General features: G+C 70.8%; 53 protein-coding genes and 2 pseudogenes (1 of these 55 running past the window's edge). 35 read left to right on the top strand and 20 right to left on the bottom strand.

Going from position 1 to position 56279, the window contains the following annotated elements; all coding sequences use genetic code 11:
* Together ACZ56U_RS24745 and ACZ56U_RS24740 are read left to right on the top strand one after the other, a co-directional pair.
* Window positions 1-101, top strand: the final stretch of a protein-coding gene (locus tag ACZ56U_RS24745) for an ATP-binding cassette domain-containing protein (protein ID WP_469086181.1). 919 nt of this gene lie to the left of the window's left edge; 101 of the gene's 1020 nt are visible here — the last part of the coding sequence; its start codon lies off the left edge, out of view; its stop codon occupies window positions 99-101.
* The gene (locus tag ACZ56U_RS24740; protein WP_469086180.1) at window positions 98-943 is read left to right on the top strand and encodes an ABC transporter permease; all 846 of its coding nucleotides are present in this window, start codon (window positions 98-100) and stop codon (window positions 941-943) included. The genes ACZ56U_RS24745 and ACZ56U_RS24740 overlap by 4 nt, the downstream gene beginning before the upstream one ends.
* Before the next feature lie 155 nt (window positions 944-1098).
* Here ACZ56U_RS24740 and greA read toward each other — a convergent pair whose 3' ends face one another.
* Window positions 1099-1599, bottom strand: coding sequence for a transcription elongation factor GreA (gene greA, locus ACZ56U_RS24735; RefSeq protein ID WP_391234861.1), 501 nt, complete (start codon window positions 1597-1599; stop codon window positions 1099-1101).
* Window positions 1600-1789: 190 nt separating this feature from the next.
* Window positions 1790-2188: a DUF4307 domain-containing protein gene (locus tag ACZ56U_RS24730; protein WP_469086179.1), complete on the bottom strand. Its 399-nt coding sequence runs from the start codon at window positions 2186-2188 to the stop codon at window positions 1790-1792.
* A gap of 193 nt (window positions 2189-2381) precedes the next feature.
* On the opposite strand from ACZ56U_RS24730, the gene mca reads away from it, so the two are divergent.
* A complete protein-coding gene (gene mca / locus ACZ56U_RS24725) occupies window positions 2382-3242 on the top strand; it encodes a mycothiol conjugate amidase Mca (RefSeq protein ID WP_469086418.1) in 861 nt (286 codons plus the stop codon).
* Window positions 3235-3483, top strand: a complete 249-nt coding sequence (locus ACZ56U_RS24720) for a hypothetical protein (RefSeq protein WP_469086178.1) — start codon at window positions 3235-3237, stop codon at window positions 3481-3483. Before mca ends, ACZ56U_RS24720 begins: the two co-directional genes overlap by 8 nt.
* Before the next feature lie 122 nt (window positions 3484-3605).
* Here the strand turns inward: ACZ56U_RS24720 and ACZ56U_RS24715 are convergent, their stop codons facing one another.
* Complete coding sequence (locus ACZ56U_RS24715; RefSeq protein ID WP_469086177.1) at window positions 3606-6806, bottom strand: tetratricopeptide repeat protein; 3201 nt, start codon at window positions 6804-6806, stop codon at window positions 3606-3608.
* A 156-nt stretch (window positions 6807-6962) separates the two neighbouring features.
* On the opposite strand from ACZ56U_RS24715, the gene ACZ56U_RS24710 reads away from it, so the two are divergent.
* Together ACZ56U_RS24710 and ACZ56U_RS24705 are read left to right on the top strand one after the other, a co-directional pair.
* Window positions 6963-8249, top strand: a complete 1287-nt coding sequence (locus ACZ56U_RS24710) for a recombinase family protein (RefSeq protein WP_469086176.1) — start codon at window positions 6963-6965, stop codon at window positions 8247-8249.
* A 47-nt stretch (window positions 8250-8296) separates the two neighbouring features.
* Complete coding sequence (locus ACZ56U_RS24705) at window positions 8297-10327, top strand: thioredoxin domain-containing protein (protein ID WP_469086175.1); 2031 nt, start codon at window positions 8297-8299, stop codon at window positions 10325-10327.
* Window positions 10328-10378: 51 nt separating this feature from the next.
* On the opposite strand, the pseudogene ACZ56U_RS24700 reads toward ACZ56U_RS24705, so the two are convergent.
* The 4 genes and pseudogenes from ACZ56U_RS24700 to trhA form a co-directional block, all read right to left on the bottom strand.
* Window positions 10379-11108: pseudogene (locus ACZ56U_RS24700) on the bottom strand (Mut7-C RNAse domain-containing protein).
* Window positions 11109-11141: 33 nt separating this feature from the next.
* A complete protein-coding gene (locus tag ACZ56U_RS24695; RefSeq protein WP_469086174.1) occupies window positions 11142-11768 on the bottom strand; it encodes a TetR/AcrR family transcriptional regulator in 627 nt (208 codons plus the stop codon).
* Window positions 11769-11773: 5 nt separating this feature from the next.
* Window positions 11774-13318, bottom strand: a complete 1545-nt coding sequence (locus ACZ56U_RS24690; protein WP_469086173.1) for a DHA2 family efflux MFS transporter permease subunit — start codon at window positions 13316-13318, stop codon at window positions 11774-11776.
* A 156-nt stretch (window positions 13319-13474) separates the two neighbouring features.
* The gene (gene trhA, locus ACZ56U_RS24685; protein ID WP_469086172.1) at window positions 13475-14176 is read right to left on the bottom strand and encodes a PAQR family membrane homeostasis protein TrhA; all 702 of its coding nucleotides are present in this window, start codon (window positions 14174-14176) and stop codon (window positions 13475-13477) included.
* A 338-nt stretch (window positions 14177-14514) separates the two neighbouring features.
* On the opposite strand from trhA, the gene ACZ56U_RS24680 reads away from it, so the two are divergent.
* From ACZ56U_RS24680 to ACZ56U_RS24665, 4 genes are all read left to right on the top strand, one after another.
* Window positions 14515-16338 (top strand): phosphoenolpyruvate carboxykinase (GTP), encoded by a 1824-nt coding sequence (locus tag ACZ56U_RS24680; protein WP_469086171.1) that lies wholly within the window; start codon window positions 14515-14517, stop codon window positions 16336-16338.
* 281 nt (window positions 16339-16619) lie between these two features.
* Window positions 16620-17015, top strand: a complete 396-nt coding sequence (locus tag ACZ56U_RS24675) for a hypothetical protein (RefSeq protein WP_469086170.1) — start codon at window positions 16620-16622, stop codon at window positions 17013-17015.
* Between the two features lie 33 nt (window positions 17016-17048).
* Window positions 17049-17813 carry a PP2C family serine/threonine-protein phosphatase gene (locus ACZ56U_RS24670; protein WP_469086417.1) on the top strand — a complete coding sequence of 255 codons (765 nt, stop codon included), beginning with the start codon at window positions 17049-17051 and terminating at the stop codon, window positions 17811-17813.
* Entirely contained in the window at window positions 17810-18985 is a 1176-nt protein-coding gene (locus ACZ56U_RS24665; RefSeq protein WP_469086169.1) for a hypothetical protein, read from the top strand. Before ACZ56U_RS24670 ends, ACZ56U_RS24665 begins: the two co-directional genes overlap by 4 nt.
* Here ACZ56U_RS24665 and ACZ56U_RS24660 read toward each other — a convergent pair.
* The 6 genes from ACZ56U_RS24660 to ACZ56U_RS24635 all read right to left on the bottom strand — a co-directional run bounded on the left by ACZ56U_RS24660 (window position 18982) and on the right by ACZ56U_RS24635 (window position 25295).
* Window positions 18982-19575 (bottom strand): hypothetical protein, encoded by a 594-nt coding sequence (locus ACZ56U_RS24660; protein ID WP_469086168.1) that lies wholly within the window; start codon window positions 19573-19575, stop codon window positions 18982-18984. The two genes, ACZ56U_RS24665 and ACZ56U_RS24660, sit on opposite strands and share 4 nt — an antisense overlap.
* Window positions 19562-21097, bottom strand: coding sequence for a substrate-binding and vWA domain-containing protein (locus tag ACZ56U_RS24655; RefSeq protein WP_469086167.1), 1536 nt, complete (start codon window positions 21095-21097; stop codon window positions 19562-19564). Before ACZ56U_RS24655 ends, ACZ56U_RS24660 begins: the two co-directional genes overlap by 14 nt.
* On the bottom strand, window positions 21094-22254 hold the full coding sequence (locus ACZ56U_RS24650; RefSeq protein WP_469086166.1) for a toxic anion resistance protein: 1161 nt from the start codon (window positions 22252-22254) through the stop codon (window positions 21094-21096). The genes ACZ56U_RS24655 and ACZ56U_RS24650 overlap by 4 nt, the downstream gene beginning before the upstream one ends.
* Window positions 22251-23324: a hypothetical protein gene (locus ACZ56U_RS24645; protein WP_469086165.1), complete on the bottom strand. Its 1074-nt coding sequence runs from the start codon at window positions 23322-23324 to the stop codon at window positions 22251-22253. Before ACZ56U_RS24645 ends, ACZ56U_RS24650 begins: the two co-directional genes overlap by 4 nt.
* A 215-nt stretch (window positions 23325-23539) precedes the next feature.
* Window positions 23540-24007 (bottom strand): SCO4983 family protein, encoded by a 468-nt coding sequence (locus ACZ56U_RS24640; protein ID WP_469086164.1) that lies wholly within the window; start codon window positions 24005-24007, stop codon window positions 23540-23542.
* 76 nt (window positions 24008-24083) lie between these two features.
* Window positions 24084-25295, bottom strand: coding sequence for a pyridoxal phosphate-dependent aminotransferase (locus ACZ56U_RS24635; protein ID WP_469086163.1), 1212 nt, complete (start codon window positions 25293-25295; stop codon window positions 24084-24086).
* A gap of 126 nt (window positions 25296-25421) precedes the next feature.
* On the opposite strand from ACZ56U_RS24635, the gene ACZ56U_RS24630 reads away from it, so the two are divergent.
* A complete protein-coding gene (locus tag ACZ56U_RS24630; protein ID WP_469086162.1) occupies window positions 25422-26087 on the top strand; it encodes a hypothetical protein in 666 nt (221 codons plus the stop codon).
* A 178-nt stretch (window positions 26088-26265) separates the two neighbouring features.
* The gene (locus ACZ56U_RS24625) at window positions 26266-27198 is read left to right on the top strand and encodes a S1 family peptidase (RefSeq protein WP_469086161.1); all 933 of its coding nucleotides are present in this window, start codon (window positions 26266-26268) and stop codon (window positions 27196-27198) included.
* A gap of 30 nt (window positions 27199-27228) precedes the next feature.
* Here ACZ56U_RS24625 and ACZ56U_RS24620 read toward each other — a convergent pair whose 3' ends face one another.
* A complete protein-coding gene (locus ACZ56U_RS24620; RefSeq protein ID WP_469086160.1) occupies window positions 27229-28827 on the bottom strand; it encodes an N-acyl-D-amino-acid deacylase family protein in 1599 nt (532 codons plus the stop codon).
* 14 nt (window positions 28828-28841) lie between these two features.
* Complete coding sequence (locus tag ACZ56U_RS24615; RefSeq protein WP_469086159.1) at window positions 28842-30119, bottom strand: amino acid deaminase; 1278 nt, start codon at window positions 30117-30119, stop codon at window positions 28842-28844.
* Between the two features lie 185 nt (window positions 30120-30304).
* Between ACZ56U_RS24615 and ACZ56U_RS24610 the strand changes: the two genes are divergently transcribed.
* The 5 genes from ACZ56U_RS24610 to ACZ56U_RS24590 all read left to right on the top strand — a co-directional run bounded on the left by ACZ56U_RS24610 (window position 30305) and on the right by ACZ56U_RS24590 (window position 34710).
* Window positions 30305-31357 carry a sugar kinase gene (locus ACZ56U_RS24610; RefSeq protein ID WP_469086416.1) on the top strand — a complete coding sequence of 351 codons (1053 nt, stop codon included), beginning with the start codon at window positions 30305-30307 and terminating at the stop codon, window positions 31355-31357.
* A complete protein-coding gene (locus ACZ56U_RS24605; protein WP_469086158.1) occupies window positions 31354-32118 on the top strand; it encodes an IclR family transcriptional regulator in 765 nt (254 codons plus the stop codon). Before ACZ56U_RS24610 ends, ACZ56U_RS24605 begins: the two co-directional genes overlap by 4 nt.
* Window positions 32115-32525, top strand: a complete 411-nt coding sequence (locus ACZ56U_RS24600; RefSeq protein ID WP_469086157.1) for a RidA family protein — start codon at window positions 32115-32117, stop codon at window positions 32523-32525. The genes ACZ56U_RS24605 and ACZ56U_RS24600 overlap by 4 nt, the downstream gene beginning before the upstream one ends.
* Before the next feature lie 122 nt (window positions 32526-32647).
* Entirely contained in the window at window positions 32648-34126 is a 1479-nt protein-coding gene (locus ACZ56U_RS24595; RefSeq protein ID WP_469086156.1) for a GntP family permease, read from the top strand.
* A 62-nt stretch (window positions 34127-34188) separates the two neighbouring features.
* Entirely contained in the window at window positions 34189-34710 is a 522-nt protein-coding gene (locus tag ACZ56U_RS24590) for a hypothetical protein (RefSeq protein ID WP_469086155.1), read from the top strand.
* Window positions 34711-34773: 63 nt separating this feature from the next.
* Here ACZ56U_RS24590 and ACZ56U_RS24585 read toward each other — a convergent pair whose 3' ends face one another.
* On the bottom strand, window positions 34774-36120 hold the full coding sequence (locus tag ACZ56U_RS24585) for a M14 family metallopeptidase (RefSeq protein WP_469086154.1): 1347 nt from the start codon (window positions 36118-36120) through the stop codon (window positions 34774-34776).
* Between the two features lie 313 nt (window positions 36121-36433).
* Here ACZ56U_RS24585 and ACZ56U_RS24580 point away from each other — a divergent pair, with 313 nt between their 5' ends.
* Window positions 36434-37768, top strand: coding sequence for an Nramp family divalent metal transporter (locus tag ACZ56U_RS24580; RefSeq protein ID WP_469086153.1), 1335 nt, complete (start codon window positions 36434-36436; stop codon window positions 37766-37768).
* On the opposite strand, the gene ACZ56U_RS24575 is transcribed toward ACZ56U_RS24580, so the two are convergent.
* Window positions 37744-39012, bottom strand: coding sequence for a hypothetical protein (locus ACZ56U_RS24575; protein ID WP_469086152.1), 1269 nt, complete (start codon window positions 39010-39012; stop codon window positions 37744-37746). The two genes, ACZ56U_RS24580 and ACZ56U_RS24575, sit on opposite strands and share 25 nt — an antisense overlap.
* Before the next feature lie 60 nt (window positions 39013-39072).
* Complete coding sequence (locus ACZ56U_RS24570) at window positions 39073-39582, bottom strand: SigE family RNA polymerase sigma factor (RefSeq protein WP_469086151.1); 510 nt, start codon at window positions 39580-39582, stop codon at window positions 39073-39075.
* A 241-nt stretch (window positions 39583-39823) separates the two neighbouring features.
* Between ACZ56U_RS24570 and ACZ56U_RS24565 the strand changes: the two genes are divergently transcribed.
* Window positions 39824-40192: a hypothetical protein gene (locus ACZ56U_RS24565; RefSeq protein WP_469086150.1), complete on the top strand. Its 369-nt coding sequence runs from the start codon at window positions 39824-39826 to the stop codon at window positions 40190-40192.
* Between the two features lie 118 nt (window positions 40193-40310).
* On the opposite strand, the gene ACZ56U_RS24560 is transcribed toward ACZ56U_RS24565, so the two are convergent.
* A complete protein-coding gene (locus tag ACZ56U_RS24560) occupies window positions 40311-41999 on the bottom strand; it encodes a chitinase (RefSeq protein ID WP_469086149.1) in 1689 nt (562 codons plus the stop codon).
* Between the two features lie 279 nt (window positions 42000-42278).
* Here ACZ56U_RS24560 and ACZ56U_RS24555 point away from each other — a divergent pair, with 279 nt between their 5' ends.
* The 16 genes from ACZ56U_RS24555 to ACZ56U_RS24480 all read left to right on the top strand — a co-directional run bounded on the left by ACZ56U_RS24555 (window position 42279) and on the right by ACZ56U_RS24480 (window position 56094).
* A complete protein-coding gene (locus ACZ56U_RS24555; RefSeq protein WP_469086148.1) occupies window positions 42279-43130 on the top strand; it encodes a hypothetical protein in 852 nt (283 codons plus the stop codon).
* A gap of 40 nt (window positions 43131-43170) precedes the next feature.
* Window positions 43171-43878, top strand: coding sequence for a Flp pilus assembly protein CpaB (gene cpaB / locus ACZ56U_RS24550; RefSeq protein WP_469086147.1), 708 nt, complete (start codon window positions 43171-43173; stop codon window positions 43876-43878).
* Between the two features lie 7 nt (window positions 43879-43885).
* On the top strand, window positions 43886-45139 hold the full coding sequence (locus tag ACZ56U_RS24545) for an AAA family ATPase (RefSeq protein WP_469086146.1): 1254 nt from the start codon (window positions 43886-43888) through the stop codon (window positions 45137-45139).
* A gap of 44 nt (window positions 45140-45183) precedes the next feature.
* Window positions 45184-45507: a pilus assembly protein gene (locus ACZ56U_RS24540; protein ID WP_391234993.1), complete on the top strand. Its 324-nt coding sequence runs from the start codon at window positions 45184-45186 to the stop codon at window positions 45505-45507.
* 1 nt (window position 45508) lies between these two features.
* The gene (locus ACZ56U_RS24535; RefSeq protein WP_469086145.1) at window positions 45509-45886 is read left to right on the top strand and encodes a TadE/TadG family type IV pilus assembly protein; all 378 of its coding nucleotides are present in this window, start codon (window positions 45509-45511) and stop codon (window positions 45884-45886) included.
* Between the two features lie 13 nt (window positions 45887-45899).
* Window positions 45900-47237: a CpaF family protein gene (locus ACZ56U_RS24530; protein WP_469086144.1), complete on the top strand. Its 1338-nt coding sequence runs from the start codon at window positions 45900-45902 to the stop codon at window positions 47235-47237.
* Between the two features lie 44 nt (window positions 47238-47281).
* A complete protein-coding gene (locus ACZ56U_RS24525; RefSeq protein WP_469086415.1) occupies window positions 47282-48226 on the top strand; it encodes a type II secretion system F family protein in 945 nt (314 codons plus the stop codon).
* Between the two features lie 13 nt (window positions 48227-48239).
* A complete protein-coding gene (locus tag ACZ56U_RS24520) occupies window positions 48240-49127 on the top strand; it encodes a DUF5936 domain-containing protein (protein WP_469086143.1) in 888 nt (295 codons plus the stop codon).
* A 22-nt stretch (window positions 49128-49149) separates the two neighbouring features.
* The gene (locus tag ACZ56U_RS24515; protein WP_469086414.1) at window positions 49150-50505 is read left to right on the top strand and encodes a sensor histidine kinase; all 1356 of its coding nucleotides are present in this window, start codon (window positions 49150-49152) and stop codon (window positions 50503-50505) included.
* A 45-nt stretch (window positions 50506-50550) separates the two neighbouring features.
* The gene (locus ACZ56U_RS24510) at window positions 50551-51387 is read left to right on the top strand and encodes a response regulator (RefSeq protein ID WP_469086142.1); all 837 of its coding nucleotides are present in this window, start codon (window positions 50551-50553) and stop codon (window positions 51385-51387) included.
* Between the two features lie 105 nt (window positions 51388-51492).
* Window positions 51493-51687 carry a Flp family type IVb pilin gene (locus tag ACZ56U_RS24505; protein ID WP_469086141.1) on the top strand — a complete coding sequence of 65 codons (195 nt, stop codon included), beginning with the start codon at window positions 51493-51495 and terminating at the stop codon, window positions 51685-51687.
* Window positions 51687-52310 (top strand): pilus assembly protein TadG-related protein, encoded by a 624-nt coding sequence (locus tag ACZ56U_RS24500; protein ID WP_469086140.1) that lies wholly within the window; start codon window positions 51687-51689, stop codon window positions 52308-52310. Before ACZ56U_RS24505 ends, ACZ56U_RS24500 begins: the two co-directional genes overlap by 1 nt.
* Before the next feature lie 34 nt (window positions 52311-52344).
* On the top strand, window positions 52345-52929 hold the full coding sequence (locus ACZ56U_RS24495; protein WP_469086139.1) for a hypothetical protein: 585 nt from the start codon (window positions 52345-52347) through the stop codon (window positions 52927-52929).
* A gap of 8 nt (window positions 52930-52937) precedes the next feature.
* Window positions 52938-53585 carry an OmpA family protein gene (locus tag ACZ56U_RS24490; RefSeq protein WP_469086138.1) on the top strand — a complete coding sequence of 216 codons (648 nt, stop codon included), beginning with the start codon at window positions 52938-52940 and terminating at the stop codon, window positions 53583-53585.
* Between the two features lie 36 nt (window positions 53586-53621).
* The gene (locus ACZ56U_RS24485; RefSeq protein WP_469086137.1) at window positions 53622-55697 is read left to right on the top strand and encodes a CdiA C-terminal domain-containing protein; all 2076 of its coding nucleotides are present in this window, start codon (window positions 53622-53624) and stop codon (window positions 55695-55697) included.
* A gap of 22 nt (window positions 55698-55719) precedes the next feature.
* On the top strand, window positions 55720-56094 hold the full coding sequence (locus ACZ56U_RS24480; RefSeq protein ID WP_469086136.1) for a hypothetical protein: 375 nt from the start codon (window positions 55720-55722) through the stop codon (window positions 56092-56094).
* 97 nt (window positions 56095-56191) lie between these two features.
* Here ACZ56U_RS24480 and ACZ56U_RS24475 read toward each other — a convergent pair.
* Window positions 56192-56279 (bottom strand): annotated as a pseudogene (locus ACZ56U_RS24475) (carboxymuconolactone decarboxylase family protein); the annotation flags it as partial.

Raw genomic sequence — 56279 nt, 5'->3', positions numbered from 1 at the left:
TGACCGGCCACCACGCCGAGACCCAGGCGGAGGAGAACGGCGTGGACGGCGCCGCCAAGGACGCCAAGGACCGCCGCCAGAAGAAGGAGGCCGGCAAGTGAGTGCCGTCACCGACGCCGTACGGGTCACGCCCGCCGCGAACCCGGTCAGCCAGTCGATCCGGGACTCGCTGGTCGTCGCCAAGCGCAACCTGATCAGAATGTCCCGGATCCCCGAGATGGTCATTTTCGGGCTTATCCAGCCCATCATGTTCGTGGTGCTGTTCAGCTATGTGTTCGGCGGCTCCATGAACATCGGCGGCACCACGGAACCCTCGGTCTACCGCGAGTTCCTGATGGCCGGCATCTTCGCGCAGACCGTCACCTTCGCCACCGCGGGCGCGGGCGCCGGTATCGCCGACGACATGCACAAGGGGCTCATCGACCGCTTCCGCTCGCTGCCCATGGCGCGTGGCGCGGTGCTGACCGGCCGGACCCTCGCCGACCTGGTGCAGACGGCGCTCACGCTGTTCGTGCTGGCGATGGTGGCCCTGCTCGTCGGCTGGCGCACCCACACCACCATCGGTGAGGTGCTCGGCGCCTTCGGACTGCTGCTTCTGCTGGGGTACGCCTTCACCTGGGTCGGCGCCCTCATCGGGCTCTCCGTGCGGACACCGGAGGCGGCGACCTCGGGCGGACTGATCTGGCTCTTCCCGGTCACCTTCGTCTCGAACGCGTTCGTGGACTCCAGCCAGATGACGCCCTGGCTGCGCCACGTCGCCGACTGGAACCCCTTCAGTGCCACGGTCCAGGCCTGCCGGGTGCTCTTCGGCAACCCCGGGGTGTCGACCTCGGACGCCTGGCCCATGCAGCACCCGGTGTGGGCGTCACTGATCTGGTCGGTCCTGATCATCGTCGTCTTCAGAACGCTGGCGGTGCGCAAGTACCGCTCGGCGTCGACCTGAGAAGACGCGGCGCGGCATGACGAAACCCCCGGCGTCGGGAGTCGCCGGGGGTCTGTCGGGGCGATGCGGGGTGAGCCGGTCGACGGTCAGCCGATACCGGGCTCGACGGTCGGTCGCTGTCCGGCGCGCGGGTCAGTGGCTGCCGGGCGCGCGGGTCAGCCGCTGTACGGCTCGGCCTTGAGGATCGTCACGGAGGCCTTCTTGCCGTTCGGCAGCTCGTACTCCGCGTCCTCACCGACCTTGTGGCCGATCACGCCGGAGCCCAGCGGGGACTGCGGCGAGTAGGTCTCGATCTCGGTGCTGGCGTATTCGCGCGAGGCCAGCAGGAAGGTCATGGTGTCGTCCTCGTCGCCGTCGAAGGCGATCGTCACGACCATGCCGGGCGCCACCGTGCCGTCGGCGGACACCGGAGCCTCGCCGACCTTGGCCTTCTCCAGAAGCTGGGTCAGCTGGCGGATGCGGAGCTCCTGCTTGCCCTGCTCTTCCTTGGCCGCGTGGTACCCGCCGTTCTCGCGCAGGTCGCCCTCCTCGCGCGCGGCCGCGATCTTCGCGGTGACTTCCTCGCGCGCGGGACCAGACAGGTACGCCAGCTCTTCCTTGAGCTTGGTGTACGCCTCCTGCGTAAGCCAGGTGACGTCTTCGCTGGTCTGGGTCACAGGTGCTCCTCGTAGGTACTGGGAATACAAAGCATCGCCCTACCCAGAAGAATGTTCCTTCACGGAAGGGCGAAACCACGAGCCTAACAATTCAGCGGCCCAAGGGGGAGGACATAAGCCATCAGAATCACTCAACGCAGGTCGGCGAGTACGTAAAGCAGACTAGGCCGGTCGGGGGCGTCGGCCGCTCTCAGTCGGCGTGGCAGCCGAGCAGCTGCGCCGTCGTGCCCGGTGACGTCGTACGCAGCGTGACGACCTTGTCGATGCGGGTGGCGTCCCCGTCGAAGCGGAAGTCCGCCCGGCCGACCTCGGCACCGCTCTCCGCCTGGGAGCGCACCGTGCAGTAGCCGCTGGCGCCGGAGTCCTTGCGGACCTCCAGATGGACCTTCACGGCGTCCCGCTCCACGTCGAAGGAGATCACCTCGGCGCTGATCTTGTTCTGGCCGATGTAGTGATAGGCGAAATACCCGATCAAAGCCAGCAGCAGCGCACCCAGAACGGCACCGGCGATCTTGAGCTTGTGGTCGGCGCGCTCGTCCGAGGGGCGGCCGTAACGGCCCTCGGGCGGTCGCGTGCTCGCCGTACTCATGATCGTCCTCTCGGCAGGAACCCGGCCCCGGAATTATTCGCCCCCCGATTCGGTCACTATAGAAGCCCCCGCCCGTCACCCGACCACCACCCCTCTACGACGCTCCTGCGGAGCGACACCTTTGAATTGCCCCGGTTCACACCAGGGGCGCCGACTTACTGAGGATTGAGTCTTGACTGACCAGCTGCGACTGATGGCCGTGCACGCCCACCCCGACGACGAGTCGAGCAAGGGCGCGGCCACCATGGCGAAGTACGTGTCCGAGGGGGTGGACGTGCTGGTCGTGACCTGCACGGGCGGGGAGCGCGGCTCCATCCTCAACCCGAAGCTTCAGGGCGACGCGTACATCGAGGAGCACATCCACGAGGTACGCAAGAAGGAGATGGACGAGGCCCGCGAGATCCTCGGCGTCAAGCAGGAGTGGCTCGGCTTCGTCGACTCCGGCCTGCCCGAGGGCGACCCGCTGCCCCCGCTCCCGGAGGGCTGCTTCGCCCTGGAGGACGTCGACAAGGCGGCCGGTGAGCTGGTCAGGAAGATCCGTTCGTTCCGCCCGCAGGTGATCACCACGTACGACGAGAACGGCGGCTACCCGCACCCCGACCACATCATGACCCACAAGATCTCGATGGTGGCGTTCGAGGGCGCGGCGGACACCGAGAAGTACCCCGAGGGCGAGTTCGGCCCGGCGTACCAGCCGCAGAAGCTCTACTACAACCAGGGCTTCAACCGGCAGCGCACCGAGGCGCTGCACAACGCCATGCTGGACCGTGGCCTGGAGTCGCCGTACGAGGAGTGGCTCAAGCGCTGGAGCGAGATCGAGCGCACCGAGCGCACCCTGACCACGCACATCCCGTGCGCCGAGTTCTACGAGATCCGCGACAAGGCCCTGATCGCGCACGCCACGCAGATCGACCCCGACGGCGGCTGGTTCAAGGTCCCGATGGAGATCCAGAAGGAGGTCTGGCCGACGGAGGAGTACGAGCTCGCCAAGTCCCTCGTCGATACCTCCCTCCCCGAGGACGACCTCTTCGCGGGCATCCGGGACAATGCCTGACATGAGCGCAAGCGTGAGCCTGGCAATGACCCACTTCGCGACCTTCGCCAAGGAGGTCGACGAGGACAAGGTCACCCCCGGCGTCCTCGGCTTCATCGTCTTCGCGGCGATGGCCCTGGCCGTGTGGGCCCTGATGAAGTCGATGAGCAAGCACATGGGCAAGGTCGACTTCCCGGAGTCCCCGGACCCCAAGGCCGGGTCCGAGGAGTCCTCCGCCGGAACCGGGACCGGCCGCGGCTGACGCCCCCGGGCGCAGGAAGCGGCGGCCGGCTCCTCGCCCGGCGGCCGGCTCTTCGCCCCGGCGGCCAGTTCCTCGCCCGGCGGTCGGCTCTTCGCCCCGGCGGCCAGTTCCTCGCTCGGCGGTCAGCTCTTCGCCGGCACCGCCACCCCCATCACCTCCCGGGCGTGCCGGTTCGGCACCATGCCCAGCCGCCAGGCCTGCCAGCCCGCCTCCAGGTTCACGCCGCGTTCCAGGAGCAGCAGGAAGGCCTCGATGTAGTCGTCGAGCTTCTCGTCGCGCAACGGGTGGGCGTTGCGGGAGAGCTGGGACAGCTCCTCCTGGGCCACCGCCGTACCGATCTCCACACCACCCGGGGCGGCGTACGGCAACAGGGTGCAGCGCAGGAAACGCGCCCAGTCCTCACCGCGACGGTCCCCGTACGAGGTGAACAGGCCGATCGCCGCGTCGCACAGCGACAGGGCCTGGGGCGTACGCGCGTTGCCCGCGTCCACCACCGCCAGCTCCAGACAGGTCCAGGCCTCCCCGTGGGCGACGCCGATGCGCTGGAAGTCGGCACGGGCGTCCACCAGGAGCTGACGGGCGAAGCCGGAGTTGCGCAGCGAACCGGTCTGGGAGGCGCGCTGGTCCCGGGTGACCCGCGCCGAGTGATGACGGGCGCACGCCAGACCGTAGACATCGCGCATCCGCGAGAACATCGTGCGTGAGCGCTCCAGCTCGCGGACCGCCAGGTCGAGGTTGCCCGTCTCCTCCAGGGCCTGGCCCAGGTAGTACACCGTCCACGCCTCGCCGCGCGCGTCCTCGTTGTCGCGATGCCGGGAAGCCGCCTGACGCAGGCCATCCACCGCGGGGGAGGGGTCGCCGGCGACCAGGCGGGCGCGGGCCAGCTGGGTCATCGCCCAGGCCTCGCCGCGGGAGTCACGGGTACGGCCGTACAGGTCCAGGGCGGTGCGCAGCTCGGCCTCCGCGTGCGGGACGTCGCCCATGCGCAGCCCCAGCTGGCCGAGCTGGAAGTGGGCCCACGCCTCGCCGTGCACGGACTCGCCCGCGCGGTGCAGGACCAGGGACTGGGTGAGGAGATCCATGGCCTGCGCGAGGTGGGCCCGGTCGCGTTCCACCGCGGCCAGCGCGTGCATGGTCCAGGCGCGGTCCGTGGCCAGCTCGGGGGCCGCCTGGAGGTCCAGGGCCTCGTGGAGCTTGGCCGCCGCCTCGCTCAGGTTGCCCTGGTGGTGCAGCGTGATGCCGAGGGAGCACAGGGCGCGGGCGGCGCCGGCGTCGTGATGGGCCTCCATGTAGAGGTCGACCACCGACGTCAGGGTCGTACGCGCCTTGTCCAGCTCGCCCAGCTGGCGGGCCGCGATGCCGGTGCGCCACTGGACCGACCGCACCAGCAGCCCCTGGTCCACCGCCTGCGCCAGCTCGCTGATCTCGCCCAGGCGGTAGAGGTCGCCGCGCAGCAGGCAGTAGTCGCACAGGGCACCGAGGAGATTGAGCACCGCCGCCTGGTTCACGCCCTCCGCGTGGCGCAGCGTGGAGGTGATGAAGCTCGACTCGTCGTCCAGCCAGCGCAAGGCCTCGTCCAGGGAGGTGAAGCCGTGCGGGCTGAAGCGGTCCGAACGCGTCGACATGTTGCCGTCGACCAGGCGCAGCACCGAGTCCGCGAGCTCGCCGTAGTTCACGATGAGACGTTCCTGCGCCGCGGCGCGCTCCGCCGGTTCCTCCTCGTCCAGCAGACGGGCCTGGGCGAAGGCGCGCACCAGGTCGTGCAGGCGGTAGCGGTCCCCGCGGACATGGTCGAGCAGCCCCGCCCGGGACAGCGCGATCAGCTGCCGGGTCGCCTCCGCCTGATCGGTGGCGAGCAGCGCCGCGGCCGCCGCCGCGCCCAGGGACGCCCGCCCCGCGAGCGCGAGACGCCGCAGGAGACGGCGGGCGGTGTCCGACTGGTCGGTGTAGCGCAGCCACAGCACCCGTTCGACCGGCTCCACCGGGCCGTACGCACCCAGGTCCGAGGCCAGCGCACGCGGTGAGCGCGGACCGAGGGCGGAACCCGCGATCCGCAGCGCCAACGGCAGACCGCCGCACAACTCCCTGATCCGTTCGGTCGATTCGGCGTCGTAAGGACTCGCCGCGTCCTGCGCCGACGCGCCCAGCAGCTCCTCCGCGCCCGCCGCGTCCAGCGCCTCGACGGGCAGCTGATGCACCCAGGCCGGCAGATCGCCGGGCAGGTCCAGGGCGCTGCGGGCGGTGACCAGGACCAGGCTGTCGGAACGCTCCGGGATCAGGGTGCGGACCTGCTCCGGGTCGAAGGCGTCGTCCAGGACGATCGTCACCGGCAGTCCCGTCAGATGCTGGTGGTACAGCTCGCCCAGCCGCTTGACCTGCTGGTCCGGTGAGGAACGCTCACGGAACAGCAGCTGCTCGCGCGGCGCGCCCAGCCGGTTGAGCAGATGCAGCAGGGCGTCCCGGGTGGACAGGGGCGGCTCCTCGGGGCTGTCGGCGCGCAGGTCCACGACGCACGCGCCGCGGAAGTAGTCCTTCAGATCGTGGGCCGCGTGCAGCGCGAGGGCCGTGCGGCCGCTGCCGGAGGAGCCGTGCAGCACGACCACGGTGGGCCGGGTCGCGGTACTGGCCCGCGCCGCCTGCACCCACTGCCGGATCCGCCCCAGCTCCTGACGCCGGCCCGCGAACGCCGCCACCGGCTCGGGGAGTTGACCGAACGACTGCTGAAGCAGGTTCCGGCCGCGCGCCGCCGCGCTCTTGTCGGCGCCCTTCAGCCGCGGCCCCGTCTTCTTCGGCCCCGTCGAGGCGCTGCGCACCCGCTGCTGGTCCAGGAACGGGCGGATGCCGCGCACCTCCAGCGCGGTCAGCCACGCCAGCCGCAACTGCTCCGGACCGCCGGGCTGACTCGCCGCGCCCGCCTGGTGGTGCGCGGCCGGCAGATGCGCCCCGGCGACCTTCACCACGGTCGCCGCGGCACCCACCACGCCGACGGCCGCACCGGCACCGAACGCCGTGCCCGCGCCCGTGCCGAGCGCCAGGTCGGTGACGACGGCCGCGAGCGCGGCGATCCCGGCCACCATCAGCGGGGTCCCGCCGCCCTGCTTCGCGTACCGCTGCCCGAACGTGAGCTGCCCGGCGGCCACTTCGTCCAGGGCGCGCGTGTAGGCCTCGTACTCCTCCGCCGCGGTCTGCGCCATGGCGTCCAGCGCGCCCCGCCCCCGCGCCATCAGCACCGGGCCGTCGGTACGCCCGCCGGAGCGCCGCACCTCCTCCTCCACGGCCCGGGCCAACAGCCGCTCGGCGTCCACCCGATGGCTGTCCCGCATGTCCCGTCCCCCTCCGGTGACAACTCCTTTGCCTATGAGTGTCCTTCGCGAGGGGCCGGAGCGCGAGAGGGCAGCGATCAACGGATGCGGTGCGGTGACCATGAGATCACTCGATCGTTTCTATGACTGTCGGGCGAACTGTCGAATGGGGGAGTTGTGGGCCAAGACGGCGCGAACGAGCCGAACGGGTTGATTCCGGTGGCGTCCTATGCGCGTACGTCGGAAGACGTCCGGCAGAAGGACGGGCACGGCGTCCGTCATCAACTGCGCATCAATGAACGGACCGCACGCGAGCACGGTTGCCGAGTCGTGCAGGTATACACCGACAACAGCTGCAGTGCCTCCAGGCCGCGAGCGGCACGGCCCGGGTTCGATCGTCTCGTGGCGGACCTCACGACGGGTCGCAGTGCCGACGGTCAGGCGATCAGAGGAGTCGTGTGCGTCGCGGACGACCGGTTGTATCGCCGCGCGGAGGACCTGACGCGCTTCTTCGGCGCGCTGACCAGTCAGCCAGGTCGTATCTACGTTGATCCGCAAGGAAGACGTGACCCGTACTCGCAGGAAGGTCTCCTGGCGGCTGTGCGGTCACTGGAAGCGGCGCTCGCGGAGACGCAGGTCCGCAGTCGCAGACTCGTGAACTGGCACTGGGCCCGGGCTGTCGAAGGTGTGCCGCACAGCGGGCCCCGGCCCTTCGGGTGGCAGGAGGACAGGATCACGCTGCACCCCGCGGAGGCCCCCTTGGTCGAGAAAGCCATCTCTGACCGTGTGGGCGGGACACCGGTCGGTGCCATCGCGCTTGAGTGGTGCAACCTCGGAGTGACCGGGACGCGAGGCGGCCGACCCAACCCGCAGACCGTCACGCAGATCATGACGGCGCCCCGCGTATGCGGGTACCGCGCCAACAAGGGCGCACTGCTCCTGGTGCCGGAGACAGGGGAGCCCGTGCTCGGGCGGTGGGATCCCATCGTGACGCCGGACCAGTGGGCAGCGGTATGTGCGACGTTTTCCGCAGGCAACCTCTATATGCACCGAGGCAGCGGAGCCCCGAGGCTCACCGGGCAGCGCGCCGCCCCACGGCGTCTCGCCAGCGGAATCCTCCGCTGCGGAGCGACACGCCACGACGGCACGGCGTGCCACGGCGCGCTGTGCGCACAGAAGGGCAGGAGCAAAAGGAGTCCTTACGTCTACTCCTGTCGCGACTGCGGGCGGTGCAGCATCAGCGGGCCCCTGGCGGATGAGGCCCTCGAACGACTCCTGTTCTCTCAGGCCCCGAGGTCGAAGCAGCCGACCGACGTCGTGCGGGACCGCTGGTTCGCCGGCGAGTTGGATCTCGCCGAGAAGCGAAAGGTCGTCAGCGATGTGCTGGCGGGGTGTGTGGTCCGGCCTGGTGTGAAGGGGCTGCATGCCTGGGACCACTCCCGAGTGCAGCCCGTGTGGCGTTGAGGCCGCCCGTCCCCCGGTCCGGCGGCGCTCTCGGGCAGGATGGGGGTATGCCGAACCGACTGGCGCATGAGACGTCCCCGTATCTCCTTCAGCACGCCGACAACCCGGTCGACTGGTGGCCCTGGTCGGCGGAGGCCTTCGAGGAGGCACGGGAGCGAGGCGTGCCCGTACATCTGAGCGTCGGCTATTCCAGCTGCCACTGGTGCCACGTCCTGGCGCGCGAGAGTTTCCAGGACGAGGCGGTCGCCGCCTACATGAACGCCCACTTCGTCAACATCAAGGTCGACCGCGAGGAGCGCCCCGACGTCGACGCCGTCTACATGGAGGCCGTTCAGGCCGCCACCGGGCAGGGCGGCTGGCCCATGACCGTGTTCCTCACCGCGGAGGCCGAGCCGTTCTACTTCGGTACGTACTTCCCGCCCGAGCCGCGGCACGGCATGCCCTCGTTCCGGCAGGTGCTGGAGGGGGTGCGCAGCGCGTGGGCCGATCGGCGGGACGAGGTGGCCGAGGTGGCGGGGAAGATCGTGCGGGACCTCGCCGGGCGGGAGATCAGCTACGGCGACACGCAGGCGCCGGGGGAGGAGCAGCTCGCCGCCGCACTGCTCGGGCTCACCCGGGAGTACGACCAGCAGCGCGGCGGGTTCGGCGGGGCGCCCAAGTTCCCGCCGTCCATGGTCGTGGAGTTCCTGCTGCGGCATCACGCGCGGACCGGGTCCGAGGGCGCGTTGCAGATGGCGCGGGACACCTGTGAGCGGATGGCTCGCGGGGGGATCTACGACCAGCTCGGGGGCGGGTTCGCCCGGTACTCCGTCGACCGCGAGTGGGTCGTGCCGCACTTCGAGAAGATGCTCTACGACAACGCCCTGCTCTGCCGTGTCTACGCCCACCTCTGGCGCGCCACCGGCTCCGAACTCGCCCGTCGTGTCGCCCTGGAGACCGCCGACTTCATGGTGCGGGAGCTGCGCACCGCCGAGGGCGGGTTCGCCTCGGCGCTCGACGCCGACAGCGACGACGGCACGGGCAGGCATGTCGAGGGGGCGTACTACGTCTGGACGCCCGGGCAGTTGAGTGAGGTCCTCGGGGACGACGCCGAGCCGGCCGCCCACTACTTCGGTGTCACCGCGGAGGGGACGTTCGAGGAGGGGGCGTCCGTTCTGCAACTGCCGCAGCACGAGGGTGTGTTCGACGCCAACAAGATCGAGTCCGTCAAGAGCCGGTTGCTTCAGGCGCGGGCCCGGCGGGCCGCCCCCGGTCGGGACGACAAGGTCGTCGCCGCCTGGAACGGGCTCGCGATCGCCGCGCTCGCCGAGACCGGGGCGTACTTCGACCGGCCCGACCTCGTGGAGGCCGCGGCCGGGGCCGCCGATCTGCTGGTGCGGGTGCATCTCGACGAGCAGGCGCGGCTCTCCCGTACCAGCAAGGACGGGCATGTCGGCGCCAACCCCGGGGTGTTGGAGGACTACGCCGATGTCGCCGAGGGGTTCCTCGCGCTGGCCTCCGTCACCGGGGAGGGGGTCTGGCTGGAGTTCGCCGGGTTCCTGCTCGACCATGTCCTCGCACGGTTCGTGGACGCGGAGTCCGGCGCGCTGTTCGACACCGCCTCCGACGCCGAGCGGCTGATCCGGCGGCCCCAGGACCCGACCGACAACGCGGCCCCCTCGGGCTGGACCGCCGCCGCGGGTGCCCTGCTCGGTTACGCGGCCCAGACCGGGTCCGAGCCCCATCGCACCGCCGCCGAGCGGGCGTTGGGGGTCGTGAAGGCGCTCGGGCCGCGGGTGCCCCGGTTCATCGGCTGGGGGCTCGCCGTGGCCGAGGCGCTGCTCGACGGGCCCCGTGAGGTGGCGGTCGTCGGGCCCGCGCTCGACGACCCGGGCACCAGGGCCCTGCACCGTACGGCGCTCCTGGGCACCGCCCCGGGCGCCGTGGTGGCCGTCGGCGTCCAGGGGAGCGTGGAGTTTCCCCTGCTCGCCGACCGTCCGCTCATCGACGGTGCGCCGACCGCGTACGTCTGCCGCAACTTCACCTGCGACGTCCCGACCACCGACCCGGAGCGGCTGCGCACGACGCTGGGCGGCTGACGACGGGGCTCAGGCCGTGGCGTCCGGTGCCTCGGCACTGGTTCCGCGGCACTAGCCCTGCGAGAACTCCGCCATGGCGCGTTCCACGATGGCCTCCAGTTGTTCGTGGTGCGCGCCCTTCCAGTACGCGCGCCCGCAGTCCGCGCACTGGGCGAAGACGTCGTAGGAGCGGTGGGTGCCGCCCGCCAGCTGGTCCGCGACCTCCTCCTTGGTGGCCGTGTGGAGCAGGCCGGTTGCAGGCGGTGCAGCGGGTCCAGGGCCGTAGGTCGGGGCGGAAGCGGTCGAGGATGTCGCGGAGCTGCTCCTCGGGGCGGGTGCTGTAGACGTAGGCGCCGGCCCACAGTTCGCGGCGGCGCAGCAGTCCGCGGTCGCGGCTGAGGATGACCCGTCGCTCGGTGGCGGAGCGGGTGGCGAGGGCCGGGTCGCCGATGTCCGTCGACTCGTAGGCGGTGTCCACGCCGAGCAGGCGCATCCGGCGGGCGAGGGTGCCGAGGTGGACGTCGAGGAGGAAGCGGAGCGGTGCGCCGGGGACCTGCTGGGGGCGGTCGACCGGCCGCACCTGCACCCGGTCGCCGGCTGCGGGGACGTAGGAGGTGGGTACGGTGCGGTCGTTGACGACGAGCGTGCCGACCTCGGTCAGGGGGACGCCGAGGGATTCGACGACATGGCCGAGGGTCGAGACGCCGTCGGTGGTGAGCGCGGTGCTGCCGTGGCGGCGTTCGTGCGGGACGAACAGGGCCGGCCTGGGGGCGAATTCGACGTGGATCTCCGGTCCGTTCACCCGGTCAGGATGTCACGGTCGGGGGGCGTCGTCTCAGGTGTTCTTCGTGGGCAGGTCGTTGTCCAGGACGCGCAGGGTGCGGTCGAGGAGGTCGTGCAGGTCGTCCCGCATGCCGTTCTCCGCCCAGTACTGGTACATCTCGGTGAGGCCGCCGATGAGGGACATCGTGTAGACCCGTACCTCCAGGTCGTCCGCGTCCCGGCCGGCGCGTTCCGCGATGGCACCGGCGAGCAGCCGGCCGGTGACGGACATGCTCTCCGCCATGCGGGCGCGCACCGCCGGCACCCGGATCATCAGGTGGGCGCGCAGCCGGGTGATCTCGTGGTCGGTGTCGGAGACGTCGAGGGCGCGGTGCAGGATGTGCCGGACGGACTCCATCCAGGGTTCGTCGGCCGGGCGGGCGCGCAACTCCTCCAGCATGACGGGGTCGTACTCGTCCGTGAGGACGATGTCCTCCTTGGTCGGGAAGTAGCGGAAGACCGTGGACGGCGACACCTCGGCGCGTTCGGCGATCTGCTCGACGGTGGTGGCCTCGTAGCCCTGTGCCTCGATCAGCGCGTAGGTCGCGTCGCGGATCGCCGTCCGGGTCTTGATCTTCTTCCGTTCGCGAAGGCCCAGCTGGGGGCCGTCGTCGAGACGGAGGGGGCGTGCGGGTGTCATGCGGTTCATTGTCGGGCATCGGCGTGCTCGGCAGCCATGTCCGGGGTGTCCGCGCTGGTGTCGGCCTTCCCCGCTCCCGGCAGGAACGCGGCCGCCAGCAGCGCGGTGGCCAGGGCGGCGACGCCGCAGACCAGCATGACGACGCCCATGCCGTGCACGTAGGCGCTGTCGGCGGAGGCCAGCAGGTGGGCGGAGCCGGTCTTCTCGGCGACGAGGTGGGCGGCGACCACGGACTCGCCCGCGGTGTCGGCGGCCCGCGCGGGCAGTCCGGTGACGTCGAGCCGGTCCCGGAAGGTGCTGGAGAGCAGGCTGCCGAGCAGGGCGATGCCGATGGCGCCGCCGACCTGGCGCAGGGTCATCAGGAGCCCGGAGCCGCTGCCGGCGCGGTCGCGGGGCAGGGCGCCCAGGGCGTTGCCCATGGCCGGCATGAGGGAGAAGCCGAAGCCGAGTCCGGTGACGGTGAGCCACAGCGCGGTGAAGCCGTAGCCGGAGTCGACGGTGGTGCGGCTGCCGAGGAAGGCGGCGAAGGCGAGGACGACCAGGCCGGCGCTGACCGTGGCGCGGCCGCCGAAGCGGGCGGCGGCCTGTGGGGCGGTCCGGGAGGCGATGAGGATGCCGGCCATCATCGGCAGCAGCCGTACGCCGGTGCCGAGGGCGTCGTGGCCGAGGACCGCCTGGAGGTAGGGCGGCAGCACGAAGAGCAGGCCGGACAGGACGAACATCACCAGGGTCGCGGCGATCGTGTTGAAGAGGAAGCCGCGGTGGGTGAGCAGGGTCATGTCGAGCATGGGGCGCTCGGCCCGGCGTTCGCGCAGCACCAGGGCGGCCATGAGGGCGACGGACGCGGCGAGGGTGGTGAGGACCAGGGCGTCGCTCCAGCCGCGGGTGGGCGCCTCGATGATCGCGTAGACCAGGGCGCCGAGGCCGGTCGCGGTGAGCGCGGTGGCGAGGGCGTCGACCTTGGGGGAGGCGGGGTCGCGGGTCTCGGGGAGCAGGAAGACGCAGGCCAGGATGCCGATGGCGGCCATCGGCACGTTGACCAGGAAGACCGAGCCCCACCAGAAGTGGTTCAGCAGCCAGCCGCCGATGATCGGGCCGAGGGGCAGTCCGAGGGCGGAGGCGGCGGAGACGATGGCGGTGGCCTTGGGCTGCTCGTCGCGGGTGAACAGGGTGGGCAGCACGGAGAGCGCGAGCGGGGTGATCAGGGCGGCGCCGACGCCCATCCCGGCACGGGCGGCGATCACGGCGTTCACGTCCCCGGCGAGTGCGCCGACGAGTGAGCCGGCCAGGAAGACCACGAGCCCGGTGATCAGTATGCGGCGCCGTCCGAAGCGGTCGCCGAGGAGGCCCGCGGGGAGCATCAGCGCGGCGAAGACGACGACGTAGGCGTCCGCCATCCACTGTTGCTCGCCGGTGGTGGCGCCGAGTTCGGCGGCCATGGTGGGCAGCGCCACGTTGAGGATCGTCGTGTCGAAGCCGAGGGTCAGCATGCTCGCGACGAGGGCGCCGAGCGCCCACCAGCGGCGGGGGTCTGGAGTGACAATGTCCATGAAATGAGAGTAACTCTCAAAATGAGGATACTGTCAATCGGCATCGACTCGCGCGAGGTGTACGGCACAAGGGCGGTGGGGCTGGCATACGAAGAGGGGCCACGGCTCGAAAGCCGTGGCCCCTCGGTGGAGCGGGTGGGTTCTCTGCGTGGCTGGCTAGTACGCCACCAGCGAGATGCCGATGTAGTGGGCGATGAAGGCCGCCAGGGTGAGGGAGTGGAAGACCTCGTGGAAGCCGAACCAGCGCGGGGAGGGGTTCGGGCGCTGGAGTGCGTAGATCACGCCGCCGGCGCTGTAGAGCAGGCCGCCGACGACCACCAGGACGAGCACCGCGACGCCACCGCTGCGCATGAAGTCGGGCAGGAAGAAGACCGCCGCCCAGCCCATGGCGATGTAACAGGGGGTGTAGAGCCAGCGCGGGGCCCCGACCCAGAAGACCCGGAAGAGGATTCCGGCCAGTGCGGCGCTCCAGATGCCCCACAGCAGCCACTGCCCCTTCGAGTCGGGCAGCAGCAGCATGGTCAGCGGGGTGTAGGTGCCCGCGATGATCAGGAAGATGTTGGCGTGATCCAGTCGGCGCAGGACGCCGTCCATGCGGGGGCTCCAGTCGCCCCGGTGGTACAGGGCGCTGACGCCGAACAGCAGGCAGGCCGTCAGGGTGTAGATCCCGCAGGCGATACGGCCCCGGCTGGAGTCGGCGAGGGCGGTGAGCGCCAGACCTGCGATGAGTACGGCCGGGAACATGCCGAGATGCAGCCACCCGCGGAGCTTGGGCTTGACCGGATGCGGCAGGGAGAGCGCGACGGGACCGCGGCCTGCGGCCTGGTCCAGGGGCGCGTCAGAGGCGGACGCAGTCATATCCACATCGTACCTACGCAACCGTAGGTAGCGGATGAGGGCGGCTGGCAACAGGCCGGGAGTGGCCATCCTCTCACGGCAGTTGTGGTACCCCGGTCCGCGGTCAAGTACGCGTCAAGTGAACCCAAAGTGCACGGACCGCAACACTCCGACACGTGGCAATCCTCACTCCGCTCACCTGTGATGCCTTCTGGACAGATGGGCGCTCGAGACGGATCATCAGATGAGTGCGGTCGGCACCGGATGAGCGCCAGGGTCACCACCGAACGGCGCGACAGGCATCCGGGTCGCAGCCCCCACGGGGCCTCCAACAAAAAATCCCTCATTTAGGAGCAATCGTGGCGCGCGACATCGCGGCTCCCCCCGTCATCCCCACCAAGCACCAGGAACTGATCTCGTGGGTGAACGAGATCGCAGAGCTGACCCAGCCGGACAACGTGGTCTGGTGTGACGGATCCGAGGCCGAGTACGAGCGCCTGTGCGAGGAGCTCGTCGCGAAGGGCACCTTCAAGAAGCTCGACCCGATCAAGCGCCCGAACTCCTACTACGCGGCCTCCGACCCGACCGACGTCGCCCGCGTCGAGGACCGCACCTTCATCTGCTCCGAGCAGGAAGCGGACGCCGGCCCGACCAACCACTGGAAGGCCCCCGCCGAGATGCGGGAGATCTTCCAGGGCGACAAGGGCGTCTTCCGCGGCTCCATGAAGGGCCGGACGATGTACGTCGTCCCGTTCTGCATGGGCCCCCTCGGCTCGGACCTCGCCGCCATCGGCGTCGAGATCACCGACTCGGCGTACGTCGCCGTCTCCATGCGCACCATGACCCGCATGGGTCAGCCGGTCCTGGACGAGCTCGGCTCCGACGGCTTCTTCGTCAAGGCCGTGCACACCCTCGGCGCCCCCCTCGCGGAGGGCGAGGCGGACGTGCCGTGGCCCTGCAACTCCACCAAGTACATCTCGCACTTCCCCGAGAGCCGTGAGATCTGGTCCTACGGCTCCGGCTACGGCGGCAACGCCCTGCTCGGCAAGAAGTGCTACGCCCTGCGCATCGCCTCGGTGATGGCCCGCGACGAGGGCTGGCTCGCCGAGCACATGCTGATCCTCAAGCTCACCCCGCCGCAGGGCGAGTCCAAATACGTCGCCGCCGCCTTCCCGTCCGCGTGCGGCAAGACCAACCTCGCCATGCTGGAGCCCACGATCTCCGGCTGGACGGTCGAGACCATCGGCGACGACATCGCCTGGATGCGCTTCGGCGAGGACGGCCGCCTCTACGCGATCAACCCCGAGGCCGGCTTCTTCGGCGTCGCGCCCGGCACCGGTGAGCACACCAACGCCAACGCGATGAAGACGCTGTGGGGCAACTCGGTCTTCACCAACGTGGCGTTGACGGACGACAACGACATCTGGTGGGAGGGCATGACGGAGGAGACTCCCGCCCACCTCACCGACTGGAAGGGCCGCGACTGGACCCCGGAGTCGGACGAGCCCGCCGCCCACCCCAACGCCCGCTTCACCGTGCCCGCCTCGCAGTGCCCGATCATCGCGCCCGAGTGGGAGGACCCCAAGGGCGTGCCGATCTCCGCGATCCTCTTCGGCGGCCGGCGCGCCACCGCCGTACCGCTGGTGACGGAGTCCTTCGACTGGAACCACGGCGTCTTCCTCGGCGCCAACGTGGCCTCCGAGAAGACCGCCGCCGCCGAGGGCAAGGTCGGCGAGCTGCGCCGCGACCCCTTCGCCATGCTGCCGTTCTGCGGCTACAACATGGGCGACTACATGGGGCACTGGGTCGACGTGGCCAAGGACAAGGACCAGTCCAAGCTGCCGAAGATCTACTACGTCAACTGGTTCCGCAAGAACGACGAGGGCACGTTCGTCTGGCCCGGCTTCGGCGAGAACAGCCGCGTCCTGAAGTGGATCGTCGAGCGCCTGGAGGGCAAGGCCGAGGGCGTCGAGACCCCGATCGGCGTGCTGCCGACCAGGGAGGCGCTGGACACCGACGGCCTCGAACTGGCCGACTCCGACCTCGACTTCCTGCTCACGGTCGACAAGGAGGTCTGGCGCGAGGAGGCCGCCCTGGTCCCCGAGCACCTCAACACCTTCGGTGAGCACACCCCGAAGGAACTGTGGGACGAGTACCACGCGCTGGTGGAGCGCCTGGGCTAGCCCGCCCCCACAACTCCGCGGCCGGTTGGGGATGTGCCCTGACCAGCGATCGTCACGGCCGGCCGCGGTGTGATCCGACGAGGTTCCGTACAACGGCGTGCGGAGCCATAGGCCTGGCACCGCCTCCCGTCCGCCCCGACGGGAGGAGGTGCCAGGCCTTCGTCCTGTTCCGGGCCGTGACCGCGCCCTCGGGTGACCGAGCCCTCGGATGTCCGAGGACGCGGTCACCCGAGGGTGTTTTCCTGCATCACCCCTGTGCGGACCGGGATTTCGCGCTGTCGATGCACATCGTCGCCGCCCGCAAGGCCGAACTGCGCGCCTCCGGCCTCCAGTACTACCGCCCGCAGATCTGCCTGGTCACCGACGGCATCCCGACCGACGCCACCGGCCACCGCACCGACTCCTGGCACCGACTGGTCCCCGTCCTCGCCGAGGAGCAGCAGGCCCGCCGCTTCCGGCTGTACGCGATCGGCGTCGGCGGCATCACCGACACCGGCGAACAGGTGCTGCGGGCCTTCGCCCCGAAGTTCCACGCCAGCATCCAGGGCTTCCCGTTCCGCGAGCTGCTCCAGATGATGTCGGCCAGCGCGGGCGCCGAGCAGAAGGGCGCGGGCGACGAGGTGTTCGAGAAGATCTTCAGCCAGTTCAAGACCCAGCGTCCGGCCTGGGAGCGCTGACCGGTGGGCGGCAACGGCTGGCGGATCCACGGCATGAGCGTCGAGGGCTACCGGCACCGCCGGGACGGCCTGCCCTGCCAGGACGCCTGCGCCCACACCGAGTCGGGGCCGGTCGCCGTGCTCGCCGTCGCGGACGGCGCCGGCAGCCGGCCGCGCTCCGACGAGGGCTCCCGGCTCGCCGTGGAACTGGCCGCCGAGCACTTCGTACGACGGGCCGCCGCGGCCGCCGACAGTCCGCCCGGCGACGCCGTGCACGACCTGCTCGCGGACGCCTTCCACGACGTCACCAAGGTGTTCCTGGACACCACCGGCACGGCCGCCGCCGACTTCGCGACCACCCTCACCGTGGTCGTCCTGGCCCCGGGCTGGCTCGGCCATCTCACCGTCGGCGACGGGTTCGTCGTGCTGCGCGCCGGCGTCGAGGACGGCGAACCGCAGTTCCATCTGCTGCCGCAGGCCGCCGACGCCAGCGAGTACAGCAACGAGACCGTCTTCCTCACCTCGCCCGACGCGGCCCGCTGGGTGCGCACCGACTGTGTCCGCGACCCGGGCATCGACGGCGTCCTGCTCTCCACCGACGGCCTCGCCCAGGCCGCGCTGTCCCGCACCGGCGGCGGCGCCCCGACCCCCAACCCCTCCTTCGCCGACGCCGTCTTCCGCTCCCTCGACGGCCCCGGGCCGGTCTCCGACGCCGCCCACGACAACCTCGCCGCCCTGCTCAGGTCGGACCGGCTGACCGCGCTCAACGCCGACGACAAGACCCTGCTGCGGGCCGTGCGCCGGGCGGCACGGTCATGAGCGGCCGTGTCGTCCACCTGGACGGGAAGCCGGTGGTGCTCGCCGAACAGCCCCTGAAGGGCGGCGGACAGGCGGCCGTCTTCCCCGTCGACGGCGACCACGGCACCGTCGTCAAGCTCTACCGCGACCCGCCCGGCCCCGACCAGGAGCGCCGACTGGCCCGGATGCTCACCATGTCCCCGCTCGCCGCCCGCCCCACCGACCGCTCCCAGCCGCCCGAGCTGGCCTGGCCCACCGCGATGGCCCGCAGCCCCGAGGGCGCGTTCCTCGGCTACGCCATGCACCGGTTCGGCGAGCCCGAACACGTCCAGCTGGTCGGCCTGTTCACCCGCGCCCAGCGCCTCAGGCTCTTCCCCGAGGCGGACTGGCGGTTCCTGCTCGGCGTGTCCTGGAACCTCGCCTTCATGACCGCGCGCATGCACCACGACCACCTCGTCATCGGGGACTTCTCCAGCAGCAACGTGGTCGTCGACGCCAACGGCTTCGTCACCTTCCTCGACTGCGACTCCATCGCCTTCACCGACCCCGTCACCGGCGAGCCGTTCCCGTGCCTGATGCACACCACCGACTACTCCGCCCCCGAGCGGCAGGCGGTCCCGCCACCCGGGCCAGCGACGACTTCGCGCTCGCCGTCCTCGTCTACCAGCTGCTCACCGCCGGCAACCACCCCTTCGGGGGCGTCCCACACGAGAGCGCCTCCGAGTCGACCGTCAAGGACAACATCGCCGCCCAGCTGCTCCTACGTGGTCCGCCCCGAGCAGGTCGTCATCCCGCGCGGCACCGTCGACCCCTCGGTCCTCCCGCCCGACCTGCTCACCCTCGCCCGCGCCGCCTTCGGCCCCGGCGTGCACGCCCCCGCCGCCCGGCCCCCGGCGGAGGCCTGGCTGCGCGCCCTGGACCGGCAGCGCGCACAGGTACGGGTGTGCCAGGCGCGGCCACTGCACGCCTACGGCTCCCATCTGCCGGACTGCCCCTGGTGCGCCCGCGCCGCCCGCACCGGCCACGACGTGTTCAACGGCCCCCGCCCCGTCCCGCTGCCGCCCCCACCGCCGATGCCGCCGCAGGAGGTGCCCACGGGCGCCGGGTCCGGTGTGCTGAAGGTGGTGTTCGTGCTGAGCGCCCTGGTGGTGTTCCTCGTCATCGCGGCCATCGCCCTGAGCAACGGCGGCTAGTTCGCCCGGTCCTCCAGATAGCGGGTGTGTGACTCCTGCCGCCGTGCCTCCGTCTCGCGCAGCGCCGAGGCCAGCCGCTCGGCCTCCTCCTGGAGCAGCGTGAGCTGCCGCTCCAGATGCCGTTCCGGAGCCTCCTGACCCGGCGCGAGACGGGTCCACCACCGGGTGCGTACGAAGGTGTCGACCGCCTCGGGGACGTCGTGGCGTACGGCCCGGGAGAGCGTGTGCACGCCCTCCGGGTCGTGCGCCAGCAGCTCGGACGTCCAGCCGGGGTCGAGCAACGCGCCCAGCAGCCCGGTCAGTTCGGTGAGCCGGCCGGCCGCGGCGGGCGGCAGCTCCACCTCCGCCAGATAGCCGCGCAGCCGCTCGAAGTCGCCGCGCAGTTCGTCGAGTTGAGCCGAGCTGTCCGGGAAGTCCGGCAGCGGTGGCCGCTCCGGCGGGGCGAGCAGCGCGCCCGCGCCGTACAGGCCGGCGACCACGACGGGCCAGTACGGGCCCGCCACCCCCGCGAAGGTCAGCCCCAGCCCGGCGATCCCGCACACGCTGCCCGTGATGTTCTTCCGGGACTCGAGGTACCTACTGATAGCCACGGATCTCCTCGAAGGCGCCGTCCAGGGAGCCCTTCCGGGCGTCGAAGAGGCGGCCGCCGGTCAGTTCGGCGATGCGCTCCAGCTCCGCGCGGTCGGAGTCGCCGAACAGGATGGGGAAGACGGGGATGTCGCGCTGCTCACGGTCGAGCAGGGCGTGGAAGCCCTCGAACTCGGCGGCGGTACGGCCCGTGGTGTTCTCGCCGTCCGTCATCAGCACGATCGAGGTGAACATGTCCCGGTCGGTGCCCAGATGCTCGTACGCCTTCTCCAGCGAGGTGTAGACCGCGGTGTCGCCGTCGGCCTCCAGCCCCTCGGTGTCCGCACGGATCCCCTCGATCCCGGAGCGCGGGTCGGCCGGGTCCACCACATGCGTCCGTACGCTCTTCACATCCGACCCGAACGGCATCAGCGTGACCTCCTCGCGGTCCCTGAAGTCACCGGTGAGCCCGGTCAGGGCCGTCTTCAGCCGCTCCAGCCGCTCGCCCTCCATCGAACCAGAGGTGTCCAGGACGTACACCGTCCGCGACGGGCGGCGCAGTTCGTTCTCGTAGGAGTCGAGCAGACCGTCGGCGACGGAACGGCTGCCGGGGAAGGGCAGTTCACGCCGTCGCTCGGTGTCGAGGCCGGGCGCGGGGGCCACCGAGGGGACCACCGGGCGGCGGTGGGTGCGCTCGGTGATCTCGCGCTGGATCTCCGGGGCGCGCAGGGCCTCGGCCAGCCGGCGGACGTCCTCGCGGACCGCGGTGTCCGTGGCGGCGAGGGAGGAGAGCGGGTAGTCGGCGCTCACCACGCCGTCGCGGGGGCGGATCACGGTCAGGCCCGGGACGCCCTTCAGGACCGACTCGTAGTTCAGGAGCGCGTCGACGTCCCCGCGCCGCTCGTACGCCGCCGCCAGCCAGCCGGAGGAGCCGGAGGTCAGCTTCTGGCCCCGGAAGAACCCCTTCAGCCGCGGGGTCGCCTTCGTGACGTCCGCGTCGGTGAGCGCCGACTGGGCGCCGGAGAGGGCTGAGGCCACGGCGACCAGCGTCGAGAAGCCGGAGTTCGAGCGGGACGGGTCGGTCATGCCGTACGTCAACCTGCCCTGGGCGACGGCCTGTTCGACCCGGGACCAGGTGACGTCGGCGGTCCTCCAGCCCAGCCGCCGCACGGTCTCCTGCCGCACACCGATCGCGACCGGGCTCGACATGACCGGCGTCTCGGAGACCACCTTCCTCGCCGCCTCGGGCCGCAGCCGCAGATAGTCGTTGGAGGACAGCCACAGGGCGTCGTAGCGCTCGTCGGCCGTGCCCTTGGCGAGCAGGTCGACCGCGTCCAGGGTGCCCAGGTAGGTGGGCCGGACCTTGATCCCGGTGTCCTTCTCGACCCGTTCGAGCACCGGGGCCATGTCGCTCAGCTCGCTGGAGGCGAGGACCCGCAGGGTGCCCGGCTCGGGCGCGCCGCTGTCGCCGCCGTCCCGTGCCTCGGCGGTGCAGCCGGTGAGCAGGGCGGCCGTGGCCAGCAGGAAGGCCAGTGCGCGTCTCATCCGAGGCCCCCTTCCAAGGCGCCCTGGGACCGGCTGCGCTCCAGGTATGCGGAGGCGTGCTGGAGTTCGGAGGTCAGGGACTCCACGGTCGACGCCATCGCCTCGGTCGCCTGGACCTTGTAGGTGTCGATCGCGTCGAGCGTGCGGTAGATCTGCTGGAACGCCGTGCGCAGGGTCTCCGCGCCGACGGCCGGGTCGGCGGCGATCCGCTGGATCTCCCCGCCCTGGGTGGCGAGCATCTCCGCGTTGCCCCGGATGAGGTCCTCGGTCGTCCCGCGCAACGCGTTGACCTGGTCGACGACCTTCTTCTGGGTGTCGAGGGCGGAGGCGAGCATCACGGAGATGCGCAGCGCCGACACCGTGGTCGTGGCGGCCCGGTCGACGCCCTTGATCAGCTCCTCGTTGTTGCGGCGCACGACGTCCATGGCGAGGTAGCCCTGGGCGCACACCGCGAGCTGGGTGAGCAGGTCCTGGTGCTTCTGCCGGACCGGGAAGAGCACGTCGGCCCGGAGCGCGTCGGCCGTCTGCGGATCGGCGACGCCCTCGATGTGCCGCTGGACAGCCTCGTCCAGGGCCTCGGTCAGCACCACGTACTCCTGGAGCTTGCCCATGGTCTCCCACAGCCGGACCCGCTCGGTCTGCAACGCGGCGTTGTCGCGCCGCAGTTCGTCCTGGCCGCCGCGCAGCGAGCCCACGATCCTGTTCAACGTGCCCTGGGCCGAGGAGTACTTGGCGATGTGGTCCCGCACCTTGTTGCCGCCGGGCAGCCGGGAGAGGAATTTGCGTCCCTTGGTGGCGGCCAGGTCGCGTGGGTCCAGGTCCTCGACCACCCGCCGCAGTTCCACGAGCGAGCCCGCCACCTGCGACTGCGCGTCCCCGCCCCGGTCGGGCAGGCTGCGCACGGTCCGCTCCAGCATCCGGTTGGACTGCGCGGCCGCACCGCGCATCTCACCCGCGCCGAGCGCGGTGATCTCGCCGACCTTGCCCGCGAACTCGGGCGAGCGGGCGTCGAGCGCGGCGAGTCCGGCCACGTAGTCGGCGGCCTTCTGCGTCACGGCCGTCCGCACGCCCTCGTCGACGGGGACGAGTCCGCCGGCCTTCTCGCGGGGCACGGGCGCCACGGCCTCCGGCGGGGTCAGGGTGAAGTCGCTGGTCACGTGGCGTCCCCCTTGGCCTGGCGCGCCAGTTCCCGCAGCACCGCGGAGGTGGGCACGGGCGCCTGTCGTACGCCGGTCAGTTCCCTCTTGAGATAGGCGCCGGCCGAGGCGAACTCGGCGACCGCGCCCTGCGGCCGGAACCCGTGCCGGACCTCCAGCCTGCGCAACTGTGGGTCCGTGGACAGGAGTTCCGCGACCGCCCGGCCGTTCTCGGTCAGCGGTACGGCGGTGTGGTCGCTGTTGACGGTGGTGTCCGGGTAGAGGACGACCAGGTCGTCCGGCTGCTGTCCGGCCGTCGCCAGAGCGGCGACCTGGGACTCGTAGACCAGGACGAGCGGGTTGCCGGCCCCGCTGACGAAGTCCCGGAACGCCGCGTCCGTACTGGTCTGCTGGGCGCCCTGGACGCTGGTCAGCTTGCGCAGCAGGGGAGCGGTGCGCCGGGCCTCGGCGGCACTCGCGACGACCTTGCCGCCGTTGTCGACGTAACTGGCGGCGGCCAGGTAGAGGGCGCCGGAGCTGGAGCTCTCCGGGTCGGTGCTGGAGAGGTAGAGCGTGCCGCTCAACTCCCCGTGCTTCTCGGCCCCCTTGAGCTGCTGCCAGGTGCGGTCGGCGCGCGCCGCGTCGAGATAGGCGCCCATCCTCAGGGTGCCGCGGTGTGCCGAGTCCAGCGTGGCCAGCCCGTTGCCCGCGAGTACCTCGGCGGCGCTCTGGTGCGCCACGACGACGAGGGGCGAGTAGAAGGGGCGGGGAAGAGCCCCCCGTACCTTGTACGTCGCGGCGAGTTCCGCGGCCGGCGCCTGGCTGGAGGGCAGCACGAAGTCGTACCCCTTGAGATCCAGCCCCTCCATGGCCCAGGACCCGGAGGTCTCGGCCCGCACGGTGAACCCCTGGGCGGCCAGGGCCTTCACCACATCCGGATCGCCGAAGAACTCCGCCTTCTCCGATCCGATCACTGCTCGCACGGTCTTCGTTGCCGTGCCCTTGTCCCCGGTTTCCCGGCCTGCCGCGACGGCTGCCACCACGCCGCCGATCAGCAGAACCGCGAGGACGATTCCTACGATTCGTCTCACACGAGGAGAGTGCTCGCGGAACCCGACATTCCCCGGCGTGCGGGGTGAACGGGGGGTGTCGTACCGGTCCCGATACGCAACGCCCGTGGGGACGCGGCGCACCGCGCGCCAGGCAGCGGCGGACGTGGACGCGGGCGCCTACGGCGGGACGCTGTTTCGTGGCGCCCGGTCCGCGCACTGCTCGAAGCGCACGCGGACCGGGGCCGTCAGGGGGTTCAGCCGGCCGCGGTCAACTCACGCGGCTCAGCCGGTGCGGCGGCCTGCGGCTCGACCGGCGCGGCACTCCGCGGCTCGGCCAGCGCGGCGGAATGCGCGTCCATCCGCTCGGCCGCGAGGATCGCCGCCGCCGTGTCCGCACGGGAGGCGGCCACCACCAGCGCCCGTCCCGCCAGGGCGTGCGCCCGCCGGTGCAGGGACGAGGGCCGTCCCTCGCCGGTGCCGACGGCTCGGGCCGGCGCACCGCCGCCCCGCAGCCGCGTCAGCTGCCCGGCCAGCCGCTCCGCGGCCGCGTCGAGGTCGGCCGAGGGTGTGGTCGCCCGCAGTTCGTCGGTGACCGCCAGCAGTGCGGCCAGATGGCCCGCGAGCTGGATGTCCAGCTCTTCCTCGCGGGTCCGGTGCGGGAAGTCGGGGGTGGGGCCGGCCATCGTGCTGTGGACCGACTTGGTGCGGATCGGTTCGTACATGGATGGCCTCCTGTGCTGTCAGGAAACCATCCTAGCTTGGATTCAGTCTAAAGTTGAGTCGCTGACACAACCGTGACTAAGGCTGGCTGTACCCGTCCAGGAAGTTCCCGATCCGGGTCACCGCGTCCCGCAGATCGCGGGCCGTCGGCAGGGTCACCACCCGGAAGTGGTCGGGCTCGGTCCAGTTGAAGCCGGTGCCCTGGACGACCATGATCTTCTCGCGCCGCAGCAGGTCCAGGACCAGCTGCCGGTCGTCCTTGATCTTGAAGACCTTGGGGTCGAGCCGCGGGAAGAGGTACAGCGCGCCCTTGGGCTTCACGCAGGTCACGCCCGGGATCTGGGTCAGCAGCTCGTGGGCCACGTCCCGCTGCTCCCGCAGCCGTCCGCCGGGCAGCACGAGGTCGTTGATCGTCTGGCGCCCGCTGAGTGCGGCGACCACACCGTGCTGACCGGGCATGTTCGCGCACAGGCGCATGTTCGCGAGGACGGTCAGGCCCTCGATGTAGGACTCCGCGTGCGCGCGGGGGCCGGAGAGCGACATCCAGCCGACCCGGTAGCCGGCGACCCGGTACGCCTTCGACATGCCGTTGAAGGTGAGGGTCAGCAGGTCCGGCGCGACGGCCGCGGTCGGGGTGTGGGTGGCACCGTCGTAGAGGATCTTGTCGTAGATCTCGTCCGAGCAGACCAGCAGGTTGTGGCGGCGGGCGATGTCGGTCAGGGCCCGGACCATCGCCTCGTCGTAGACCGCGCCGGTCGGGTTGTTCGGGTTGATGATCACGATCGCCTTGGTGCGGTCGGTGACCTTGCGTTCGATGTCGGCGAGGTCCGGCATCCAGTCGGACTGCTCGTCGCAGCGGTAGTGGACGGCGGTGCCGCCGGAGAGGGAGACCGCGGCCGTCCACAGCGGGTAGTCCGGCGACGGGACGAGGACCTCGTCGCCGTCGTCGAGCAGCCCCTGCATCGCCATCACGATCAGCTCGGAGACGCCGTTGCCGACGAAGACGTGCTCGACGTCGGTCTCGATGCCGAGGGTCTGGTTGTGCATGACGACGGCCCGGCGCGCGGCCAGCAAGCCCTTCGCGTCGCCGTAGCCATGGGCGGAGGAGACGTTGCGGAGGATGTCCTCGAGGATCTCCGGGGGGCACTCGAAACCGAACGCCGCCGGGTTGCCGGTGTTGAGCTTGAGGATGCGGTGTCCCGCCGCCTCCAGCCGCATGGCCTCCTCGAGAACCGGGCCCCGGATCTCGTAACAGACGTTGGCGAGCTTGGTCGACTGGATCACCTGCATGTCAGCGAGCTTACGGCGGGGTAACGCTTCGTGGGTCGTGTTTTCCGCCACGCGAGACGGTGTGGTTTGGGCGGTTATCGCCGGTAGCTGTCCCGGCGACCCCGCCCGTCCCTACAATCCGCGGCCATGTCCAGCCCAGACGCGTACGGAAACGGGACACCCCGTGCGCGCGACCTCCAGGTCCCGCCGAACGTGTACCACCCGCGGACCGAGCCGCCCCCGCCGTACGAGGGGTACGCCGACCCGGCCGTCGCGCACGGCTGGCAGAACGCGTACGACGAGACGGCCGAGCTGCCGCGGGTCCCGCCCCGGCACTCCCGTCCCCGCTCCCGCCGCAAGCCGAGCCCCTGGCGTTCGCGGCGGGTGGCGGTCGCGGCCGGTGCGGTCGGCGCCGTGTCGGCGGCCGCGCTGATCGCCGGGTTCGCCTTCTCGGGAGGCGGGCCGGCGCCGGGTGACGCCGAGGTCAAGCACGGCCGTACGGGGCCATCGGCGGCCGACGGCCCCACGGAGCCCGGCGCGGGCGGCACCGCGGGCGGCACCGCGACCGGCTCGGACGGGGCCGGGTCGCCGGACGGGGCCGGGTCGCCGGGCGCCGAGGCATCCTCCTCCGGGATCGCCGCCTCCAGCCCCTCCCCGTCGCCCTCCGCGGAGACGCCGGACGAGCCGAAGGAGTCGGGGCAACCCTCGGGCACCTCCACCACCCCGTCGCCGACCGCCACCGCGAGCCGGCCCGCCCCGGGCAACGCCAACGGCAAGGGGCGCGGACAGGGGAGCACGAAAGGGCCCAAGTAGCCGCCGTACTGGGTAGGTTGCCCTGGCCGGACGTGGAGTGCCCGTTCCGGCCAGGTCGCGTGATCAGGCTCGACACGACTTCTTGCCTGATTGCCCACCCCTCTTCACAATGCGCATGACAAACTCACGGACGGCCGGAAGATTTCCGGCCGTCCAAGTCGCAAGAGGGGACCCCCACATGAGAAAGCCTCTCGTCGCCGCACTCAGTGTCCTGGCACTCGCCGGGATGGGTACGGCACCCGCGGTCGCGGCCGAGCCCTCGGCCGCCGGCGTCGGAAAGAGCGTGGACACGGAGACGGCCACCTCGGTCGTGCACGACCTGGTCACCTCCACCACCTCGGCCCTGAAGCAGACCACGTCACCCTCGCCCACGATCCAGGCCGTGACCCTCGCCGGCACGGTCTCGCTCAGCAACTGCTCCGGCTCGGTCGTCCGCTTCCCCAACTCCCTGGACACCGACCCGGCCCTGGTGCTCTCCAACGGCCACTGCCTGACCTCCGGCTTCCCGGCCCCGGGCCAGGTCATCACCAACCAGGCCTCCAGCCGCTCCTTCGGCCTGCTCAACTCCTCCGGCTCCCGGGTCGCCACGCTGCGCGCGAGCAAGCTCGCCTACGCGACGATGACCGACACCGACGTCTCGATCTACCAGCTCACCAGCACGTACGCGACGATCAAGAGCTCGTACGGCATCTCCGCGCTGACCGTCCAGGACACCCACCCGACCGCGGGGACCGCCATCACCGTGGCCTCCGGCTACTGGAAGACCCTCTACAACTGCAACATCGACGGGTTCGTGTACCGCCTGAAGGAGGGTGACTGGACCTGGAAGGACTCGGTCCGCTACACCTCCGCCTGCAACACCATCGGCGGCACCTCCGGCTCGCCGGTGATCGACCAGGCCACCGGCAAGGTCGTCGCCGTCAACAACACCGGCAACGAGGACGGCGAGTCCTGCACGGTCAACAACCCGTGCGAGGTCAGCCAGACCGGCGCCGTCACCGTCCGCCAGGGCATCAACTACGCCCAGGAGATCTACAACATCCCGGCCTGCTTCACCACCCGCAACCAGCTCAACCTGAGCGCGAGCACGTGCACGCTGCCCAAGCCGTAGCGCGCTAGCGGAGTTCGGGTGGGCGTTCCGTCACACGGGACTGTTACGGACCGCCCGGCCCGCCAGTACGTCCGTCCGGTGGCCGTCCTCGATCACGAACCGGCCGTCGATCAGGACGTGCGGAATGCCGACCGGGAGAGCGCGCGGGTTCTCGTACGTCGAGCCCGCCGCCACCGTCGCCGGATCGAACAGGACCAGGTCCGCCCGGTACCCCTCGCGCACCAGCCCGCGGTCCGGCAGCCGCAGACGGGCCGCCGGACGCGAGGTCAGGTGGGCGACGCACTCCTCCAGCGACAGGACGCCCAACTCCCGTACGTAGTGGCCGAGATAGCGCGGAAAGGTGCCGTACGCGCGCGGGTGCGGCTTGGCGCCCTGGAGTATTCCGTCGGAGCCCCCGGTGTGGACGGGGTGCCGCATGATCGTGCGGACGTTGTCCTCGTGGCCGACGTGCTGGAGGATCGACGGGGCCAGCCGGTCGGCGAGCAGCAGGTGGCGGGCGGCCGCCCACCCGTCCAGGCGCCGGCCCACCCAGTGCGCCAGTGCGGGGTCCGCGACCCCCGAGATCTCGATCGTGTCCCACTCCACCGGCACCCCGTGGCAGCCGTCCGAGCCGACGACCTCGAGGTGGTGGCGTATGCGCTCCGCGGTCCCGTCGTCCGCGAGCCGGCCGAGGATCTCCTGCGGACCGCCCTCACTGGCCCAACTGGGCAGCAGCGCCACGAGCGTCGTGCAGCCGGGCGTGTAAGGGTAGGTGTCGAGGCTGATGTCGGCGCCGGCCGCCAGCGCCTGGTCCAGCAGCTCGACCAGTTCCGGCGCCCGCCCCTTGTTCACCCCGAAGTTCATGGTGGCGTGGGCGAGATGGAGGGGGCAGCCCGCCTCCCGGGTCAGGGCGACCATCTCCGCGTACGCCTGGAGCGCGCCCGCCCCGTAGGACCGGTGGTGCGGGCAGTAGTAGCCGCCGTACGAGGCCACCACCCGGCACAGCTCGGTGAGTTCGGCGTCCTTGGCGTACATGCCCGGGGTGTAGGTGAGCCCCGAGGACATGCCGACCGCGCCCTGCGCCATGCCCTCGGCGACCAACTGCCGCATCCGGTCCAGCTCCCGGGGGGTGGCCTCGCGGTCCTCCCAGCCGACGGCGAGCATCCGGACCGTCCCCTGCGGGATCAGATAGGCGGCGTTGACGGCGATGCCCCGGCCTTCGAAGCCGGAGTCCAGGCGGTCGAGGTACTCGCCCACCGACCGCCAGTCGAAGTCGATGTCGTCGCCGTACCCGTTCCAGCCGGCGATGGCGCGGCGGACCTCGGCGAGCGTGCGGTCGTCGACCGGGGCGTACGACAGCCCGTCCTGGCCCAGGACTTCGAGCGTGACCCCTTGCGCCGCCTTGGCGCTGTGGTCCGGGTCGCGCAGCAGGGCAAGGTCGCTGTGGGCGTGCATGTCGATGAAGCCGGGAGACAGCACGAGCCCCACCGCGTCCAACTCGCGGCGCGCCCTGGGGCGTTGGCAGCCCGCGTCGGCGGCCTCCTTGACGATCGAGACGATCCGGCCGCCGTCGACGACGACATCGGCGCGGTAGGACGGCGCACCGCTGCCGTCGACGACGTCCACGTCCCGGATGACGAGCTCCTCCATCGGCGCGGGCCTCCCTAGAAGTAGGTGCGGAGGTAGTCGACGACCGTGCCGTCCGCCTCGGCCACCGGGATCAGCTGCCACTTGTCGAAGGACGTGCACGGATGGGACAACCCCATCCCGAGCCAGTCCCCGACCTCCAGATCCGCCTCGGGGCCGGTGCGCAGCCAGGCGTGCTGGTCGGACACGCCGGTGACCTCGACGCCGGTCGCCGGGCGCTCGACGCCGTCCCGCCGTACGACCTGGGCGAACGGCAGATGCATGTCGTACGCCGCGTCCCGCTTGCCCGCGTTGACGAAGGCCTGCTCGGGGGAGGGTCGGGAGACGACCTGCGCCCAGAGCCGGAACGCCGGCTCCAGCGCGCCCTCCTCGGGCACCCGGTTGAAGGGGGTGATCGTCCGGTAGTGGCCGTCGTCGTGCGAGACGTAGGCGCCGGAGCGCAGCAACTTCAGGACCGGGAGGGAGAGTTCGGGGATCCCGGCGAAGACGTCGGCGACGGCGTCGAACCAGGCGCTGCCGCCCGCGCTGACGACGATCTCGTCCGTCCCGTCGAACCGCCCGTCCTTGTCGAACGCGACAGCGAGCGCGACCAGCCGCCGCAGCCAGGCGCGCACCCGCTCCGGGTCCGCCCCCGGCACCTCGCCCTCGTAACCGGCGACCCCCACGAGCCGCAGCGTCGGTACGGCGGCCACGGCGTCGGCGACGGCCGCGCACTCCGCCTCGGTGCGCACACCGGTGCGGGCACCGTCACCGGCGGCCAGCTCCACGACGACGTCGAGGGGACGGGCGGCGCCGCCGAGGGCCGCGTCCATGAGCTGGACGCCCCGCACGGAGTCGACGTAGCAGACGAGCCGGAACCCGGGGTCGGCGTCCAGTTCGGCGGAGATCCAGCGCAGGGCGGCGGGGTCGACGAGCTCGTTGGCGAGGAAGACCCGCCGGGTGCCGAAGGCGCGGGCCACGCGGACCTGGTGCGGTACGGCGAGGGTGATGCCCCAGGCGCCGTGCTCGATCTGCCGCTGGAAGAGCTGGGGGGCCATGGAGGTCTTGCCGTGCGGGGCGAACGCGAGCCCGTGGCGGACGGAGTACGTCTCCATGAGCCGGAGGTTGTGCTCCAGGCGCTCGGCGGAGAGCGCGAGGACGGGTGTGGTGAAACCGCCGGTGAAGAGGTTGCGGCGCTGGGCGGCCAGCTCGGCGACGGTGAGGCCGTCGGCGTCCGGCGGGAGGCCCTTGAAGCGGTGGTCGACCCGTTCCCCGGCGAGGCGGGCGAGTGCTTCGGAGGGGCTGTCGGCTGTCATGGAGCCTCCCTGATCTGGTGCGTTGCATCCATTGCAACGTCCATTGCGTATGTCGCTCACCGCTGTCTAACATCTCGGCCAACGCGGGGTCAATGGACCTCCTGCCCCCTGACCGACACCGAGGAGCTACGACCATCGTGACCAACGCCCCCGACGTCGTGGACGTCGTCGCGCTCGGCGAGTCCATGGTCACGTTCCTGCCCACCCGCCCGGGCCGCCTCGCCGACGTGCCGTCGTTCGAGCGGGGGATCGGGGGCGCGGAGTCGAACGTCGCCTGCGCACTGGCCGCCGCGGGGCACTCCGTGCGGTGGGTCAGCCGGGTCGGCGCGGACGGCTTCGGCGACCACCTGGTCGAGGCGATCGGGTCCTACGGCGTCGACGTCTCGTCCGTCGGCCGGGACCCCGCTCGCCCCACAGGGGTCTACTTCCGCACGGCGGGGGAGCGGGGGACGGGCGCGCACGAGGTCGCCTACTACCGGGCGGGATCGGCGGCGTCGGCGATGTCCGTGGCGAACGTGGACCTCGGCGCGGCGCGTGCCGGGCGGGTGCTGCATCTGACGGGGATCACCGCGGCGCTGTCCGCGGGGTGCCGGGGGCTGCTGCGGGAGCTCCTGGCAGCTGGGCCGGACCGCCCCCTCATCTCCTTCGACGTCAACCACCGTCCCGAACTCTGGAGGGACACCGACGGCGCCGACGTGGTGCTGGAGTTCGCGCGGCGGGCGGACGTGGTGTTCGTGGGGGAGGACGAGGCGTGGGGGGTGCGGGGCGGACCTGAGGCGATCCGGGAGTCGCTGCCGGAGCCAGGCGTGCTGGTGGTGAAGCAAGGGGCCAAGGGGGCCACGGCATTCGTGTCGGATGCGGGCCGGCGGGGGCCGGTCGCGCGGTTCCCCGCGTCCCTTGGGCCGGGCACCGACCCGGAGTCACAAGGCGAGGCTTCCTCGCCCACCTTCGTCCCCGCCCTCGACGTCGACGTCGTGGCCACCACCGGCGCCGGTGACGCCTTCGCCGCCGGGTTCCTGTCCGCCGTGCTGCGAGGCCGCTCCCTCAAGACCTGCCTGCGCACCGCCCACCTGCACGCCGCGGCCACCCTCACCACCCCCGGCGACCTCGCGACACCGCCGACCCGCGACACCACCGACCGCCTGGCCGTCGTCGACGACGACACGTGGGAGACACTGCGACTCGGCCCCGGCTGGACGCAAGCCGACAGGGCCCCGGAGGAGGTACGCACCCCATGAGCCAGACCGTCGACCGCGCGCTGAGCATCCTGCCGCTGCTCGCGGAGGGCCCCGCAGACCTCGGACAGGTCGCCGACCGCCTCGGTGTGCACAAGTCCACCGCGCTGCGCCTGCTGCGCACCCTCCACGAACACGGCATGGTCTACCGCCAGAGCGACCAGCGCTACCGCCTCGGCGCCCGGCTGATCGCGCTGGCCCAGGAGGCGATGGAGAACCTCGACATCCGCGAGATCGCCCACCCCCATCTCGTACGCCTCAACGAGCAGATCGGGCACACCGTCCACCTCGCCGTGCACGAGGAGGACGAGGTGCTGTACATCGACAAGGTCGAGAGCCGCTATCCGGTGCGGATGTACTCCCGGATCGGCAAGCCGGTCGCGCTCACCGTCGCGGCCGTGGCCAAGCTGCTCCTCGCCGATCTGCACGCCTCCGAGCGCCGCGCCCTCGCGGAGAAACTCGAGTACCCCCTGTACACGTCCCGTTCGACACCCAACGCATCCGCCTTCCTGCGGGAGTTGGAGCAGGTGCGCGAACAGGGTTGGGCCGCCGACCTCGGTGGCCACGAGGAGTCCATCAACTGCGTCGCCGCACCGATCCGGGGCGCCGACGGCAGGGTCGTGGCCGCGATGTCGGTCTCGGCGCCGAACGTCGTCGTCACCGCCGAGGAACTCCTCGGCCTCCTGCCGCTGGTCCGCCGCACGGCGGACGCCATCAGCGGCGAGTACTCCGGCAGAACCCCCGTCAAGGAAGCCACCTCATGACCGAGAAGACCGCGCTCACCCCCAGCACCCACACCACCCCGCCCGCGAAGTTCTCGCACGGCGTGCGCAAGGGCAACATCCTCCAGGTCGCCGGCCAGGTCGGGTTCCTCCCCGCCGAGGACGGCAATCCCCCGACACCGGCCGGCCCCACCCTGCGCGAGCAGACCCTCCAGACCCTCGCCAACGTCAAGGCGATCCTCGAGGAGGGCGGCGCGAGCTGGGACGACGTGATGATGATCCGCGTCTACCTCACCGACGTCGACCACTTCGCCGAGATGAACGGCATCTACAACACCTACTTCGAGGAGCAGGGCCTCACCGCGCCCCCGGCCGCCCGTACGACGGTCTACGTCGGCCTGCCCGCCGGACTCCTCATCGAGATCGACGCGCTCGCCGTCCTGAGCTGACGCGTGGGCGGCCGACCGCCCCACTCCCGCACGCCGAACCCACGGCATGGCCCCCTGCCGGGCGGCCATGCCGCGATCCCCCCTGCCCGAAAGCAGTATGCGTTCACGTAGAGGACCCCCGAATGTCCCTTCCGCTCGCCGCCGCACCCCCCGTCCAGGCCCCACCGCACACCGGAGGCCTGCTGCTCCTCGTCGACGGCACCGCCGGTCTGCTCACCGTCGCCGCCCTCGGTATCGCCCTGCTCCTCCTCCTGATCATCAAGGTCAGACTCCAGCCCTTCGTCGCCCTGCTCGCGGTCTCCATAACCGTCGGACTGCTCGCGGGGCTGTCGGTCACCGAACTCTTCGGCACCGTCCAGCGCTCGGACGCGGTGTCGACCATCGAGTCCGGCATGGGCGGCATCCTCGGCCATGTCGCGATCATCATCGGCCTGGGCACGATGCTCGGCGCGATCCTCGAAGTCAGCGGCGGGGCGGAGGTGTTGGCGAGCCGGCTGCTCGGGTTGTTCGGGGAGCGGCGCGCTCCCCTCGCCATGGGCCTCACCGGCCTGATCTTCGGCATCCCGGTCTTCTTCGACGTCGGCATCTTCGTGCTCGCCCCGATCGTGTACGCGGCGGCGAAGCGCAGCGGCAGGTCGATCCTGCTGTACTGCCTCCCGCTGCTCGCCGGTCTGTCGATGACCCACGCCTTCCTGCCCCCGCACCCGGGCCCGGTGGCGGCGGCCGGACTGCTCCACGTGGACCTCGGCTGGGTCATCCTGATGGGCGTGGTCTGCGGCATCCCGGCGGTGCTGGCCGCCTGGGCGTACTCGGCGTGGATCGGCCGGCGCATCTTCGTGGCCGTACCGCAGGACATGGTCGAGGCGGCGGCGGAGGCGCGGCAGGCGGTGCTCGACGAGCAGCGCGCGTCCGGGACCGAGCCGCAGGAGCGGCCGGTGCCCCTCGGCACGGTCCTCGGCATCATCGGTACACCCCTGGTGCTGATCCTCGCCGCGACCTTCTCCTCCATCGCCCTGGACCCCTCCACGGGCCGCTCGGTGATCGAGTTCTTCGGCAGCCCGTTCGTGGCCCTGACGATCGCCCTGCTGCTGGCCTACTACCTGCTGGGCATCCGCCGGGGCTGGTCCCGCAAGTCCCTGGAGACGGTGTCGACGGCGTCGCTGAAGCCGGTCGGCAACATCCTCCTCGTGGTGGGCGCCGGCGGGGTCTTCGGCGCGGTCCTCAAGGCGAGCGGTGTGGCCCAGGCCCTGTCGGACACCTTCAACGACGTCGGGCTCCCGGTGATCGTGCTGTCCTACCTGATCTCCGTGGTCCTGCGGGTGGCGCAGGGCTCGGCGACGGTGGCCATCGTGACGACGGCCGGCATCGTGGCTCCGCTGCTCTCCGAGGGCGACCACTCCCAGGCCTTCGTCGCCCTGGTCATCATGGCCGTCTCGGCCGGTTCGATCTTCGCCTCGCACGTCAACGACGGCGGCTTCTGGATGGTGGCCAAGTACTTCGGCATCAGCGAACGCGACACCCTGAAGACCTGGACGGTCCTGGAGACGGTCCTGTCGGTGACCGGGTTCGTGGTGGCGGCGGGCCTGAGTCTGTTCGTGTAGCGACGCGACACCTTGTGCCCCCGGCGCCCCACGGCACAGCTTCGTCCGCCATACTTCCCGCTGTGGAGCAGCGCATAGGTTCGAGCAGCAAGCCCCTGAAGGGCGCCGGGTTCGACCCGGCCTTCATTCCCGGGCTCACCTCACCCGTGTCCGGCGAGCCGCAGGACGGCAAGCCCGAGGACACCGAGGAGCCCCTGGCGCAGGAGGAGGCCGCCCCCGAGGCGGAGGAGTCGACCCCCGTCGAGCCGGAGACGGACACCGAGGCGGAGGCGGACGTCGTCGACGGCCCCGCCTTCGAGGCGTCCGACCGCCGCGCGAGGATCGTCGCCGACGCGAAGGGCGTACGCCTGAGCCTCGACGAGGAGAAGTGCGAGTTCCGCTGGGACGAGATCGCGGCGGTGGAGACCGAGTTGCCGCGCTTCGGCAAGCGGTTCACCATCACCGTGCACACCCCGGACCGCCGCTGGTACCCGATCGAGATCGAGGCCTCCTCGCGGGCGCGTTTCCAGGAGTGGGACGAGCAGCTGGACGCCGTCCTCGACGCCTACTTCGAGGACGGCGCCGCCGAGACCGAGGACGACTAGGGGCGCGGGGAACTGCGCGACCGGCCACCGCCGGCCCGCAGCTCCCCGACGACCTGTCCAGCCCTAACTGCAGTACTGCGCCTCCTTGCCGATGGACCGGTACATACAGTCGGCGTTCTCCAGCAGTTGCAGCACCGCGTCCCGGTTGCGTGAGGTCTCCCGCGTGATCACCTCGTCGGGCGGGTAGAAGCCGCCCCCGGAGCTGGACGACGGGTACATCTCGAAGGTGTACGCGAAGATCTTCTGGTTGCCCCACAGCCAGTCGTCGATCGACCCGTCGGTGATGTACAGGTCGCTGGACTGCTCGGGCGTGTAGCCGTTGCTCGCGGCCATCTTCTGGCCGACCGTGGCGAAGGCGTTGCGGTCGTCGGTCGTCATTCCGGTGGCGGTGTTCGCCGTCGTGTACCCGTAGGGCCACAGCACGAGTTCGCTGTACGTGTGGAAGTCGACGCCGGCCTTGATCTGCTGCACGCCGCCGACCACGCGGCTGCGGACGAAGTTCGCCACGACCTTGACCTCGGGCGCCGACTCGGCCGACGGACCGCGGTACGTCTCCGAGGACGTGGAGCCCGAGGAGCCGCCGCAGCAGCCCCAGCGGTAGGCCCAGTTGCGGTTGAGGTCCGTACCGACGTACGAGGAACCGGAGTTGGGCTGCCGGTTCTTGCGCCACGAGCGGTAGGAGCCGGTGGCCACGTCGTACTCGCCGCCGTCCGGGTTGAGGTCCGGGACGATCCAGATCTCGCGGTTGTCGACCAGGTTCTTCACCCGGGGGTCGGTGCCGTAGTCCGAGGTCAGCTCGTTGAGCAGGTACAGCGCCATCTCGACGGTGAGGTGCTCACGGGCGTGCTGGTGGTGGGTGAACAGCACCTCCGGCTCGGACTCGTCGGTGCCCACGTTGTCGCTGATCTTGATGGCGACGATGTTGCGACCCTGGTACGAGGTGCCGATCACCCGCTGGCTCGCGATGGAGGAGTGGGCGGAGACCACCGAGTTGATCTCGCTCGTCATCTCCGCGTAGTTGTGGTATCGCGAGTCGGCCGAGGGGAAGTCGTTGATCGTGACCCCGCCATCCGCGCCGGACCGGTCGGGGACCGCGCCGAGCGGGGTCACCTCGTAGCCCTGCGCGCGCAGCTTGCGGATCTGGTCGGCGCGGCCGGAGACCACGACCCCGTGGTCGTCCACCTCGTCCACGGTCACGCCGGCCTGCTGAAGGGCTGTGCGCTCCTTGACGGTCGCGTGCGTGTGGATCTCGTACTGGCGGATGTCGTCCGCCGTGGAGGACGGCGTGGCGGTGCTGTCGGCGCTGGCGTCCAGGGTGAGGGGCGCCGCGAGCGCGAGGGCGAGCACAGCGGCGAGGGCGGCGGTCCGTCTGCCGCCACGGGCGCCTGAACCTCGGATGCGAAGTCGCATGAAGTCGCCTACTTTCTCCAGGGATTCCGGGATCTGCCGGAAGTGGGGAGTGGAGCGGGGGGTGGTTCAGCGACGTACAGGTGACACACAGGTGCGGGTGTGGCGCTCATCGTCCGCTCGTGGCATGAGCAGGTCAAGACCGCACAAGGACTCGACAGGCCCCGATGGCCGGAACCCCGCGCGGACGAAACGACCCGCACCCGAACGTCGGCTCCGGCCGGTCCGCGAGCGCCGGGTGCCGCATACGCGTATCGCGTGAAGATCCCCGCAGGCCCTCTTGCCGAGCGGACGGCTTTGGGCTTTCTTGACCCTCATGGCGGACATCTCGGGACACTCCAGCGACACCGCGGCACAGGCCGAGCCCCACTCCACCCCACGCAAGTCCAGTTGGAAGTACATCGGCCCCGGCATCGTCGTCGCGGCCACCGGCGTCGGCGCCGGCGACCTGGTCGCCACGCTCATCGCGGGCAGCAACTTCGGCTACACACTCCTGTGGGCCGCCGTCATCGGCTGTCTGGTGAAGATCTCCCTCGCCGAGGCCGCCGGCCGCTGGCATCTGTCCACCGGCCGCACCCTCTTCGACGGCTGGTCGAGCCTGGGCCGCTGGACCACCTGGTTCTTCGTCGTCTACGTCGTGATCTGGGGCTTCGTCTACGGCGCGGCCGCGATGTCGTCCAGCGCGCTGCCGCTCCAGGCGCTGTTCCCGGACGTGATGGACCTCAAGTGGTGGGCCGTGCTGTGCGGGCTCTCCGGTCTGGTCTTCGTCTGGTTCAACAAGTACGAGGTCTTCGAGAAGGTCATGACGGTCCTGGTGGGCGTCATGTTCGTGGTGACGGTCTACCTCGCGATCCGGGTCACCCCGAACCTCGGGGACGCCTTCGCCGGCCTGCTGCCGGTCCTGCCCGACGAGAAGGACTCGATCCTCAACACCCTCGGTCTCATCGGCGGCGTCGGCGGCACCATCACGCTCGCCGCGTACGGCTACTGGGTCAACGCCAAGGGCTGGACCCACACCGGCTGGATGAAGGTCATGCGGCTCGACAACCGCGTCGCCTACGCCACCACCGGCATCTTCGTCATCTCGATGCTGTTCGTGGGCGCCGAGATGCTGCACTCGGCGAACATCGCCATCGCCAGTGGCGACAAGGGGCTCATCCAGCTCGGCGACATCCTGGAGGACAGGTACGGCTCCGCGACCGCCAAGTTCTTCCTCATCGGCTTCTTCGCCACCTCCTACACCTCCCTGATCGGCGTCTGGCACGGCGTGAGCCTGATGTTCGCCGACTTCGTCGCCCGCTTCCGCGCCGGGGGCACGCAAGCGGGGACGGGGACGGGCGAGGAGGTCGCCTCCGGTGCGCGCGAACGCTCCTGGCCCTTCCGCGCGTACCTGCTGTGGCTGACCTTCCCGCCCATCGTCCTGCTCTTCCAGGGCCAGCCCTTCCGCCTGATCATCCTCTACGGCGTGCTGGGCGCGGCCTTCCTGCCCTTCCTCGCGGGGACCCTGCTCCGGCTCCTCAACTCCTCGCGCACCCCGGCCGAATGGCGCAACGGCCCGGTCAGCAACGCGATGCTGGCGATCGCCGGGCTGCTGTTCCTGGTGCTGTGCGTGAAGCAGATCTGGGATCAGCCCTGGTCGGAGTTCTTCTGACCGGTCTGCGACTCCTCCCGGCTCGGCCCCCACTTCGAGCTGAGCGCGATCTTCTTGAGCTGCTCCATCGTCAGGGCGGGCTTGTCACGGCTCGGCGCGTCGTGCGGCCCGCTCGCGTTGAGGGCGCTGACGACGACCCGCAGACCGTTGATCCGCACCGTGTCGACGGTCCACCGGACCGCGCCCGGGACGTCCTTGTCGCCGGCGTCCTCGCGGGTGACGAGCATCGTGCCGTCGGGAAGGGACTCGGCGCCCTCGAAGATGCTCTCGCCGGTGAGGTCGCCCATGTTCGGCTGGACGTTGATCTCGACAAGGCTCTTGCCCTTGCCGTCGTCGACGACGACATAGCCCCACCCGGACTCGTCACCGCCCCGCGAGACCGGGGTGAGACCGTCGGGCAGGAGGTCGACGAGCGTCTTGCGGATGTCGGTGGTGGGGGCGGCGGTCTCCTCCGGGCCGGCCAGCGACGACCTGTCCTCCTTGGGGATGGCGTCGACGGCCGTCAGCCACGCCGGCGCGGTCACCAGCTTCTTCAACTCGGCGGCGTCCAGCGGCGGGTCCTCGCGGGTGACCGGCGAGCCCTTCTCGGCCTCGGCGTTCCACTCGTACACCGCGACATGCTGGCCCTTCGGCGTGATCAGGTCGGCGGTCCAGTGCTTGGTGGGCTCCCGCTTGTCGGGATACTCGTACCCCCGGAGGATCCTCAGCACGGAGCCGTTGTCCAGCCGACTCGTCCGGCAACTGTCGTACGGCGTGAATGTCTTGTCCGGGCACTCGGTCAACTGCCGGGCGTTCTCGGTGCCCGGCTCGATCCGATCCATGTTCACGGAGACGACGGAACCCCCGTCCCCGTCGTCCCACACGAGCCACGCGTACGGCGCGTCCTCGGTACCGCGACCGGTCTCCTGGCTGAACTTGCCGTACCCGAGCTGCTCCTTGAGCGTGCGGATCAGCTCCTGGCCGGACACGGGCGGCACCGTCGCCGTGGCGCTCGGCTTCGAGGCCACCGAGGACGGGTCCGGGTCCGAACCGCCGGGCAGGAGCAGCGCCCCGCCCACCCCGACGAGCGCGAGGGAGGCGGCGCCCCCCATGATCGCGGCCCGACGCCGCAGCCGCAGCCGTCGGCCACGGGAGAGGCCCGCGGTGGTGAGCGCGTGCGGGTCGGCCTCGAACTGGTTGCCGACATCGCGCAGTTCGGCGGCGACGCGGTCCTCAAAAGGATCGCTGTGCTGATGTACGGGCATGGCAAACCACCGTTTCCCCGGGGTGTGAAGGATGAGCGGGCATAGGGACGGGCGGGCCCGTCAGAAGCGTGCGTACTCGCCGAGGTCCTCGCCGAGCAGTTCCCGCAGCCGGCCCAGGGCACGGGTGCAGCGGGTGCGGACCGCCGCGGAGCTGGCGTGCATCGCGTCGGCGGTCTCCTCGATCGAGCGGTCCTCCCAGTAGCGCAGCACGACCACCGCCCGGTCCTTGGCGGGCAGTCGGGCCAGCGCCTCCAGGAGCGTCAGCCGCAGCGGGACGTCACCGTGGTCGGTCCAGGCCTGGTCCGGGAACTCGTCGGTGGCGCGTTCCTTGCTGCTGCGCCGGCGCTGGTGGGCGAGGAAGGCGCGGGTGAGGACGGTCTGCGCGTACCCGGCGGGGTTGCCGACCCGGGTCACGCGGTGCCAGCTGATGTAGAGCCGGCCCAGGGTCTCCTGCACCAGGTCCTCGGCGAGATGCGTGTCCCCGGCGGTGAGCAGGCACGCGGAGCGGTAGAGATGCCCCGCCCTGGCCGCCGCGAACTCCGCGTACTGGTCCGCAAGGACCTGTCTCATGTCGTTCCCCCTGCTGTGGGCGCGCTCACGTTCGCGCTCTCACTTCACTGATGCGGTGGGACCCCGGAAATGTTTCACGGGAATTCCGGGAATCTCGGGGGCGTCCGCACAGGCAGGGGCCACCGGGAGGCGCGCACAGCCTCTGACCAGGGACCGACGGCCCGACGGCGGCGTGCCACCGGTCCGGCGGGTAAGTTGCCGTAACGCACCCACCCAGGCTCGTCGCACCGGGGGACTCACGATGACACAGCCGCCGTATCCGCCCCAGGGCTTCGGCCCGCCCCCGCCCATGCCCCACCATCCGGCACCGGCTCCTGGGCCGGCCCCCTCGGGACCGGAGTTCCTCGCCGTGGCCCGGCGCAGCTCGGTGGCCGTCGACGCCTCCGGGGTCACCCTGGAGGTCAACGGCGTGGAGGCCGAGTTCGACTGGGAGGAGATCCGCAGCGTCCACTACCGGGCGAGCCCCAACGGCAAGGCCCTGATGGTGGCCGTCGTCCACCTCGACGGCAACTTCTACGAGAGCGTGGTCGAGGCGAAGCCGCGGGAACGTCTGGGGGAGTGGTTCGCGGGTCTCGCGGCGGTGCTGGGCTACTACCGGCCGATGGGCTGACGGCCCGCGCGACCGGGGCGCGGTTCTCGGCCGGGGGCGGTCGACGGGCACGCCGTCGTCGCGCGCGGGAGGACCGCGCCCCGGCCGGGGTGGCCACCGTGCGGGGGCCGAGGGTCGGTTACGGCAGTGCGTGTACGTGCGGTCCGACCGCGTTGGACCACGCGTTCCCGGCCGTCGCGTCCCAGTTGGTGGACCACGTCATGGCGCCCCGCAGGTCCGGGTAGGTCCGGGACGGCTTGAAGGAGCCGCAGTTGGTGCCCTTGGTCAGGCAGTCGAGCGCGTTGTTCACCACGGTCGGCGAGACGTAACCGCTGCCCGCGCCGCTGGTCGAGGCGGGCAGGCCGAGGCCCACCTGGGACGCGGACAGGCCGCCCTCCAGCTGGATGCAGGCCAGCGCGGTGAGGAAGTCCACCGAGCCCTGCGCGTGGACCTTGCCGTCGCAGCCGAGCATCGAACCGCTGTTGTAGTACTGCATGTTGACGACGGTGAGGATGTCCTTGATGTTCAGGGCCGTCTGGAAGTAGGCACCGGACGTCGACTGCATGTCGATCGTCTGCGGGGCCATCGTGATGATCAGCGACGAGCCCGCCTTCGCGGACAGGGACCGCAACGCCTGTGTCATGTACGTCGCGTTGAGGCCGTTCTCCAGGTCGATGTCCACGCCGTCGAAGCCGTAGGTCTGCATCAGCGCGTACACCGAGTTCGCGAAGTTCGCCGCCGAGGCGGAGTCGTTCACGGAGACCGTCCCCCGCTCACCGCCGACCGAGATGATCACCTTCTTCCCGGCCGCCTTCTTCGCCGCGACGTCCGCCTTGAACTGGTCCACCGTGTACCCGCCGAGCCCCGCCGAGTCCAGGGAGAAGGTCACCGCGCCCGGAGTCGTCGTGGCGTCCGCGAAGGCCACCGCGATGATGTCGTACGGGGACGGCACGTCGGAGATCTTCTGGACCTTGGCCCCGTTGTTGAAGTTCTGCCAGTACCCGGTGACGGCGTGCCTGGGCAGCGCCGGGCCGGTCGGAGTCGCCGTCGTCGTCCCCGTCACCGCCGCCGACCTCCCCGACTCGCCCGCCGAGTTGGTCGCCGTGACCTGGAAGGAGTACGACGTGGACGCCGCGAGCCCGGTCACCGTCGCCGAGGTGCCGCTCACCGCCGTCACCTTCGCACCGTCGCGGTAGACGGTGTACCCCGTGGCGCCGGAGACCGCGTTCCAGGCCAGGGAGACCGAGGACGACGTCCGGCCCGAGACCGCGAGGCCGCCCGGGGTGCCCGGGACCGTCGGGGCCGGGTCGGTGCCCCCGCCGCCGTCCGGGCCGTACACGGAGAGGTCGTCCGCGTAGTACGCCGCCTGCCCGTACCAGCCGTGGGTGTAGACCGTCACCGAACTCGTCGAGGCGCCGGTGGTGAAGGTCGTCGACAGCTGCTTCCAGCTCGACGAGTCCGGCGTCCACGTCGACACGTCCGTCGTGCCGGTGCCGGTGACGCCGAGATAGGAGTACCCGCCCTGCACCCACGCGCTGAGCGTGTACGTCGAGTGGGGCTTCACCGCCACCGTCTGGGTGCACTTCGCGTTGTCCTGCCCGGCCGGCGTCGCCTTCAGCGCGGCCGCGCCGCCGTGCACCGGCGAGGAGGCGGTAGCGCCGCTGCCCGCCGTACAGGTCCAGTTGGTCAGGCCGGACTCGAAGCCGGCGTTCTTGACGTTGTTGACATCCGCGGCGGAGGCCGGGGCCGTGCCGGAGACTCCGAGGGCGAGGGCTGCGATCACCGCTGCCGACCAGAAACGGAACGAGCGTCGTCTGAGTGTGGCCATGACCAGCAGAGTGGTCCAGACCAATCACCTCGTCAATAGGTCCAGACCATCTTTGCGGGCTCACTGGGGGGATGGCGGCCCTGCGGTCGGCGACGGCATATGCAATCCGCCCTGGTTTGGGGAGCCTTGCGCAAAAACAGTTGCCATCAGCTGAAGAAACGCTGTTCTCCGGTCACATGGCCGTGGCTAGAGTGCTGACGTAGTCACGCAGTGAAGTCGACTGGGTGTGCCGGAGTAACGCCGGTCGGGCCGGCGGGGCATGGGAACGGGGAGCTGCGCGTGCCAACTGCCATTGCCGTGACCGGTGCCGACATGGCGCTGCCGCCACAGGACGAGCGGACCGTCCCCGCGGTCGTCCTGGCCGACCTCGACAAGGAGCCGCTGGAACACTCGCTGGCGGCCCTCCAGTCGCTGGTCGACCAGCACGGCCATGTCATCGTCGTCTGCTCCCAGGCGGTGCCGAAAGCGGTCGAACGGCGCCTGCACACGGTACGGTCCCTGCTGGAGAGTGACCGTATCGCCCTGTTCCGCCCCGATCTGCCGCCCCTCGGACTCGCCGTCCTGGCCCGGCAGTTGCGGCAACTGGCCTCCTGCGACCTCAGCCCCGGCGTGCTCGCCTCGGCGGGCCGGCTGCTCACCCACTACATCCACGCCGGCGCCGTCCTCGGCACCGTCACCAAGCTGGACCGCGTTCCCGTGGGCCTCAAGGCGCATGCCAAGTCATGGGTTCCGGGAAGTCAGTTCGGTGTGATCGCCCATCCCGAACCCCAGTTGGTCAGAATCGGCCCCGAAGCGGCCCTGTCGGGTCCCGAGTTCGCCACCGCCCTGCTGGTCGCCAAGGGCCAGCTCCAGTCCGACTGGGTCACCTCCACCCTCGCCCCGTCCTGGAACGTCCAGGGCCTGCGCGAGGCCCCGCTGCCCGCCGAGTCGGCGGTGTGGTGGGGCACCCCCAGACTGATCGAGTTCTGTTCGTTCCTGCCCGACCTCTCGGTCCTCTACCAACTGGTCACCTCGGTCCGCCAGGGCGCCTGCCACTGGTGCGGCATCGAGGTGATCGGCGACCGCTGTGTGTTCTGTTCCGCCCTGTCCCCGCTCACCGAGAACCAGCAGAACCAACTCACCGCCGGGTGAGCCCCGTCGACCGATATCCCCCAATGAGGTTGTCCGGTTCATGAACTCCCGTCAGCGCCGCGGCGTCATACTCCTGATCCTGTCGGCGGTCTGTGCCCTCGCGGCCTTCGCCGGCGTCCTGTCCGTCATCAGCGACGTGAAGTCCAAGGTCGGCCCCGAGGTCACCGCCTACCGGCTCAAGGACGACATCGAGCCCTACACGGCGCTGAGCGCGGGCCAGTTCGAGAAGACGCGGATGCCCGAGCGCTGGCTGTCGGACACCGCCGTCACCGACCTCCGCCAGATCGGCGGCAAGATCGCGGTGACCACCCTCAAGAAGGGCTCCCTGCTCCAGAGCGACATGATCGTCGCCCAACCGGCCCTGCGACCCGGCCAGCAGGAGGTCGCCATCATGATCGACGCGGCGACCGGCGTGGCCGGCAAGATCACCCCGGGCTCCACGGTCAACGTCTACGCCACGTTCGAGGGCGCGCGGGAGGGCGCCGTCGCCCAGTCCAAGATCATCGTCACGAACGCCAAGGTCCTGGACGTCGGCGACCTCACCCCGCTCCAGCCCGACGCCGACGACCGCACCCGCAAGGCCACCGAGGCCGTCCCCATCACCTTCGCGCTCTCCGCCATCGACGCCCAGCGCATCACGTACGCCGAATCCTTCGCCAAGCGCGTCCGGCTCGCACTGGTCGCACCCGGCGAGACCGGAACCGTGCCCGAGCAGGACCGCACGTACGAACTCGCGAAGGACAAGTGAGAGCCGTATGCCCACGAGGATCCTGCCGGCCGTAGGCGACGCGGACGCGATCCGCTCCATCACCACCCTGCTCAGCCAGCTCCCGGACGCCGAACCGGTCGCCCCGGTCGCCGACTCCACCCAGCTCGTCGACACCCTCGCACGGCTCGCCGCCGAGTCCGTCGACGAACTGCCCGAGGTCGTCGTCGTCCACGAACGCATCGGCCCGGTCCCCGCGCTGGAGCTGATCCGCGAGGTCGCCCTGCGCTTCCCCGCGGTCGGCGTCATCCTCGTCACCTCCGACGCCGGTCCCGGCCTCTTCCAGGCCGCCATGGACTACGGCGCCCGGGGGCTCGTGGCGCTGCCCCTGAGCTACGAGGAACTCGCCAGCAGGGTCCAGGCCGTCGCCCAGTGGTCGGTGGGCGTACGGCGGCATCTGGGCGCGAACGTCGACGTGTTCACCGGGGCCGGGGGGACCGTGGTGACGGTGAGCGGGGCGAAGGGGGGCGTGGGGACCACCCTGACCGCGATCCAACTCGCCCTGGCCGCACAGGCGTCCGGACGCAGCACGGCCCTGGTCGACCTCGACCTCCAGACCGGCGACGTCGCCTCCTTCCTGGACGTCCAGTTCCGCCGCTCGGTGGTCGACCTGGCCGCCATCACCGACCTCTCCCCGCGCGTCCTCGCCGACGCCGTCTTCCGCCACGACACCGGCCTCGCCCTGCTGCTCGCCCCCGGCGAGGGCGAACGCGGCGAGGAGGTCACCGACCGCGCCGCCCGCCAGATCGTCAGCGCCCTGCGCTCCCGCTACGAGATCGTCGTCATCGACTGCGGCGCCCAGATCGGCGGCGCGGGCGCGGCCGCGGTCGAGATGGCCGACACGGCCCTGCTGGTCACCACCCCCGACGTGATCGCGGTACGCGGCGCCAAACGCGCGGTACGGATGTGGGACCGGCTGCAGATCCGCAAGGCCGAGGAGACCACCGTGGTCGTCAACCGGCACACCCGCGGCACCGAGATCCAGCCCCCGCTCATCCAGAAGATCACCGGCACGGCGGTCGCCGGGGTGGCGATCCCCGCCAACTTCAAGGAGCTGCAAGGGGTGGTGGACGCCGGCCGCGTCCACGAACTCGACAGCAAGAGCGCGGTCAAGCAGGCCCTGTGGGCGCTGGCGGGGGAGCTGGGACTGGTCGGCACGACCGACAGGACCCGCAAGGCCGGCCGGTCGCGCAACGAGCGCGCGGCGGTGGGCTTCCGGCGGCGCAAGGAGCTGGGTCCGTGAGGCGGCGCGGGGACTCCGGCCAGGTCACCGTCGAGTTCCTCGGCATGACCCCGCTGATCATCCTGACCCTGGTCCTGGTGTGGCAGTTCGTGCTGGTCGGCTACACGTTCACGCTGGCGGGGAACGCGGCGGACGAGGCGGTGCGGGCGGGGACGGCGGCGAGCCCGGGCGAGCGGCAGGGGGCCTGCCAGCAAGCGGGGCTGGACAAGCTGCCGGACGCCTGGGACGGCACGGTGACCTGCGGCACGGGCGGCGGCTATGTCACCGCCGATGTCGAACTCACGGTCCCCGTCCTCTTCCCGGGCGCGATCGGCTTCCCGTTCACGGTCGAGGGCCACGCGGGGGCCGTCGAGGAGGAGACGGACTGAGATGTCGTACGACGGGAAAGTCCGCGGGGTGCGCCGGGTGCGCGGGGCCCGTGACCTGGGGCAGGTGGCCATCGAGTACCTCGGGTTCATCCCGATCCTGATCCTGGTCGCGATGGCGGGCGTCCAGGTCGGGCTCATCGCCTACACCGCCCAGCAGGCCGGTACGGCGGCCAGGGCCGGGGCGCGGGCCGCCTCGCTGGAGCGCGGCGCGCAGGAGGGCTGCACGACCGCGATCAGCGACTGGCTCAGCGTGGGGTGCTCCGCCGCCGAGGGCGACGACTCGGTGACCGTCACCGCCACCGTGCAGATCCCGAACGTGGTCCCCTTCTGGAACTTCGGCGACGCCACCAGGACCGCGACCATGCCGCTCGACCACTGAACGAGGTACGACCATGAGTCTGCGCGCACGCATCACCACCCCCGAGGAGCACGGCAGCCGGGGCGAGGACGGCCACCTGGTCGCCTCCTACCGCGCCAAGCTGCTGGAGGAGATCGACCTCGCGGAGATGAGCTCGCTGGCGGCGGCCGAGCGCAGGGCCCGCCTGGAACGCGTGCTCGGGCACATCATCAGCCGTGAGGGCCCCGTGCTGTCGACGGTCGAGCGCTCACAGCTGATCCGCCGGGTCGTGGACGAGGCACTGGGCCTGGGCATCCTGGAACCGCTGCTGGAGGACGCCTCGATCACCGAGATCATGGTGAACGGCCCGGACGCGATCTTCGTCGAGCGGGGCGGCCGGGTGGAACAGCTCCCGCTCCGCTTCCCCTCCCACGACCAGCTGATGCAGACGATCGAGCGGATCGTCTCGACGGTCAACCGCCGGGTCGACGAGTCGAATCCGATGGTCGACGCCCGCCTCCCGTCCGGCGAACGCGTGAACGTGATCATCCCGCCGCTGTCCCTGACCGGCGCGACGCTCACCATCCGCCGCTTCCCGCGCTCCTTCACCCTCCAGGAGATGATCGGCTTCGGCTCCCTCGACGAGCCCATGCTGTACCTCCTCGCGGGCCTGGTGCAGGCGAAGTTCAACATCATCGTGTCGGGCGCGACGGGCACCGGGAAGACGACCCTCCTCAACGCCCTCTCCGGCCTGATCCCCGAGGTCGAACGCATCATCACCATCGAGGACTCGGCGGAACTCCAGCTCCAGCAGGCCCATGTGATCCGCCTGGAGTCCCGCCCGCCGAACGTCGAGGGCAAGGGCCAGGTCACCATCCGCGACCTGGTCCGCAACTCGCTGCGGATGCGCCCGGACCGGATCGTGGTCGGCGAGGTCCGCGGCGGTGAGTCCCTGGACATGCTCCAGGCCATGTCGACGGGCCACGACGGCTCCCTGGCCACCGTCCACGCCAACAGCACCGAGGACGCGCTGATGCGGCTGAAGACCCTCGCCTCGATGTCCGAGGTCGGGGTCCCCTTCGAGGCGCTGCACGACCAGATCAACAGCGCCCTGGACGTGATCATCCAGCTGACCCGCTTCCCCGACGGCGCCCGACGCATCACCGAGATCGCCGTCCTGGACAGCCACGGTGGCGAGCCGTACCGCCTGGCCACGGTGGCCCGCTTCCACGCCCAGCCGATGACGTCGGACGGCCGCGTCCACGGCGCCTTCGAGTACTTCCCGCTCCCACGCCGCACGGCCGACCGCCTCTACATGGCGAACCAGCCGATCCCCCAGGCGTTCGGCGTGGCCCGGTCCATGGCCGAGCTGACGACCCGAGAGGCCAGGTAGGTACGCCCGATGGATCTCGAATGGACCTGGACATGGATCTGACGATGGACCTGCCCGCCCTGACCACGCTCACGACCGGCGTCGCCCTGCTGACCTGTGTCCTGGCGGTGGCGGGCCTGCACGCGTACGCCATGGGCAAGGCGCAGCGCCAGGCCCTCATCGACCGCCTCGCGGCGACGGGCCAGACGGAGACCGGCGGCCGCCGACGCCGCTTCCCGACCCTGGACCGGCGGCTGCGCCGCACCCGGCTCGGCCGGAAGCTGGAACTCCGCCTGGCCGCCACGGGCCTGGACATCACACCGGGCGAGTTCTTCGTCTACATGATGGCCACGGCCACCGGCCTCTTCCTCATCAGCCAGGCCGCCCTGGCCCCCTTCTTCGGCCCGCTGGCCGGCCTGCTCGGCATCTGGGTCGCGCTGCAGTTCCTCAACTGGCAGCGCCAGAAACGCATCGAGCGGTTCATCAACCAACTCCCCGAGCTGGCCCGCATCCTGGCCAACGCCACCCAGGCCGGACTGGCCCTGCGCACGGCGATCGGCATGGCGGCGGAGGAACTGGAGGCCCCCGCGGGCGAGGAACTCGGCAAGGTGGCCAACCAGCTCTCCCTGGGCGCCTCCCTGGACGACGCCCTGGGCGAGATGGCCGAGCGCCTGCCCTCGCGCGAACTGGTCGTCCTGGTCACGACGCTGGTGCTGTCCAACCGCGCGGGCGGCCAAGTCGTCGGCGCCCTGCGCAACCTGACCGAGACCCTGGAGGAACGCAAGGAGACCCGGCGTGAGGTCCGCACCCAACTGGCACAGGTCAACATGACCTCGTACGCCGTCCCGGTCCTCGGAATCGGCTCGCTGCTCCTGATGAACAGCGTCAAGGACGGTGCCCTGGACCGCATGACCGGCTCACCGGCCGGCCAGGCCGCGGTCATCATCGCCTTCGTGCTCTACGCGGTCGGGTTCGTCCTCATCCGCCGCCTGTCCCGGATCGACGTCTGAGGGGGCCACGACCATGGCATACCTGCTGGCCCTGCTGATGGGCCTCGGAGTCTGGGGCGTCTTCGCCGGCATCCGCATGTACCGCGCCGACGCCAGACTCCCCGCCGACCTGGCGCTCGCCCTGGAGGTCGGAGCCACCCGGACCGGCGCGGTCGACTCCGTCATCGACCGCCTCGGCATGCGCTACGCCCCGACGGTGCTCCGCCTGATGGGGCCCAAGCGGGTGGCGAAGTACCGCCGCAAGATCGACCTGGCGGGCAATCCGGGCGGCCTCACGATCGACCGGTACGCGGCCCGGCGGGCGGTGTACGGCTTCCTGGGCGGGTTCGGCGGCCTGGTCTTCCTCATGCGCGGCATCCCGCTCATGGCCCTGCTCCTGTTCGCGTTCGGCGTCTTCTGGACGGAGGTCGGCATCTGGTCGGCGATCAGGATCCGCAAGGACGAGATCGAGCGGACCCTGCCGGACTTCCTGGACGTCCTGGCCGTGGTGGTGAGCGCCGGCCTCGGCTTCCGCCAGGCGCTGGACCGGGTGGCGCAGAAGTACGAGGGCCCCTGGGCCGACGAACTCCGCATCACCCTGCGCCAGATGGACCTCGGCATGAGCCGCCGCCAGGCCTTCGCGGAACTGCGCCGACGCAACGACTCCGAGCAGGTCGCCATGTTCGTCACCGCCCTCCAGCAGGGCGAGGAGCTGGGCGCGCCGATCGTGGACACGCTCATCGCCCTCGCCAAGGACATGCGCCGAACGGACGCCCAGAACGCCCGCCGCAAGGCCGCCCGCGCGGTCCCCAAGGCCACGATGATGATCACCACGTTCATGGTCCCGGCCACGATGCTGCTCCTCGCCGCCGGCCTGATCCTCGGCTCCGGCACGGACTTCGGCTCGATCACGGGCAAGTAGGGAGGGGGAGGACACCATGGCGATGACGAAGCCCGGACCGACGACGGCGGCCGTCGAGGGCGGGGGTGGTGTTTTAGCTGCCGGTGGGATCGAGACCCCGGCCGAAGACCGCGCAGCGCCCTCCCTCACCCCCACCGGAAGCACCGCCCCCACCCCCGCCATCCCCATCCAGATCAACGCTCTCCAGGCCCTGTGCCGTCAGGTCTTCGGCTTCCGCCTGGCCATGATCGCCCTGGCCGCCCCCTCCGCCCTCCTCAACGCCGCCCCGGGCCTGGGCGCCCGCCTGGTCGCCGCGGCCGTACTGGTCACCTTCATGACCTCCTACGTCCTGTTCAGGGACTGGGAACGCTTCGGCCCCCTCCTGCTGCGCCACCCCGTCCTGCTGGCCGCGGACACCCTCTTCGGCGCCCTCCTCCTGGTCTCCGCCGGACCGGACACCACCCTCGCCTACGTCAGCGTCTGCACCCCCCTCCTCGCCGGGCTGGTCTACGGCTGGCGAGGAGCCGGCTGCTTCGCCTCGCTCCAGGGCCTCGTCCTCGTCACGGTCTACGCGAGCTCGAAGGACCTCCACCCCACGGTCGCCGAGGCCCTGTTGCTGCCCGGCCTCTGTGTCGTCACCGGCGCCATGGGTGTGACCCTGCGCAACCTCGTGCTCCGCTTCGGCGCCGCCACCCAGGCCCTGACCTCCGTGCAGGCCCGCCTCGCCGTCACGGAGGCGGTCGGCGCCGAACGTGCCCGCCTGGCACGCGAGATGCACGACTCGGTGGCGAAGACCCTGCACGGTGTGGCCCTCGCGGCGGACGGTCTGGCCGAAGCGGTCGACCGCATGGACCCCGCGCTGGTGAAACAACAGGCGGACCTGGTCGCCCGCTCGGCCCGCCGCGCCGCCGCCGAGTCCCGGGAACTCCTGGCCGACCTCCGCCGCGAGACGGACCCCGCCAACGGCACCGACGTCCTGACCGAACTCGCGGCCAGGACCGACGACTTCAGCCGCCGTACCGGCCTGAAGGCCACCTACCACCGCACAGGCCAGCACGCGGTCCCCGGACTACCGCCCGCCGTGGCCCGCCAACTCCTCACCATCACCTCGGAGGCCATGGAGAACGCCCAGCGCCACGCGGCACCGAGCCACGTGGACGTCAGCGCCGGAGTCCACGGTGACCTCCTCCGCATCAGCGTCTACGACGACGGCTGCGGCCTCGCCCCGGGCACCAGCCTCGAACAGCTGCGCCACACAGGTCACTTCGGCCTGGTGGGCATGGTCGAGCGAGCCGCCACGGTCGGCGCCCGCATCCGCATCGGCCGCGGCACCCACGCCCGCGGCACGGAGGTCCGCCTGGAGCTGCCGTTGGCCGCGCTCGCGGGCGGGACCGCCTGAGAACGCCGTACGCCCCCCACGGAATCACGAGAGGAGGAAGCCCCGATGCCGGACCCCACGCCGACACCCCCCAATCCGTTCGAGGACTTCCCACCCCCCGCCCCACCGGCAGGCCCGCTCCGCGTCGTCGTGGCGGACGACAACCCGGTGGTCCGCGCGGGCCTGGCGGCCCTCCTCTCCGGTCGCGAGGACATCACGGTCGTGGCGTCTGCCGCCGACGGCAGAGAGGCCTACGAGGCGGCCCTGCGGCACCACCCCGACGTGGTCCTCCTGGACGTCCGCATGCCGGGCGTGGACGGCATCTCGGCCCTCCCGCACCTGGTGCCGATCGCCCCGGTGGTGATGCTCACCTACAGCAGCGAGTCGGAGATCGTTCACGAGGCCCTGCGCCGGGGCGCCGCCGGTTACCTCGTCCACGGCGAGTTCACCGCGGACCAGCTGATCGCCGCGGTACGGGACATCAGGACCGGCAGCGCCCATTTCACGACGTCGGCGGCGAACGCGGTGGTGGCCCGCCTGCGAGGTTCGGACGGCCCGCGCCTGCCCGAGGGGCTGGGCCATGCAAGTGCAACTGCATACGAATCATCGGCGGTTCACCCCAAGTACCCACTGAATTCTGCGGAAGGACTTTCGCGAATGCAACCAGATGTGGGACAGTCTCCGAAGTCGCGCTACCAACTCAGCACGAGGGAGGCGGAGATCATGGACCTCATCGCGTCAGGCATGAACAACCAGCAGATCGCCGCCACCTGCTTCATCAGCGAGAAGACGGTCAAGAACCACATCAACCGCATCTTCGCCAAGCTCCACAGCACCAATCGCGCGGAGGCCGCCGCCAAGTGGCTCGGCACGGCACCCGATTCGCCCCGGGAGCCGTCATGACTCCCCTCTGGGCCCGGAATTGGGCCCTGGGACCCTGTGACGCGCGAGCAGTTCCGTCGTACCTTCCTCGTGTCGCTAGTCAGGCCGACACCCAAGGGGAACACGATGAGCAACTGGATCAACACCACGGTCACGTACCTCAAGTCGCGCGCCGAGCGGAACGACAGGGGGCAGACGGCTGTGGAGTACCTGGGCATCATCGCGGTGGTCGTGGCGATCATTCTCGTCCTCCTCGGCACGAACGTCGGGCAGCAGATCGCCGACGCGATCACCACGAAGATCGGAGAGATCACGGGGTGATGCGCAAGCGCGCATGCGCAGACGCAGGGCAGGCTTTCCCCATCTACATCACGGTGGTGGGGGGCCTGCTCTTTCTCGCGTTCGCGTACCTCGCGGTCGGCCAGGCCGCGGCAAACCGGAACGGAGCCCAGACAGCCGCCGACGCGGCGGCCCTCGCGGCGGCCCAGGAACGACGGGATCAACTCGCCGCCCAATGGGTGACGGACGTACTCGACCCCACCAAGTGGCAGGACATCTTCGACGGCATCGCGCCCCCGCCCGACAACCCGTGCGGGCGCGCGGACCAGCTGGCGGCACAGAACGATGCCGAGGTGCTGGGATGCGGCACCCCGAACGGGCCGCTGTCGTACACCGTCGAGGTCCGGACGAACAAGACCGTGGGGGAGTCCGTCATCCCCGGCACGGAGAACCAGCAGTCCAAGGCGTCCGCCACCGCCGACATCGAGCTGCTCTGTGAGTTCGAGCCCCCCGCGGACGGCGCACCGGACGGCGCACCGGACGACGCACCGGACGTGGTCCTGCCGCGCCTCGACTGCGAGGACCGGGACTGGGACCTGGACCCGGACGACCTCACCGATCTGCCCGAGCCCGAGGATCTCTTCGAAGTCCATCTGGCCGACTGACAAGCGAACGACGACTGGCGAAGGAAGCAGACGCATGGACATTCGGTTCACGGCGAAGGCCCGCAGGGGGATGGTCGCGTTGACCGTTGCGGCCGGTCTGGCCCTCGGCGTGGCCGGTTGCGGTAGCGGGGGAGACGACGACAAGAAGCCGGAGACGACGGCGTCCCCTTCCAAGAATGACGACGGATCCGCTCCGAGCCCTCAGGAGGGGCAGTCGGACGAGATCCAGGCTGAGTTGAAGGGGTCGAACGGTCTGATCCTTCAGGTCACGGCTGCGGAACGCGACTCCGGCGGATTCGTCACAGTGAATGGCATGTTGAAGAACGACGGAGCCAAGTCAGTCACGGTGCCGGCGTCTTTGCAGGGTGACGAAACAGAAGTCATGGCGCATGGCCGGTCACTCGGTGGCGCCACTCTCGTCGACTCCAAGGAGAAGAAGCGCTATTACGTGCTGCGCGACACTGACGGGCGCCCGCTGACAACAACCGGCTTCTCGATCATCAAGTCCGGTGACGAGCTCGCCGTCTTCATGCAGTTCCCGGCCCCGCCGTCGAGCACCACGGATGTCGCTCTGCAACTCCCGACCTTCTCCAGCGCCACGATCAAGATCTCCGGGTGAGGCCGGCCATGACCCGCACCCACACCCGAGCGGCGGCTCCACGCCTCGCCCTGGCGGTCACCGCCGCCACGGTCATGGTCGCCACGAACGTCTACGGCGCCGCCACGGCCCACGCCAAGGACGACCCCAGCGTCCCGCCGGGCACCGAGGCCTCGGCCTCCGCACCTGTGAAGGTCGACCCGAACGACCCCGACCTGAAGCTCCCCGAGGGCGCCACGCTCGCCGAGCCGAAGGTCCTCGACATCAAGCAGGTCGTCGAGGACGAGGCCGGTGAGGAGCGTCGCGAGGACACCAACGCCGACGTGAAGTTCGCGCTCCAGGCGGAGGTCCTCTTCAGCAAGGACAGCGCGAAACTGAGCGGCGAGTCAAAGGCCCGGATCGCCGCGATCGCGGACGAGATCAAGAAACAGAACGCGACGAGGATCCGCGTCTTCGGCTTCACCGACAACCTCGGCACCTCGGCCCACGGTGACGTCCTGTCGAAGCAGCGGGCCAACGCCGTACAGGACGTTCTGGACGGCGAGTTGAACGACGCGAACGTCACGTACGAGGTACGCGGATACGGCGAGCAGTACCCGATCGCCGACAACTCCACGGAATCCGGCCGCAAGAAGAACCGCCGGGTAGAGGTCTCCTTCCCGCGCACGGAGGGCTGACCGGGGCGGGCGGAACAGGGGGGAGCGGGGACGTACGTGACGGTGCTCATGGTGGCCGCCGCGCTCTACGGCGTCGTACAGCTGCTGCTGCTCTCGTGGCCCACGCGCTCGGTCGGCCTGTCGGCGGTGCTGTCGGCGCTGTTCGTCGGCGTGTACGCGTGTGGAACGGCGGCGGCGCTGCTGGAGCTCGCGTACACGAGGACGGTCGCCGCGTACACGGGCGAGTCGCTGGTCCGGGTGGTCGACACCGCTGCCTGGGCCGTGGCCCCGTGGGTGGAGGAGCTGGTGAAGGTGTCCCCGCTGCTGTTGGCCGGGCTGGCCCTCAGGGTGCGCCGGCAGTGGGGACTGACCGACTTCACCGTGCTGGGGGCCGCGCTCGGCGCCGGTTTCGGGCTGCTGGAGGCGCTCTTGCGCTACGCCCTGGACGCGGACCGGGCCTTGGCCGCGCACGGTGGCTGGATCATCCCCGACAGCCTCTCGGCACCGTACGTCCCGGGCCTTTCCCAGGCGCTCACGTCCTGGTCGCCCGCGCCCGTCGCCCCGCTGGACCTGGGCAGGGGCGGTGAGGTGCAGGTCGCGACGTTCACGCACCTGGTGTGGACGACGGTGGCGGGACTGGGCGCCGGGCTGCTGTGGCGGGCGCGCGGCGGGTGGCGGGCGCTGGCCCTGCTTCCACTCGGGGCGGCCGTGTCCCTTCACACGCTGAACAACTACGCGGCCACGCACGCCCGTACCGACGCGGACCAGTGGCTGAAGGACCTGGAGCCCGTCCTGTGGGCAGTGCCGCTGACCGCCCTGTTCCTGGCCATGACGGCGGACCTGGTCGCCCTGCACCGCGCCCGACGCGCCACGCCCGAGGTCCTCCTGGCCGCGGAACGCGCCGACGGCGACACCGCCGCCGCCCTGATCCGCTACGCGTCCTTACGCCTCCCCTGGACCCCGCTCATAGCCGCCCGCTTCATCCGCCTGCGCCGGTCCCTCCACTACGCGTCCGCCGCCCCGGGCCCCTTACGCGATGTCGTCACCGACCTGGCGAGCCGCATCTCCGCCACGGACGACGTCCGGGCATGGCACACGCCCGACCTCCGCGCCCGCATCAGATCGGCATACGGCCGCCCGACCCGCGGCAGACGTCTGCTGACGCTCCTGATACCCGCCGTCCTCGTCCTGCCGTCCGTGCTCTTCCTCGGCGTCGGCTCCTTCAAGGCGACGGCCGGACTGCAGGAGTACTTCAAGACGGGCACCGGCGCGCAGATCCTGCGGGCCTGCGCGGTGGGCGCCCTGTTCTGGATCGCCTGGCAGCTCTCCCAACTCCTGCGCGCCTGGCGGCACATGGGGTCGGTGGTGTCCGGTGAGCGCATCGCGGCCCATCGTTTCGGCACCGCGACGGCCCTCGGCGCCGCCACCACCGGCACCCTCCTGCTCTGGCGCAGCCTGACCGGGGCGGGCACGGAAGGCCGGACGATCCCACCCGCACACCTCCTGGAAGCCCTCGACCACTTCCTGATCCACCTCGGTTTCGCCCTGCTCCTGCTGTCGCTGCTGGCCCTCTTCCCACCGAGCGCGGGCCTGGCCCTCGCCGGGATCACCGCCACGGGGGAGGGCGCCCTGGGCGCCGCACTGGCGGCACGACTGGGGGCGGCGGGGGTGGCGCTCATGGTCGCGGGGGCGGCCGGGGGTGGGACCGAGGACGGGGGCGCAGGATCGGCGAAGGGTGACGGCGGGAACTCCCACCGGGGTTCCCTGGACGAGTCGGAAAAGGTTTTCCAGCCCAAGGAGCGGCGTATCGCCGAGACCCTGCGGGACGAAGGCCGTGACGTGAAGGCGCTGAAGGAGTCGCCCGTGGAGGGACAACGGACCCCGGACGCCGTGGTGGACGGTGTCCCGACCGAGTTCAAGACCCTGGATCCCGGAGCCGCCGCGAACTCCGTCAAGAACACCCTGAACACGGCCAAGAAGCAGGCCCGTGACGCCGTCGTCGACGCGCGGGGAAGCGGACTCGGGGAGGCCGGGGCGCGCGAGGGGCTCGAGAAGTTCCTGCGCAACAATCCGCCGGGACGCATGAACTCGATCCGCATAATCGGCGACGGCTACCATGTCGTGTGGCCCTGAACATGCCGCCTGGGGGTATTTCATGAGCGAGCATCACTACATCTTCATTCGCCCCGGATTTCCACGCGAGCGGCTCGTTCAGGACATTTCCGCGGCGTGCGGCGTCGAACTGAGGCCGGTCGAGGGCGAATTCGTCGACTATGCGGGGAATCTCGGGCAGTCGGCCGTCGAGGTCGAGTTCAGCCACGAGTACGAGGACGACCACGGCATGCCGTTCGAGCAGTATGACTCTCTGCTGGTCGTCAGGGATTTCGCCGCAGACGGGGAGCGCCAGGAGGCGACGGCCCGGGGGATCTTCGAAAGACTCTCCCGCTTCGACCGCTACGGCCTGCTGCTCGTCCGGGACTTGCAGGAACTGCTCGCCGAGTCCGGTCCCTCTGCCCCGCCCGGGCACTGACTCGGGAAAGTGCGCCACTGTCCGAGAGGGGAACGCGAAGCGCCGGGAAGGAATTCCGAACTCCCCGGCGCTGTGCACGCGTTCGAGCGGCGTTCGGTCAGCCGAACATGCCGGGCTGGTAGTCGCCGGCGGGCTGCTGGATCATGACGTTGATGCGGTTGTAGAGGTTGATGAGGGCGATGCAG

The sequence above is a fragment of the Streptomyces sp. NPDC034103 genome (genome assembly GCF_055575395.1).
Note: the sequence above shows the minus strand (reverse complement) of the source record. Positions and strands in the feature narration are given on the sequence as shown.

Coding starts and splice junctions, on each gene's coding strand:
- ACZ56U_RS24730 (WP_469086179.1), bottom strand. CDS start 2,188: ATGAGTACGGCGAGCACGCGACCGCCCGAGGGCCGTTACGGCCGCCCC.
- mca (WP_469086418.1), top strand. CDS start 2,382: ATGGCCGTGCACGCCCACCCCGACGACGAGTCGAGCAAGGGCGCGGCC.
- ACZ56U_RS24720 (WP_469086178.1), top strand. CDS start 3,235: ATGCCTGACATGAGCGCAAGCGTGAGCCTGGCAATGACCCACTTCGCG.
- ACZ56U_RS24715 (WP_469086177.1), bottom strand. CDS start 6,806: ATGCGGGACAGCCATCGGGTGGACGCCGAGCGGCTGTTGGCCCGGGCC.
- ACZ56U_RS24705 (WP_469086175.1), top strand. CDS start 8,297: ATGCCGAACCGACTGGCGCATGAGACGTCCCCGTATCTCCTTCAGCAC.
- ACZ56U_RS24695 (WP_469086174.1), bottom strand. CDS start 11,768: ATGACACCCGCACGCCCCCTCCGTCTCGACGACGGCCCCCAGCTGGGC.
- ACZ56U_RS24690 (WP_469086173.1), bottom strand. CDS start 13,318: ATGGACATTGTCACTCCAGACCCCCGCCGCTGGTGGGCGCTCGGCGCC.
- trhA (WP_469086172.1), bottom strand. CDS start 14,176: ATGACTGCGTCCGCCTCTGACGCGCCCCTGGACCAGGCCGCAGGCCGC.
- ACZ56U_RS24675 (WP_469086170.1), top strand. CDS start 16,620: ATGCACATCGTCGCCGCCCGCAAGGCCGAACTGCGCGCCTCCGGCCTC.
- ACZ56U_RS24670 (WP_469086417.1), top strand. CDS start 17,049: ATGAGCGTCGAGGGCTACCGGCACCGCCGGGACGGCCTGCCCTGCCAG.
- ACZ56U_RS24665 (WP_469086169.1), top strand. CDS start 17,810: ATGAGCGGCCGTGTCGTCCACCTGGACGGGAAGCCGGTGGTGCTCGCC.
- ACZ56U_RS24655 (WP_469086167.1), bottom strand. CDS start 21,097: ATGAGACGCGCACTGGCCTTCCTGCTGGCCACGGCCGCCCTGCTCACC.
- ACZ56U_RS24640 (WP_469086164.1), bottom strand. CDS start 24,007: ATGTACGAACCGATCCGCACCAAGTCGGTCCACAGCACGATGGCCGGC.
- ACZ56U_RS24635 (WP_469086163.1), bottom strand. CDS start 25,295: ATGCAGGTGATCCAGTCGACCAAGCTCGCCAACGTCTGTTACGAGATC.
- ACZ56U_RS24630 (WP_469086162.1), top strand. CDS start 25,422: ATGTCCAGCCCAGACGCGTACGGAAACGGGACACCCCGTGCGCGCGAC.
- ACZ56U_RS24625 (WP_469086161.1), top strand. CDS start 26,266: ATGAGAAAGCCTCTCGTCGCCGCACTCAGTGTCCTGGCACTCGCCGGG.
- ACZ56U_RS24620 (WP_469086160.1), bottom strand. CDS start 28,827: ATGGAGGAGCTCGTCATCCGGGACGTGGACGTCGTCGACGGCAGCGGT.
- ACZ56U_RS24615 (WP_469086159.1), bottom strand. CDS start 30,119: ATGACAGCCGACAGCCCCTCCGAAGCACTCGCCCGCCTCGCCGGGGAA.
- ACZ56U_RS24610 (WP_469086416.1), top strand. CDS start 30,305: ATGGTCACGTTCCTGCCCACCCGCCCGGGCCGCCTCGCCGACGTGCCG.
- ACZ56U_RS24605 (WP_469086158.1), top strand. CDS start 31,354: ATGAGCCAGACCGTCGACCGCGCGCTGAGCATCCTGCCGCTGCTCGCG.
- ACZ56U_RS24600 (WP_469086157.1), top strand. CDS start 32,115: ATGACCGAGAAGACCGCGCTCACCCCCAGCACCCACACCACCCCGCCC.
- ACZ56U_RS24595 (WP_469086156.1), top strand. CDS start 32,648: ATGTCCCTTCCGCTCGCCGCCGCACCCCCCGTCCAGGCCCCACCGCAC.
- ACZ56U_RS24585 (WP_469086154.1), bottom strand. CDS start 36,120: ATGCGACTTCGCATCCGAGGTTCAGGCGCCCGTGGCGGCAGACGGACC.
- ACZ56U_RS24580 (WP_469086153.1), top strand. CDS start 36,434: ATGGCGGACATCTCGGGACACTCCAGCGACACCGCGGCACAGGCCGAG.
- ACZ56U_RS24575 (WP_469086152.1), bottom strand. CDS start 39,012: ATGCCCGTACATCAGCACAGCGATCCTTTTGAGGACCGCGTCGCCGCC.
- ACZ56U_RS24570 (WP_469086151.1), bottom strand. CDS start 39,582: ATGAGACAGGTCCTTGCGGACCAGTACGCGGAGTTCGCGGCGGCCAGG.
- ACZ56U_RS24565 (WP_469086150.1), top strand. CDS start 39,824: ATGACACAGCCGCCGTATCCGCCCCAGGGCTTCGGCCCGCCCCCGCCC.
- ACZ56U_RS24560 (WP_469086149.1), bottom strand. CDS start 41,999: ATGGCCACACTCAGACGACGCTCGTTCCGTTTCTGGTCGGCAGCGGTG.
- cpaB (WP_469086147.1), top strand. CDS start 43,171: ATGAACTCCCGTCAGCGCCGCGGCGTCATACTCCTGATCCTGTCGGCG.
- ACZ56U_RS24545 (WP_469086146.1), top strand. CDS start 43,886: ATGCCCACGAGGATCCTGCCGGCCGTAGGCGACGCGGACGCGATCCGC.
- ACZ56U_RS24540 (WP_391234993.1), top strand. CDS start 45,184: ATGACCCCGCTGATCATCCTGACCCTGGTCCTGGTGTGGCAGTTCGTG.
- ACZ56U_RS24535 (WP_469086145.1), top strand. CDS start 45,509: ATGTCGTACGACGGGAAAGTCCGCGGGGTGCGCCGGGTGCGCGGGGCC.
- ACZ56U_RS24530 (WP_469086144.1), top strand. CDS start 45,900: ATGAGTCTGCGCGCACGCATCACCACCCCCGAGGAGCACGGCAGCCGG.
- ACZ56U_RS24525 (WP_469086415.1), top strand. CDS start 47,282: ATGGACCTGCCCGCCCTGACCACGCTCACGACCGGCGTCGCCCTGCTG.
- ACZ56U_RS24520 (WP_469086143.1), top strand. CDS start 48,240: ATGGCATACCTGCTGGCCCTGCTGATGGGCCTCGGAGTCTGGGGCGTC.
- ACZ56U_RS24515 (WP_469086414.1), top strand. CDS start 49,150: ATGACGAAGCCCGGACCGACGACGGCGGCCGTCGAGGGCGGGGGTGGT.
- ACZ56U_RS24510 (WP_469086142.1), top strand. CDS start 50,551: ATGCCGGACCCCACGCCGACACCCCCCAATCCGTTCGAGGACTTCCCA.
- ACZ56U_RS24505 (WP_469086141.1), top strand. CDS start 51,493: ATGAGCAACTGGATCAACACCACGGTCACGTACCTCAAGTCGCGCGCC.
- ACZ56U_RS24500 (WP_469086140.1), top strand. CDS start 51,687: ATGCGCAAGCGCGCATGCGCAGACGCAGGGCAGGCTTTCCCCATCTAC.
- ACZ56U_RS24495 (WP_469086139.1), top strand. CDS start 52,345: ATGGACATTCGGTTCACGGCGAAGGCCCGCAGGGGGATGGTCGCGTTG.
- ACZ56U_RS24490 (WP_469086138.1), top strand. CDS start 52,938: ATGACCCGCACCCACACCCGAGCGGCGGCTCCACGCCTCGCCCTGGCG.
- ACZ56U_RS24480 (WP_469086136.1), top strand. CDS start 55,720: ATGAGCGAGCATCACTACATCTTCATTCGCCCCGGATTTCCACGCGAG.